Here is a 56,815-nt window from a genome sequence, read left to right as displayed (position 1 = left end):
GTGCGGCGAGCATCCAGAACACGATCAGGGCGGCGAACAACGTGTCGAGATCCTCCCGCGCCGTTTCGGAGCGGCGCAGGAGGCCGGCGAGATCGGGTATGCCGGGGCCGCCGTGCGACTCGTACTTCAGATGAGGCGGCACGCCGAGCGCCTGGCAGAAGTCCTCCTGCGGCAAGCGCAACAGCCACCCGCCATTGCGATGCAACGCGCGATCGAAGCGTGCGACGGACAGAACCTTGTACGCGCCGAAACGCTCGATTTCCGCCTGCGCGACCGGCAGGCCGAACGCACGCAGGATCGCGAGGCACAACCACTCGTTCTCGACGGAGGCCGTCAGATCGGCCCGCTTGTTACCGACCAGCCCGAGCGGCAATTTCAGAATATGCGTCGTCGGCGTCGCGCCATGCGGGCGCATCCAGCGCCCGTCATGAAACAGCAGTGCGGTCTTTTCCTGCGCGCCGGCCAGCGACAGCCGGAAATCGTCGTCGTCCCCGCCTGCCGTCGCGACCCCGCTCGCCTGATCGAGCACACGTGCCACGTCGTCGTCCGACAGCGGCGTACCGTCGATGCGATCCAGGCCGGCCGGCGCATCGTCCTCGCCGAGCAATTGCACCGCGCCGATGCAGTCGCGGCCGAGCGCGGCGAGCAGATCGAACGGCTCGGTCGTCGCCGTGCCGAACCGAGTGGCCAGGCGGCGCCGAATGGCATCGCTGTCCGGCAAGAGGTTGTCGAAGAAGTGATTCACGCGTTCGCCGCGCAGCGGTGCGTCGCCGACACCGAACGGCAGCGACAGCGATAACGGGCGGCCGACGGCCGATTGTTTCCAGCCGGCGTCGTACAGCAGTTCCATGTCGCCGCGTGTGGGAATCCGCCACGTGCCGACCCGCTGGCCGTTCGTCCAGATCGACAACGCGCGCGTGTGCGTTTTGCGTCCCATCGCTTACCACTCGACGTCGGCTGCGTCGCGCCCGTCCTTCGTGCGGATGCTGAGTTCGAGGCCGTACAGCGCGGTCAGCTCGAGCAACTGGCTGAGCGACAGGCTTTCGGTACGCGTGGTTTCGAGCGACGACAGGCGCGACTGGCCCACGCCGATTCTCCCGGCCGCTTCCGCTTGCGTCAGGCCCTTTGCCTGACGCGCGGAAGACAGGATTTCGCCCAGTTGCGCGGGCGTATTGACGATGAAGTTCACGGCGTGGATCCCCGAGGACAATCAATGCAGTATATGCCTGACAGACATAAACGCAAATTATTCCTGTCAGACATAAACGCGAAATATGCCTGACAGACATGAACGTACCCTGACCTACCGCCCCCCTCTAACGCGTTTTCGACCCTATCACCTATCCTCACACCATAGTTTTTCTCCGCTGGCGCGAATGATTTTGGCTTTGTTAGATGGATGACATTCGATCATCAGACGACAACGATCTAACAGCCGATGACCTGCGCGTTCGCCCATACCGTCGAATCCCGCTATGCCGAGCTGACGCCGACCGCCAAGCGCATCGCGAGCTACATGCTCGCGAACCTCGACCGGCTCGGGCTTGAAACGGCCGACCAGATCGCGCAGCAGGCCGGCACCAGCGGCATCTCGGTCGGACGCTTCCTGCGCAGCGTCGGCTACCGCAATCTCGACGACCTGAAACGCGAACTGCGCGGCGGCGGCGATCGTCCGTGGATGATCACCGACCGGCTCGACGAATATCGCCGTGTCGCCGGCACGCCACCGGCCGAACGCAACGGCAGCGGCAACGACGGCACGCTCGCGTCGTCGCTCGAACGCGAACTCGATGCGATCCGTCACGTGTACCGGCTCGCCGAAGGCCCCGTGTTCGCGCAGGTCGCCGACCGGATCGCGCAGGCCGACGCGGTGTTCATCCTCGGCATCCAGTCGACGCGCGGGATCAGCAACGCCTTCAGCAGCTACCTCGAATACCTGCGCCCGCGCGTGTTCTATTCCGACGGCCAGTCGGGCTCGTACGTCGATTCGCTGAACTCCGAATTCGAGCGGCCGTACTGCATCGTCACCGATACGCGCGCGTATTCGCGCAGCGCGCGCCGCTATTGCCAGGCGGCCGCCGAGCGCGGACAGCCATTCGCGCTCGTCACCGATCTGTCGTGCCCGTGGGCACGCGACTGGCCGGCCGACCTGCTGCAGGTGAAGACCGACGTCGGCCAGTTCTGGGATTCGCTCGCGCCGCTCACCTGCCTGTTCAACCTGCTGATCACGGCCGTGGTCGACCGCCTCGGCCCCGCGATCGACCGGCGTGTCGCACGCAACCGCGAACTGCAGCACACGTTCGACCAATTCGAATCCTGAGCGAGCCCGCCCTGCCGATGAACGATCACCGCCTCGTCGAAATCACGCCCGCTACGCATCGTGTCGACATCGATCTCGTCTACGCGACCGAGCGCAACCTGACCGGCAAGCCGATCTACCGCCACGCGCACTGCCTGCTGCTGGCGCCGGCCGAAGCCGCGCTGCGCCGCGCGGTGGACATTGCCGCGCAAGCCGGCTTCACGCTGCGCATCTACGACGCATACCGGCCGCCGCAGGCGCAGCAGGTGCTGTGGGATTTCCTGCCCGATCCGGACTTCATCGCCGATCTCGGCCGCGGCTCGAATCACAGCCGCGGCACGGCGCTCGACCTGACGCTGGTCGACGCGAGCGGCGAACCGCTCGACATGGGTACGGGCTTCGACGAGATGGTCGCCGCATCGGGCCATTTCCACGCGGGGCTGCCCGAAGCCGTGCAACGCAACCGCCTGCTGCTGCTCGGCGTGATGCACGCGGCCGGTTTCGCGCATATCGACAGCGAATGGTGGCACTACGAACTGCCCGGCTCGCGCGCGTTGCCGCAGATCGACAACGCGGCGAGCGGCCCGTGGCGCCTGATGTGATGGCCCGACGCATTCTCCTCACCGTTCACGTTCAACGACTTCAACGACACATGGAGCGCAGATGAAACCCCTGACATCCCGGCTCGTCGCGGCACTCGCCGCCGCATCCGTTCTCGCCGCCGTTCCGCTTGCCGCCGCGCACGCGGAAACGCCGAAGGACCTGTTCGTGATGGCCACGCTGCTCGACGAATTCACGACGCTCGACCCGGGCGAGATCTACGAGCTGGTGCCGGAGGAATACGTCGCGAACACCTACGACAGGCTCGTGCGCGTCGACCTGCGCGATCCGTCGAAATTCAACGGCGACGTCGCGCAGTCGTGGACGGTGAGCACCGACGGGTTGACCTATACGTTCAAGCTGCGTCCCGGCCTCAAGTTCCACTCGGGCAACCCGTTGACGGCCGACGACGTCGCGTGGTCGATCCAGCGCGCGGTGCTGCTCGACAAGGGGCCCGCGGCCGTGCTGACCGGCATCGGCCTCACGAAGGCGAACGTCGCGGCGAACGTGAAGAAGCTCGACGACCTGACGGTGTCGGTCACGACCGACCGCAAGTACGCGCCGACCTTCGTGCTGAACGTGCTCGGCTCGTGGCCCGCGTCGGTGCTGGACAGGAAGCTGCTGCTGTCGCACCAGCAAGGCGCCGACTTCGGCAATGCGTGGCTGAAGACCAACGAAGCCGGTTCCGGCGCGTACAAGCTGGTCAAGTGGGCGGCCGGCGACAGCATCGTGCTGCAGCGCTTCGACGGCTACCGGCTGCCGCTCGCGATGAAACGCATCGTGCTGCGCCATGTACCCGAAGCCGCGAGCCAGCGCCTGCTGCTGGAAAACGGCGACGTCGACGCGGCGCGCGACCTGAGCCCGGACGATCTGGCCTCGGTCGTGAAGTCGGGCAAGGCGAAGGTTTCGGCTTCGCCGCAAGCAACGCTCCTGTATCTCGGCCTGAACACGAAGAACCCGACGCTCGCGAAGCCCGACGTGCAGGAAGCGCTGAAATGGCTCGTCGACTATGCGGGTATCCAGGGCAACGTCGTGAAGACGACCTACAAGGTGCACCAGACCTTCCTGCCCGAAGGTTTCCTCGGCACGCTGAACACGAACCCGTACAAGCTCGACGTCGCGAAGGCAAAGGCGCTGCTCGCGAAGGCCGGCGTGCCGAACGGCTTTTCGGTGACGATGGACGTGCGCAACGACTATCCGTACACGGAGATCGCACAGGCCGTGCAGGCGAACTTCGCGCAGGCGGGCATCAAGGTGCAGCTGATCCCCGGCGACAACAAGCAGACGCTTGCGAAATACCGCGCGCGCCAGCACGACATCTACATCGGCGAATGGTCGGCCGACTACATCGATCCGCACAGCAACGCGCAGGGTTTCGCGTGGAATCCGGACAACTCCGACAAGTCGAGCTATAAAATGCTGGCCTGGCGCAACAGCTGGGACATCCCGCAACTGACTAAGGAAACCGACACCGCACTCGCCGAGCCGACCGCCGCGAAACGCGCGCAGCTGTATCAGGCGATGCAGAAGGAAATGCTCGCGCGCTCGCCGTTCGTGATCATGTTCGAGAAAGTCGCGCAGGTCGCGACGCGGCCCGGCGTGAGCGGGCTCGAAGTCGGGCCGATCAACGATCTCGTGTCGTACCGCAACCTGAAGAAGCAATAAGATTCGCCGCATGTCGACTCCCGCCTCCTCCCTCGAAGCACTGCGCACGCTGCCCGCGCGGCACCCGGCCGTCCGCTGGGCACTGCGCGTGCTGCGTTGGGCGCTCACGCTCGCCGTCACGTTCGCGGGGCTGCTCGCGCTGACGTTCGTGATCGGCCGCAAGGTGCCGATCGATCCCGTGCTCGCGATCCTCGGCGATCGTGCGTCGGCCGAGGCATACGCGGCCGAACGCATCGCGCTCGGGCTCGACAAGCCGCTCGTCACGCAATTCCTGATCTATGTACGCGACGTGCTGCACGGCAATCTCGGCGTATCGTTGCTGACGGCGAACCCGGTGCTCGACGACATCAAGCGCGTGTTCCCGGCCACGCTCGAACTCGCGACGATCGCGACGCTGATCGGCATCGCGATCGGCGTGCCGCTCGGCGTCGCGGCCGCCGTGAAGCACAACCGGCCGATCGACCACATCGCACGCTTCGTCGGGCTGATCGGCAATTCGGTGCCCGTGTTCTGGCTCGGGCTGATGGGGCTGCTGCTGTTCTATGCGCGGCTGCACTGGGTCGGCGGGCCGGGCCGGCTCGACCCCGTGTACGACGGGATGGTCGACCCGCGCACGGGCAGCCTGCTGATCGATGCGGCGCTCGCGGGCGAGTGGGACGTGTTCCGCAACGCGGTGTCGCACATCGCGCTGCCGGCCGCGATCCTCGGCTACTACTCGGTGGCCTACCTGAGCCGCATGACGCGCTCGTTCATGCTCGACCAGCTGAGCCAGGAATACATCGTCACCGCGCGCGCGAAAGGCTTGCCGGAGCGGCGCGTGATCTGGCGGCATGCGTTCGGCAACATCGCCGTGCCGCTCCTGACCGTGATCGCGCTCACGTACAGCAACCTGCTCGAAGGCTCGGTGCTGACCGAAATCGTGTTCGCGTGGCCGGGGCTCGGCTCGTACCTGACCGGCGCGCTGCTGAACGCCGACATGAACGCGGTGCTCGGCGCGACGCTCGTGATCGGCGCGATGTTCATCACCGTCAACCTGCTGACCGACGCGCTGTACCGCGTGTTCGATCCGCGTGCGCGCTGAGGGCCGCCCCGACATGACCGCTTCCTCCCCGCTTCTTTCATCGTCCATGCCGAAGGTCGTCCAATCATGAACGCCGAGCGCCTCACGCTGCGCGCGTGGCTGCTGTCCGATGCGCCCGCGTCGCGCTCGCAGGCCGCACTCGGCCTCGCGTACCGACGCTGGCGCCGGTTCGCCACGAATCCGCTCAACCTGTTCGGGCTCGCGATCCTCGTCGCGCTGATCGTCGTCGCGATCGTCGGCCCGCTGATCATGCCGCACGACCCGCTGCGCCAGGTGCTGTCCGACCGGCTGCTGCCGCCCGGCTCGCCGTCGCACTGGTTCGGCACCGACCAGCTCGGCCGCGACATCCTTTCGCGGCTGATCGACGGTTCGCGCCTGACGCTCGGCATCGCGCTGCTCGTCGTCGTGATCGTCGTGCCGATCGGCCTGCTGATCGGCACGACGGCCGGGTATTGCGGCGGCTTCGTCGACAGCGTGCTGATGCGCATCACCGACATCGCCCTCGCGTTCCCGAAGATCGTGCTCGCGCTCGCATTCGCCGCCGCGCTCGGGCCTGGCGTGATCAACGCGGTCGTCGCGATCTCGATCACCGCGTGGCCCGCGTATGCGCGGCTCGCGCGCGCGGAGACGATCCGTATCGCGCAGGCCGACTACATCCACGCCGCGCGGCTGCAGGGCGCGTCGGGCCTGCGCATCCTGCTGCGCTACATCATGCCGATGTGCATGTCGTCGGTGATCGTGCGCGCGACGCTCGACATGGCCGGCATCATCCTGACCGTCGCGGGCCTCGGCTTTCTCGGCCTCGGCGCGCAGCCGCCGAGCCCCGAATGGGGCTTCATGGTCGCGTCGGGCCGCAACGTGCTGCTCGACGCCTGGTGGGTCGCGACGCTGCCCGGTATCGCGATCCTGCTCGTGAGCCTCGCATTCAACCTCCTCGGCGACGGGCTGCGCGACGTCTTCGATCCCCGCCATGGAGCATGACATGCCGATGCATTCCGCCACCGCGCCCGCGCCGCTCTGCGAGATCGACGGGCTGCAGATCGGCTTTCGCGGCCACGACGGCGTCGTCACCGATGCCGTGCGCGACCTGTCGCTGACGCTCGCGCCCGGCGAACGGCTCGGCATCGTCGGCGAATCGGGCTCCGGCAAATCGCTGACGGGCCGTGCGCTGCTCGGCCTGCTGCCCGACGCCGCGCGCTGGTCGGCACGCACGATGCGCTTCGCGGATCACGACCTGCTCGCGATGTCGCCGCGCGAGCGCCGGCGGCTGTGCGGCAGCCAGATGGGCATGATCCTGCAGGACCCGAAATATTCGCTGAACCCGGTGATGACGGTCGCGAAGCAGATGGGCGAAGCGTTCCGGCTGCACGAGCCCGGGCTGCGCGGCCGCGCGCTGCGCGAACGGATCGTCGATGCGCTCGAGGCCGTGCAGATCCGCGACCCGGCACGCGTCGCCGATGCGTATCCGCACGAGCTGTCGGGCGGCATGGGCCAGCGTGTGATGATCGCGATGATGGTGTCGACCGGCCCGCGCCTGCTGATCGCCGACGAACCGACGTCGGCGCTCGACGTCGCGGTGTCGATGCAGGTGCTCGCGGTGCTCGACGCGATGATCGCGCGCCACGACACAGGCCTGATGTTCATCAGCCACGACCTGCCGCTCGTGATGTCGTTCTGCGACCGCGTCGCGGTGATGTATGCGGGCCGCGTGGTCGAAACCTGCGCCGCGCGCGACCTGCGCAACGCATCGCATCCCTATACGCGCGGGCTGCTCGCGGCGAACCCGCCACTCGCGAACCCGCCCGACGAACTGCCGGTGCTGCGCCGCGATCCGGCGTGGCTCGAGCCCGCCGACCGACAGGAGGCCGCACGATGATCGATGTCGATCACGCTTCGATCCGTTTCCCGACCCGCACGGGTCACGTCGACGCCGTGCGCGACGCGAGCTTCGCGGTGCGCGACGGCGAAGTGTTCGGGCTCGTCGGCGAATCCGGTTCCGGCAAGTCGACACTGCTGCGCGCGCTGACGGGCCTCGTGCCGCTCGCGTCCGGCAGCCTGTCGATCGACGGCCGGCCGGTCGGCGGCACGCCCGATCGCGCGTTTCGCCGCCACGTGCAGATGGTGTTCCAGGATCCGTACGCGTCGCTGCATCCGCGCTTCACGGTCGACCAGACACTGCGCGAGCCGCTGTCGATCCATGCGATCGGCGACGCCGATGCACGCATCGCCCGCGCGCTGTCCGAAGTCGGGCTCGGCCCCGCGTTCCGTTTCCGCTATCCGCACCAGTTGTCGGGCGGCCAGCGGCAGCGCGTCGCGATCGCGCGTGCCTTGATCGTCGAGCCGCGCGTGCTGCTGCTCGACGAACCGACATCCGCGCTCGACGTGTCGGTGCAGGCCGAGATCCTGAACCTGCTGCGCCGCCTGCATCGCGAACGCAAGCTGACGATGATCCTCGTGAGCCACAACCTCGCGGTGATCGGCTTCCTGTGCCAGCGCGTCGCCGTGATGCAGCAGGGCGAGATCGTCGAGCAGCTCCGGATCGAGGACGTGCGCGCCGGGCAGGTTGCGCGCGACTACACGCGCACGCTGCTGAATGCGACCGAAGGTTATCGCCGTCTCGACCCGGTGGCCGGCGCGCCGGCCGCCTGACATCCGAGCGACGCGCGGGCGTGCGATACTCGGCACGCCACGCGCCGGCCAGGCCGCCGCATGGAACCCTTGTGCGTCGCACGGGTCAACTTCCTTTCGTCAACAGCTCAACCGCAATAGGGAGGCGTTCATGCTGCAATTCATCGAAACCCTGGTCGTCGGGCTCATCGTCGGCCTCCTCGCCCGCGCGCTCAAGCCCGGCGACGACAAGATGGGCATCGTGATGACCACCGTGCTCGGCATCGTCGGCTCGCTGGTCGCCGGCTACGTCGGCCGCGCAGCCGGCTGGTACGCGCCGGGCCAGGGCGCAGGCTGGATCGCATCGATCATCGGCGCGATCGTGCTGCTCGTCGTCGTCGGCGCGATTCGCAAACGCGCGGGCTGAACCCCGCACGCATCGCGCCAATGCAAAACGGCCGCTCAAAACGAGCGGCCGTTTTGCTTTCCGGGCAGCGCAAGGCCGTTGCCCGCGCAACGGTCACGGCGACCGTTCGTCCCACGATCCTATCCCGCCCGGCATATCCCCGACTTGCAGTTGCGCAGATTCGGCCTACATTGATTGAAGCAATACGCGGTCATTTGCTTATTACCTATATTTCCGTTTTTTGATTCAAGAGGTCCGATGGTTTTGCCGTTTACGCATACAGCATCGCAGCGTTGACGGACTGCCACCCGAGCGGCCCCGCTGCGACGCGCTTCCTCTCTGGAGCCTGTCATGAAGCATCGCCTGTTCGCCGCCTCGTTCGTCCTGGCTGCCTCGCTTCTGGCCACGTCCTCGTCCTTTGCCGGCGGCACGTCCGGCATCATTCACTTCTCCGGCATGATCGTCGAGCCACCGTGCTCGTTCGCGCTCGAAACGGCCGATGTCGCTCACGCACACGTACGCCCCGACTGTCCGCGTCCCGCCAGCGGACAAGTCGCGTTCGTCGATGCGGCAAGCCTGCGCACGATCAAGACCACGACCTTTACGCAGGCCTCGCGCGCAATCGTTTTACCTGACCGTCCGGGCCGCGATCATGCACCGATGATCGCCGTCGTGACGTACCAGTAAAGCCCGCTGCCGGGCGCGCCCGCGCCGGCGCCGTGCGTCAGTCGCGATTGCGTGCGATCCAGTCGCTGAACGCGCGGATCTTCTGCTGGCTGCCGATGGCCTCGGGATAGACGAAGTAGTAGCGTGCGCCGGTTTCGAGCACGATGTCGAATGGCCGTTCGAGCCGGCGTGCGCTGACGTCGTCGTCGACGAGCATCACATCGCCGATCGCGACGCCGAAACCCTGCATCGCCGCGTTGGTCGCGAGATCGAGCGTGTCGAACGTCGGCCCGCGCGCGGGATCGACGCTGCGCTCGCCCGCATGATCGAGCCATGCGCGCCAGTCGCGATGGTCGCGCGTCGGATGCAGCAGCGTATGACGTGCGAGATCGCCGACCGCATCGAGCGGCGACGCCTGCCGCAATTCCGGCGAACAAATGGGCGTGAGCCGCTCGTCGAACAACGGCAGCGCGATCACGCCCGGGCCCGGCGACGTGCCGTAGACGATCGCCGCATCGAACGGCTCGGTCGAGAAATCGACGACGTGCTGCCACGCGGTCGTGATCTGCACATGGAGATCGGGGTGCTCGCCCTGGAAACGCATGATGCGCGGCAGCATCCAGCGCATCACGCAGGTCGGCACCATCAGCGCGAGATCGGTACGCTGCCGCGTGAGCTTCATCGAGATGTCCTCGATCCGCGCGAAACTCTCGTTGACGACCGGCAGCAGTTGTTCACCCTCCGCCGTCAGCGTCAGGCCCTTCGCATGCCGCTTGAACAGCGGAAAGCCGTAATGCGCCTCCAGCGTCTGGATCTGCCGGCTCACCGCGCCCTGCGTGATGCACAGCTGCTCGGCCGCACGCGTGAAGCTGCGGTGGCGAGCCACGGTCGAGAAGATCTGCAGCGCGTGCAGGGGCGGAAGTCGGCGCATGGCGAACGGAACAAGGAAAAACGACGCGGGAGGACCGCGCGCCGACACCGGCGCGCGCAGTCCGACACGATAAGCCAAACGCCCGCTTTGCGCGAGACGCCTGACGCTCAGGCCGTCGCGGTCAATGCACCGGCCGCGATGCGCGCCGCCGACGCGACGACGTCCGCGCGGGCCGCCGCGTCGGCCTGTTGCTGCGTGAACGATACGGCCATCACGATCGGCGCGCGCGACGGCGGCCACAGCACCGCGACGTCGGTCGTCGTGCCGTAACCGCCGGTCCCGGCCTTGTCCGCGACGCGCCAGCCCGGCGGCACGCCCGCCGCGATGCCGGTCGCGCCGCGCGCGCCGCCGACCATCCATTCGGTCAGCTGCGTGCGCTGCGGCTCCTGCAGCGTGTTGCCAAGCAGCAGCCGCTGCAGCGTGTCGACCATCGCGACCGGCGTCGACGTGTCGCGTTCGTCGGCGGGCGCGGCCTTGTTCAGTTCGGGCTCCCAGCGATCGAGGCGGAACGTCGTGTCGCCGCTCTCGCGCGCAAACGACGTGACGGCCTGCGGGCCGCCGAGCACGCCCATCAGCAGGTTGCCCGCCCCCTTGTCGCCCGCCTGCAGCATCGCCTCGCACAGCTGCGCGATCGTCATGCCCGTGTCGACGTGGCTTTCGGTAATCGGCGAGCCCGACACGACTTCATAGCGGCGATACAGGATGCGCCGCGGCAGCAGCGACGCGTCGAGCGAACCGCGCGCGAGCACCGCGGCGGCGGCCATGACGGCATACGTGCCGCACAGCGGGAAGCGTTCGCGCGCGTGGTGGGCGATGCGTACGCCGTTCGACGTATCGAGCGCGGCGACGCCGAGCCGGCCGTTCGATGCTTTTTCGAGCGCGGCCAGTTCGGCTTGTGCGGTGTGGGCGCGCCCCTGGTCGGCGACCGGCGCGGACGTGCATGCGGCGACGAACGGCGCGGCGACGGCGGCAAGCAACAGCGAGCGGCGTGTCGGAGAGTGTTCCATGAATGAGGTGTGTTCTGTCGGAAACGGTGGCACGAAGCGACGCGGGCGCGCCTCGGCGAAGCGCGCCCGTTCACGCCGACGGCCGGCCCGCGACGGCATTCGCCGCGCATCCCCGAAAGACGCCCGTCGGCCCCGCAATGCGCGGGACTCGCATGAACAGACCCTAGCGTAGCAGCGACCGCCGCCACGTTCCAGCAAAACGGCCCTGCTTCACCCTTGCGACGAAGGCAGGTACGGCATCGGATTCACCGGCTTGCCGTCGCGCCGCACCTCGAACAGCAGCGCAACGCGCGAGTTGTCGAGGTCGCCCATCTCGGCGATCTCGTCGCCCTGGCGCACGATGTCGCCCGTCTTCACGAGCAGCTTGCGGTTGTGTGCATAGGCGGTCAGGAAATCCGCGTTGTGCTGGACGATGATCAGGCTGCCGTAATCGTTCAGGCCGGTGCCTGCATACATCACGCGGCCGTCGGCCGCGGCGCGCACGGGGTCGCCCGGCCGGCCGGCGATCTGGATGCCACGGTTCTGCCCCGGCCGGAACCCGTCGACGATCTTGCCGCTGGCGGGCCACTTGAGCGCGACGCCGCCCGCATGACGTTTCGTTTCCTTGACGACCTGGCGATCGTTCGCGTTCGATGCGGTGGTTTGCGCAGTTGCATGACCATCTGCGGCCCCGTTGCCCGCGGCCGTTTGCGTACCGGCGGCACCCGCCGGCGGCAGCGGCTGCTGTTTGACGATGCGCAGCACCTGCCCCATCCGCAGCCGGCCGTTCGCGGCCATCTTGTTCCAGGTGCGCAGGTCGGCAATGCTGCAGTCGTTCGCGGACGCGATGCCCGACAGCGTGTCGCCACGCTTCACGACGTACTTCTGCGCGACGAGAATCGGCGCCGGCGGCAGCGTGGCGGACGCGGTAGCCGACGGCGCGGCAGCCGGCTGGCCCGACGACGAGCCCGCCAGCGTATCGCTCGGCGGGACGGACTGCGTGCTTGCACAACCGGCCATGACGAGCACGGCTGCCAGGCCTGGCAGCCACGCCGCGTTGCGGTAAATCTCGCGCGTTTTCATGGACGATCCGACTCCGGTTTGACAATCTTTCAAGCATCTCAAAAACGGAACGGCCGACGTGTAACCGGATGCAAACAATGATGACAAACGATCACGAACCGGATGCCGACCGGCATACGCTACCGGTAATACGGTCCGATTCAGAAAAACTTGATGGTCTTTTTGCAGGAATGCGGAAGAATTTTCGTTGCCAAAAACTATGACAGATTTGTTTCAATAGGCGCGAATCGACACTCAACGCAACCATCGGACGAATTCGGAACAGGCCCACGCGATGCCGACGCACAGGAACAGCAGATGCAACGCGATCTTGAACGACACGCCCCACGACGAATCGATCTGCATGACAGGCTCCCCGGTTGATGTGCATTCATGATCGGCCATCGATCGCGCCCCGAAAATGCGGAACCGGCGAATCGGGTCTCAGGCTGAGCCTGAGACCGGCGCGGCGGTTCCTGCTAACTTATCGGCCATTCAACGCCTTCACTCCCGGCCCATCATGCGCTTCGACCTGACCGACCTGCGGCTCTTCCTGAACATCTGCGAGGCCGGCACGATCACGAGCGGCGCCGAGCGCACGCACATCACGCTGCAGGCCGCGAGCGAGCGCATCCGCGGCATGGAGGACGAGCTCGGCGTGCCGCTGCTGCACCGGACCAAGTCGGGTGCGCAGGCGACCGACGCGGGCCGCGCGCTCGAACACCACGCGCGCACCGTGCTGCAGCAGATCGACCACATGCGTGGCGAACTGCAGCAATACGGCCAGGGGCTGCGCGGCCATATCCGGCTGCTGTGCAACACGGCATCGCTGAGCGAATACCTGCCCGACGCGCTGGCCGATTACCTCCCGCACCATCCGAAGCTGTCGATCAGCGTCGAAGAGCGCGCGAGCCAGGAGATCGTGCATGCGATCCGCAACAAGACGGCCGAGGTCGGCATCGTCGCCGATTCGGTCGGGCTCGGCGGGCTCGAACAGAAGCCGTTCCGCGAGGACTGGCTGATCGTCGTCGTGCCGGCCGCGCATCCGCTGGCGTCGCATCGGAAAGTCGCGTTCGACGACATCGCCGGCGAGGATTTCATCGGCCTCACCGACGGCAGCGCGCTGCAGGTGCATCTCGCCGACCAGGCGCGCGCGCTCGGCAAGCGGATCCGCTATCGCGTGCAGTTGAAGAGCTTCGATGCGATCTGCCGCGTAATCGCGAGCGGCGTGGGCATCGGCATCGTGTCGCGGCACGCCGCCGAGCGCGCGATGCAGACAATGGACGTGCGGCTCGTCGAGTTGTCCGATCCGTGGAGCCACCGGAATCTGACACTGTGCGCGCGGTCGTTCGACGCGCTGCCGAAATACACGCGGGAGTTCGTCGCGTTCCTGTCCGGCGCGACACCGTCGCGGTAACGCGCGCCGCATCGTCGTTATACGGAGGCATGACCATGACCGAAACCGATCTCGCCACCCGCTATCGCGCGTACATCGACTGCCTGAACCGCCAGGACTGGCCGGCGCTCGGCGAGTACGTCTCCGACGACGTGATCCACAACGACCGGCCGCTCGGCCTCGCCGGCTACCGCGCGATGCTCGAACAGGACTACCGCGACATTCCCGATCTGCGCTTCGAGATCCGGTTGCTCGCGTGCGAGCCGCCTCGCATCGCGTGCCGGCTGCGCTTCGCCTGTTCGCCGAAGGGGACGTTCATGGGGCTCGCTGTCGACGGCCGGAAGGTCACCTTCGCCGAGAACGTGTTCTACGAATTTCATGACGGCAAGATCCGCCAGGTCTGGTCGGTGATCGACAAGGCGGCGATCGAGGCGCAGCTTTAGCCCCGTCGCGGCGGCCGCTCGCCGGTCGCGACCGACACACCGATACCCGTCGTGATGGGCTTCGATCCTTATGGATAACGTTTTCTCTCATTATCCATCGTAAGCACGTCGACATTCAGTCTTGCCGCCTGCCGCTTCAGCACACGCCACCCGCACGATACTCGCTCACTCATCGAGAGAATTTCGGGCGATTCCCGCGTAATTCCGATCAGAACGCCCGCCTCCTCATTCCCACCATTCGGGTTTTCACCGGCGCATCCTGCATGAAAGTTCATTGACATCGCGTCGCTGGATGCCTAAATTTGGAAAACGTTTTCCAATGCTTCAGCGCGACGCCGGTCACGGCCCGCGCAGGGGGAACGCTTGCCCGCTCGAGTTGTGATTCAGGCCGTCCGCCTTCAGGGATCAGGGTTTCAAGGCAACGGTCGGGTACGGGCATCGAGCGCGGCAACGGCCACACCGGCCCGTCCTTCATCACTATTCAAAACTGGAGACACAATGCATCCGCGCAGCAGATTCGCGCTCGGCGCCGCGCTCAGCGCCCTTTCCGTCGTGTTCGTCAGCGCGTGCGGCGGCAACGACGTGACCGACACGCCGCCGTCATCGCCGCCCCCGTCCACGACACCGACGCTCGCGGCGAACTCGCTGCAGGCGCTCGTCTACGGCGCGCCCGACACGAGCGTGCCGGCCGGCACGAACATTCCGGTCACGATGATGGGCCAGATGCGCGCGCTGTTCGACCTGATCCGGAAATCGCCCGACTTCACGCAGGTCGTGATGGATCTCGGCGACGGTACACCCGTCCACGTGCTCGACACGAACACCGGCGACAAATTCCTGCCCGGCAAGCTCGCGCTCGGCCTGTCGTACATCCTGATCGACATGAAGTCGAAGAACGACCCGCAGTATGCGAGCTACCTTGCGACGTACCAGACGATCACGACCGCGATGATGGCGCAGTCGGGCGGCAACTACACGTATGCGAACACGTCGTGGGGCGAGTACTACTACCTCGTCGCGCTGAACAACCTGAAGGCACACGGGATGCTCAACGAAGTCTTCAGCGACGCGATGCTCGCGACGCTGCAGCAGCGCCTCACCTTCTGCGACATGTTCGGCCCTGATGCGAGCGGCAAGACCAGTACGTGCCCGGCCGCCGGCACGCCGATCGACATTGCGTCGCTCAACACCGCGCAGAATTACTATGCGGTGTCCTACGGAATTGCCGGGCTGCGCCAGAAGCTCGGCTGGAGCAGCCCGACCTTCGCCTCGAAGACCGATCCGTCCGTCGCGACGATGGGCGCGCGCGACGCGCTGCTGTACACGCTGACGAACCACATCCGCAACGACTCGTCGGGCGGCTTCTCCGACGAAGCGTCGAACACGCACACGACCTACTATGACCAGGCGCGCTTCGACCGCTACAGCACGCTGCTGATCGGCGAAGTGGTCGAGCGCACGTTCGAGATGGACAACGTGGCGAATCTCACGCCCGAACTGAAGGGCTATCTGCGCAAGTCGGTCGACCTGATCCTGCCGCAGCTGAACGCCAACGGCCAGGGCTTCAACTACGGCCGCTCGATCGGCCCGTACGGCGATTCCGCATTCATGGAAGTGCTGACGGCCGCCGCCAACGCCGGCGTGCTGACCGACCAGGAGAAGCAGGTCGCGTATGCGTTCATCTACCAGGCCGCGCATCGTTTCGACACGTACTGGTACGACCCGTCGCTGCCGACGCCGTCGGTGAACATGTGGGTCAAGGGCCGCGGCACCGACGCGTATCGCGGCAAGCCGCGCGTGATGGGCGAGAACTTCAGCCTGCTGCACCAGTACCTGTATGTGAACGCGTGGTGGAACAAGCTCGGCTTCGGCGGGAAGGCGCCGATGGCCGATGCGGACTACGGCACATGGCTCGACGCGCTGCCGCGCTACACGCTTACCTGGTACAACCAGCCGACCGATGCGGCCCATCCGTACAGCGCCGCACTGCTCACCGTGCGCGACGGCCGGCGCGTGATCAACCTGAACCTGAGCCAGGCGCCCGACTACAACTCGTTCACGCCGTACTACCCGGTACCGTTCTCGGACAAGCTGATCTACGGCACGACCGATCTCGGTTATGCGCTGCTGGTGCCGCAGGTGACGTACAACGCGAAGACGTACATTCCCGTCACGTACTACAAGAACCTGAACGTGCAGCAAAGCAACGGCCAGGTGATCGTGTCGTTCGATACGACGAAGTTCCGTCTCGCATCGAAGAACGCGGCATACACGACCGATCTCGACCTGCAGGTGCATACGGTGCTGACGTTCGCGCACGGCACCGTCTCGCGCAGCGATACGCTGAGTTCGGGCACGCTCACGGGCAACCTCGCGGTCGAGACGGACTTCACGTCGTTCGCCGATTTCGCGTCGACGCAGGCCAACGGCGACGGCGTGTCGGTGACTTACGCGAACAGCGCCGCGACCGGCTATGCGGCATCCGGGTTCGACACCTGCGCGCTGTCCGCCTTCGACACGGCGAACGGCACGACGAATCCGCTGTCGACGACGCCGATCGGCCAGCTGCATTCGAACTTCGCGTGCACGACGAAGCCGTTTGCACTCGGCGCAGGCACGACGCGCACGTTCGGGTGGTCGCTGAAGTACGCCGATCCGGCCTGAGCCGTGTGATGCACGCCATGTGAACCCGCCCGAAGCCGGTCGCTGAAACCGGCTTCGGGCGCTTCGGAACAACACCGGCATTCCCCTCTACCCGCGATACCCGCTCACAGCCACCCGGCTGCTGCCATATACGCGCCGAGCGCGATCAGCGCGACGAAGAAGCAACGCTTGAACGACTTCTCGCTCATCACGCGTCGCGCATACTGCCCGCCCGCCATCCCTGCCAGCGCCGGCACGAGCGCGAGTGCCGACACACCGAGGTCGACCGTCTGCAACGCGCCCGACACGTGCAGCTGCAGGCCGAGCGCGATCGTCGACGCGGTGAACGACAGCCCGAGCGCCTGGATCAGGTCGTCCTTCGACAAGCGCAGCGCCTGCAGATAAGGCACGGCCGGCACGACGAACACGCCGGTCGCGGCCGTCACGACGCCCGTCAGGTAGCCGACCACGGCCGACAGCCATTTCTCGTGGCGACCCGGCGCGGGCAACCGCGCAGCGGCCAGCCCCCACAGCCCGTAGAGGATCAGCACGACACCGAGCGCCGCGTGCGTCCACGTGCTGCCGGCCGCGAGCGCGGGCAGGCCGCCCGCCAGCGTGCCGATCGTCAAACCGGCGAGCAGCGGCCACAGCCGGCGCAGCAACGGCCCGAACGACGGGCCGAGCCACAACTGCCACACGTTGGTGATGAACGACGGCACGAGCAGCAGGCTGGCCGCGGCCGACGGCGGCATCGCGAGCGTCAGCAGCCCCATCGCGATCGTCGGCAGTCCGAGCCCGATCATTCCCTTGACCGCGCCGGCGAGCAGGAACACCAGCACGACGATCGTCAGCGTATGGATTTGCATGGAAGGCCTTCCGTCCGGTTGAGTACGGCGCCGATGGTGCCTCCCCGCCGTGCTGCCCGCCATCTGGTTTTGCCTGAGGCTGGCTAGGGCCCGCCGCACGGGCCCGTCACGCCCGCCGATCCGGCCCCACGAATCACCCCCGACCCTGCTCGCTGTCGAGGTGCGCCATCTGTGCGGCCGGATAACGGTCGCCGGCAGCCGCCCCGGCGGGTACCGCCGCTTCGATGCGAGCGAGATCATTGACCGTTAGTTGCAATTGAGTCGCCAGCAGGCCGTCCTGCAGTTGTGTGCGCTTGCGCGCGCCGACCAGCGGCACGATGTCGACGCCGCGCGACAGCACCCACGCGATCGCGACCTGCGCCGGATTGCCGCCCTTCTCGTCGGCGATCGCGCGCAGCGCGTCGACGAGCGCGAGGTTGTGCGCGAGGTTTTCGCCCTGGAAGCGCGGGCTTGCCGCGCGGAAATCGCGCTCGCCCTGCCGTGCCGTACTCCAGCGCCCGCCGAGCAGCCCGCGCGACAGCACGCCGTAGGCCGTCACGCCAATGCCGAGCGCGCGGCAGGTCGGCAGGATGTCGGCTTCGATTCCGCGCGACAGCAGCGAATATTCGATCTGCAAATCGACGATCGGCGCGACGGCCGCCGCGCGGCGGATCGTGTCGGCGCTGGCTTCGGACAGCCCGATATGGCGCACGTACCCGGCTTTCACGAGATCGGCGATCGCGCCAACCGTGTCCTCGATCGGCACGGCCGGATCGACGCGCGACGGCCGGTAGATGTCGATGTAGTCGGTGCCGAGCCGCTTCAGCGAATACGCGACGAAGTTCCGGATCGCGTCGGGTCGTGCGTCGTAGCCGGCAAACCCGCCGGCCGGATCGCGCAGCGCGCCGAATTTCACGCTGATCAGCACCTGGTCGCGCGTGCGGCCGCGCAGCGCGTCGCGGATCAGCATCTCGTTGTCGCCCATCCCGTAGAAATCGCCGGTGTCGAGCATCGTGATGCCGTTGTCGAGCGCCGCGTGCAGCGTGGCGATACTTTCGTCGCGGTCGGCCGGCCCGTAGAAATCCGACATCCCCATGCAGCCGAGCGCGATCGCCGAAACCTGCGGGCCCGTGCGGCCCAGTTGACGCGTGTCCATGTCCGTTTCCTTCAAGTGGTGAGTGGATGGACCGGATTCTGGACGCTTCGCCATGCGCGATAAACGCGAAACGTTCCACCAAACCATTCGACGCTGATTAACAATGGAGCCTGTTCCCATCCCCGCCGAGACTTCCGCCCGCATGGACCATCTGCAAGCAATGCGCATCTTCGCGCGCGTCGCCCATCTCGGCAGCTTCACGAAAGCGGCCGAGCAGCTGCAACTGCCCCGCCCGACCGTCAGCAATGCCGTCCAGTATCTGGAGAAGCACCTGAAGATCCGCCTGCTGCAGCGCACGACGCGGCGCGTCGCGCTGACGGCCGAAGGCGCGACCTACTACGAGCGCTGCGCGCGGCTGCTCGCCGATCTCGACGATGTGGAAACGCTGTTCGAGGATGCCGGCACGTCGCCGCGCGGCGTGATCCGCGTCGACCTGCCCGAACGCTTCGCGCTGAACCAGGTGATCCCGGCGCTGCCGGATTTCCACGCGCGCTACCCCGACCTGCGCGTCGTGATCAGCACGACCGACCGCTTCGTCGACCTCGTCGCCGACGGCATCGACTGCGCGGTACGCGTCGGCGTGCTGTCCGACACGTCGCTCGTCGCGCGGCGCGTCGGCGAGATGGCACAGATCAACTGCGCGTCGCCCGCGTATCTGGCGCGCCACGGCACGCCGCGCTCGCCGGACGAGCTGCCGGACCACATCGCGGTCGGCTATTTCTCGAGCCGGACGGGCCGCGAGCTGGACTGGGAATATGCGGACATGGATTCGGGCGAGGTGCACACGGTGAAGATGCAAAGCGTCGTGTCGGTCAACAGCTCGCAGGCGTATCTCGCGTGCTGCGTCGCGGGCCTCGGACTGATCCAGGCGCCGCGCGACGGGCTCGCGCCGCTGCTCGCCAACGGGTCGCTGGTCGAAGTGCTGCCGGAGTGGAATGCCGGGGCGCTACCGGTATCGGTGGTGTTTCCGACCGGCCGGCACCTGGCGCCGCGTGTGCGGATATTCGTGGACTGGCTCGCGGAAACGCTCGGCGGCATGCACCGGGCGGGCTGACGCGGGCCGGCGCCAGGGCGCCCGGCCCCGGTCACCAGCCGCCGGTCGCCGGTCGCCGGTCGCCGGCCGGTCGAAACGATCAGAACTTGTGGCGGATCGCGGCGCGTACCGCGAACTGGTTCGACGATGCCGACGGGCCGTCCGTCCCGACGACATAACCGCCGTCGGCCGCCGTACCGGTCTTGTCGCCGGCCACCTTCTGCCACGCGCCCTGCAGGTAGACGTCGGTGCGCTTCGACAGGCTGTAGTCGGCCATCAGGCCGACCGTGTGGTACTTCGGCTTGAACGAGCCGGCAGTCGCATCGAACTTGCCGTCCGTGTACACGTACTGCGCGCCGAGATAGAAATCGGGCGTGAGCTGGTACTTGCCGTTGATCTCGAAGTTCTGGAACTTGGTCGCGGTCAGCCCGAGGGCGGCGAACGTCGAGGCCGGCAGGTAGACGGTCGACACCGGGTTCTTCACGTCCGTCTTCGTGTAGACGAAGCCGACGGTGGCCGGGCCGAACGTGTAGTTCACGCCGCCGCCGAAGATGCGCAGGCGGTCGGCGACGAAGTTCGCGTCGTCGGCCGCGATCGCGCCCGCGTTGCCGATGCCCGGGTTGTTCGCCTGCAGGTACGCGGCCGCGACCTGCAGCCCGGCCAGCGAATACTGCGCGCCGATGCTGTACTGGCGGTTGTTCGAGAAGCCCGTGCTGTTGCTGAAGCTGTACGTGCCGCCGAATGTCAGGCCGTTCCAGTCGGGGCTCGCGTACTTGACCGTGTTGTTGACGCGGAACGAATTGTCCGTGTTGTCGTTGTCGAACGGGTGCGAGAACAGCGTGCCGCCCCAGTTGCCGTTCGCGGTCAGCGGCGCCAGATAGTCGACGACGGAGTCGTACTGGCGACCGAAGGTCAGCGTCCCGAAGCGCGACTGGCTCAGCCCGACGAACGCCTGGCGGCCGAACATGCGGCCGCCCTGGCCGAGCCGGCCGTTGTTCACGTCAAAACCGTTTTCCAGCGTGAAGACCGCCTTCAGCCCGCCGCCGAGATCCTCACTGCCCTTCAGGCCCCAGCGGCTGCCCTGGGCGTAGCCGCTCGCGAGCTGGTAATTCGTCTTTCCGACCCCATTGACGTTGACGTTGTTCGTGTAATTGAAGCCTTCGTCGATCAGGCCGTACAGCGTCACGCTGTTCTGGGCAAAGGCCGGCGCGGCGAACGCAGCGAGCGCGGCGGCAAAAATGACGTGCTTCTTCATGACGGATCTCCGGAGCCGAGGGCCGGGCAGGCCGAGCGCCCGGCGAATGTTTGATCTGTTGTATGTTTGGCCCGCAGGGCGGACGACGCGGTGTGCGGCCGCGTGAGGACAAAATGGTGTCACGTCGCAAACCGTCCGTCCATCGGGGGTTCGTCACCGCGCGCAAAGCGTTGCGCTCGTCCAACTGCCCCGTTGCGCGGATAGCCTGACCCGGCTTATCGGCAGCGGCAGGCAGGCCCGCCATCCGCGTAAACCCGGCAGGCGTCGCATCGGTGGCACAATGCGCATCCGTTCGCCATTTCTTCACGAAGTCATGCTTCACCCCGATTCATGCGCGGCATGCGCCGGCCGCGCCCGCGGCCCGCGCCGGGTGGCGGCCCGATGACCGCGCCCGCCCGGGCCGGCCGCTACGCCGAACTCGATTTCTTCCGCGGCCTCGTGCTGCTCGTCATCGTCGTCGACCATATCGGCGGCAGCATCCTGTCGCGCGTGACGCTGCATGCGTACGCGCTGTGCGACGCGGCCGAGGTGTTCGTGTTCCTCGGCGGCTTCGCGACCGCCATTGCGTACAACTCGCTCGCCGAGCGGCACGACGAGGCCGCCGCGCGCCAGCGCTTCATCCGGCGCGCGTTCGAGATCTATCGCGCGTTCCTCGTGACGGCCGGGCTGATGCTGCTGATCACCGCCGCCCTGAACGCGCTCGCGATCGACGGCCCGAACATGCCGACCAACGACCTCGACGGTCTGCTGCACAAACCGCTCGCCGCGCTGCGCGACATCCTGCTGTTCCGCCGCCAGCCGTACCTCGCGTCGGTGCTGCCGATGTACGCGTTCTTCGCGCTGCTCGTCCCGCTCGCGCTGCCGCTCGCGCGCACGCAGCCGTGGCTGATGCTGGCGTTCAGCGGGTCGCTCTGGTACGCGGCGCCGCATGTCGCGCGTTTCCTGCCGACCGTCGAAGGCGCGCCGTGGGATTTCAACCCGTTCGCGTGGCAGTTCCTGTTCGTGCTCGGCGTGATTGCGCGCTGCCAGCCCGTGTACCAGACGCTCGCGCCCAAGCCGCAGGGCTGGCTGCTGACGGCCGTGTCGCTCGCGATCGTCGCGGCCGGCGCGTACTACCGGCTGCGCATCGAGCCATTCCCGACCGATCCGTCGATCAAGCAGAACCTCGGCGCGCTGCGCCTCGTCAACTTCCTCGCGATCGCGTGGCTCGCCGCCAAGCTCGTGCACCTCGGCTGGATGAAGAAGGTCGCGCACGCGATGCCCTGGATCGGCACGATCGGCCGGCAAGGGCTGCTGTGCTTCGTCGCGGGCACCGGCATCTCGCTCGCGGTCGATTCGTTGCTTTACCAGGCGACCGAAGGCTATCTCGACGTGAAGCTCGGACTGATCGCCGACGTCGTCGCGATGGGCCTGCTGTATCTCGTGGCCAAACTCTACGGGCCGCTCGTCGCGCGGCTGCCGTTCCGTTCGCGGCGATGACGCGCCGCGCCGTCATGCGCCGCTGCTACGATAGCCGGCGCCTCTCCTGAAACGCTTCGCCATGCGCCGACTCGCCCTTCCGTTCGCCATCGCCCTGATCGCCGGCTCCATCGCCACCGCCCGCGCCACGCCGGCCGCGCCGCCGGTCTCGCCCGTGCCGCCGCCACCGGCCGTCCAGACCGCGACGACGCCGTCGACCGCCCAGGAGTCGCCGGTCAACCCGGGCAGCAGCGTCGTGCTGCGCACGTTCCGGTCGGCGTCGCTGAAGCGCGAATGGTCGTACACGGTCTACCTGCCGCCCGGCTACAACCCGGAAGGCGCGCGCTACCCCGTGATGTACCTGCTGCACGGCAATGCCGGCAATGCGAACGACTGGGTCACGCAGGGCCGGCTGCAGGCCACCGCCGACACGCTGATCGAGCGCCACGAGATTCCGCCCGTCGTGATCGTGATGCCGCAGGGCGGCACCGACTGGTACGTGGACCGCAAGGAGAAGATGCAGAGTGCGTTCCTCAACGACCTGTTACCCGAGGTCGAAGCGCACTTCGCGGTGTCGAACCAGCGCGCGGGCCGCGCGATTGGCGGCGTGTCGATGGGCGGCTTCGGCGCGCTGCGCTTCTCGCTGCTCGAACCGGGGCTGTTCTGTGGCGCGATGCTGCTGAGCCCCGCGATCTATGCGAACGAGCCGCCGCTCAATTCCGCCGCGCGTTATGTCGGCGTGTTCGGCGACCGGCAGTTCGACGCGCGCGTGTGGCACGAACTCAACTACCCGGCGCTGCTGCGCGGCTATTTCGCGCGCACCTGGCGCGTGCCGATGTTCATCGCGGCCGGCGACGACGACCTGACGATCCAGGCGGAATCGAGCGTGCTGTACACGCACCTGCGCCGCGCGCAGAACCCGGCCGAGCTGCGCATCGTCGACGGCGGACATACGTGGGACGTGTGGCGCGGGTTGCTCGGGCAGGGGCTGAAGTACGCGCTCGAGTGCGTGAAGTAAGTGCGGGCGGGCGTTGCCGCGCCCGCTTTCGCTTGACCGGCAGATAGCCGGGGAACGCAAGATCCTGCGCGAGTCATCCGCGCGCGCCTGTCGCGCCCGCCATTGCGTTCAAAGCCACGTGCCGCCCTGCCGCTCGCTCGGTTCCTCGTTAAGCGCGTCGAAGTCGTGAATCCAGTCCAGGTGATGCAGCACGCTGTCGCGTTCGGCCAGACGCGCGTTGCGCGCCTGCGCGGCCGGCCCGTCGGGCAGGTGCAGCACGTCGGCCGCCGAGATCGACGCGTACTGCACCTTGCGCGTGCGGCCGCGACGCAGCCGCTCGTAGGCTTCCTGCGCTTCGCGCCAGTTGCCCGGCCCGGCCTTCGCGAGTTGCGCCGCCAGGACCACCGCATCCTCGATCGACTGATTCGCGCCCTGCCCATGATGCGGCACCAGGGCATGCGCGGCATCGCCGATCAGCGTCACGCGCCCACGGCTCCAGCGGCCGAGCGGCGGACGGTGGAACAGCCCCCAGCGCTGGCTGATCGGCACCGCGGTGATCATCTGCACCACGGCCGGATGCCAGTCCCTGAACACGCGCAGTTGCTCGCCCTCCTCGGCCGGCATGACCCAGTCGCGCGACGGCCACGGTGACGGATGCCGCTCGACCAGCAGGAAGTTCTGGTCGCCGTTGTCGCCGATCGGATAGTGCAGCAGATGCCCATGCGGCCCGACCCAGAACTGGATCGTGTCGGGATCGGGCAGCAGGTCCATGCGCGCGGCCGGCACCACGCCGCGAAAGCCCGAGCAGCCCGAATACAGCGCGTCGTCGTAGCCGAGCATCCAGCGCCGCGTGATCGAACGCGCACCGTCCGCGCCGATCACGAGATCGGCCTCGACGCGCACGCCGTTGTCGAACGACAGCGTGACGCGATCGGGATGCTGCGCGAGATCGACCAGGCGATGGCCGAGATGGATGCATTCGAGACCGACCGCCTTCGACAGCAGGGCCTGCAGATCCGCGCGATGCACGCCCCAGTACGCGCCGCCGAATTGCCGGCGATAGTCGGGTTCGCCGCGATGATGGCCGATCACCGCGCCGCTGCGCCCGTCGCGATACACGAGGCCCGGGATGTCGGCACACACCGCATCGAAGGCCGCGCGCAAGCCCATGCGTTCGTAAAAGCGCGTCGCATTGGCCGACAGCGCGACGGCCGCGCCGACTTCGCGCAATTCATGAGTCTGCTCGTAGAGTTGTGCGTCGATGCCGTGCTCGCGCAATGCGAGCGCGAGGGTCAGGCCGCCGATGCCGGCGCCGACGATCGCAATCTTCAGGTTCGTCTGCATGATGAAGGTGTCTCCGATCTTCCTGTGTGGGGCGCGCGACTTGCGCGGCGGTCATGTCGAATGCATGTGCCGTATCGGTATTTTCAGGAGTGGACTTTCATCCCGCAATAAAATGAAATGAATCTGCTTCATCACGGAATGCAATGAACCGGGCCACGCAAAACCCATGGAACTGAGCGAGATCGACCTCAACCTGCTGCTGCTTTTCCAGCGGCTGATGCAGGAGCGGCGCGTGTCGAGCGTCGCCGAGCAGATGAACATGAGCCAGCCGGGCGTCAGCAACGCGCTCGCCAAACTGCGCCGCCGGCTCGGCGATCCGCTGTTCGTGCGCGGGCCCGGCGGCGTCGTGCCCACGCCGTTCGCGCTGCAGCTGGCCGACCCCGTGTCGCAGGCGCTCGCGACGCTACACGCCGCGCTGAATCCCGAGACCGGTTTCGATCCGCTGCGTGCAACACGCACGCTGACCATCGGCATGACCGATATCGGCGAAGTCGTGTTCCTGCCCGCGCTGCTCGAACACCTGTCGCGTGCGGCACCGGGCATCGCGCTCAATACCGTCCGCAACACGAGCGTCAACCTCGGCGACGAGATGGCCGACGGCCGCGTCGATCTCGCGATCGGCCTGCTGCCACAGCTCAAGGGCGGCTTCTATCAGCGCCGGCTGTTCGATCAGCGCTATGTGTGCCTGTTCCGGCGCGGGCATCCGCTCGAGGAAGCGCCGCTGACGGTCGAAACCTGGCGTGACGCCGAACATCTGGTCGTGGTGTCGGCCGGCACCGGTCACGGGCAGGTGGACGAATGGCTGCAACGGCGCCGCGTGAAGCGCCAGGTGCGGCTGACGGTGCCGCATTTCATGAGCGTGGGCTACATCCTGCAGCGCACCGACCTGATCGCAACCGTGCCCGAGCATCTCGCGCTGCAGCTCGCCGCGCCGTTTTCGCTCGGCTGGCGTGCACTGCCCGTCACGCTGCCCGGTGCGCCGATCCACATGCTCTGGCATACGCGTGTCAATCAGGACGAAGGGAACCGGTGGCTGCGCGACGTCGTGGTCGACCTGTTCGCGGAGACGGGCGCGCGGGCGCGGAAGGCCTTGCCCGGCCGGAAGAAATAATCGCCGCCACCGAGCGGTCGCATGCGCTTTACGACATCGCTCGAATGCTCGAATCCGTGCGCCGCACATTTCGACTACATTGCCGAAGGGGTGACGCCATCGAACCTCTGCCGCCTCGTTCCTCATTCAACCAGCAGGAAATCAAGCCATGTCTGTCTCGAAGAAATTCGCAGCCGTCACGGGCGCCGGCTCCGGCATCGGTCGCGCAGCGGCCCTCGCGCTCGCCCAGGCGGGATTCACCGTCGCGCTGCTCGGACGCAAGGAAGCATCGTTGCGCGAAACGCAGGACGCGATCCGCACCGCCGGCGGCGACGCGCAGGTATTTCCCGCCGACGTCACCGACGAAGCCTCGGTCGACCACGCGTTCGCGCAAATCGCGCAGCAGTTCGGCCGGCTGGATGTCCTGTTCAACAATGCCGGCCGCAATGCGCCTGTCGTGTCCCTCGACGAATACGACATCGACGTGTGGAACAGCGTCGTCGCGACGAACCTGACCGGCGTCTTTCTGTGTGCACGGGCCGCGTGGCGCCTGATGAAAGCGCAGACGCCGCAGGGTGGCCGCATCATCAACAACGGCTCGATCTCCGCGCACGCGCCGCGCCCCGATACGATCGCGTACACGGCCACCAAGCACGCGGTGACCGGCATCACCAAATCGCTGGCGCTCGATGGTCGCCGGTACAACATCGCGTGCGGCCAGATCGACATCGGCAACGCCGCGACGTCGCTCACGGAACGGATGACACAAGGCGTCCCGCAAGCGGACGGCAGCCTCGCGCCCGAGGCGCGCATGGACGTCACGCATGTCGCGAACGCGATCGTCCAGATGGCGAACCTGCCGCTGGACACGAACATCCTGACCATGACGATCATGGCGACCGCGATGCCGTTCGTCGGGCGCGGATAGAACGCGCCATGGCCTGCGCGGGCGGACATCGCTTACGGCAGCGGGCGATGCTTCCCGCGTACAACACGGTGTTCCCTTGCTCATGTGGGCCTCGGCCGTCCACTACGGAAAGGGAAAACGCCGCGAACAACCCGTCTTTGGGGCGATAGCGGCCATCGGCGCGGCAATTCTGTTTGTCGGATGAACAATGACTGACGTACCGTACTTCTCCCAGTGGGAGTCGCGGATGCTGATCGACAAGTTTCTTTCCGGCGAGCTCCGCTCGGAAGACGATCCGCTCTGGCACGAGTCGGGCGCCGGTAGCCCCGAGGAGTATGCTCAATGGAGCCCGCACATCTGCGGCATCGCATGCCTGAAGATGATGCTCGCGCATCGCACGAGACGCGTGGTCCCGCTGCTTGATCTGGTTCGCGATGCAGTGACCTTCGGCGTGTATCGCCCCGAACTGGGCGATGACGGCAAACGTCTGCTATACCGCCCCTTCGTGCAATGGCTTGGCGAGCGCTTCGGGATTCGGGGCAGCGTCGTCGAGCATACGGAATCGGCGCGCCTCGACGACAGGCTTCGCGACGGGCACATGCTCATGGCGTCGGTCCATCCGGGAATCCGGCATCGCGATTTCGAGCCGCCGGGGCGTGGTGGCCATCTGGTACTTGTGCTCGGCGTGGACGCACAGTCCGGCGACTGGATCTTTCATAATCCGTCGGGATTTGAACTGCACACGCAGGAAAACGTGACGATGCGGCGCGACACCTTCGATCGTTACTTTGCCAATCGAGGGATCCTGATCGCCCCACAGGATTGACTATCCTCAAACATCCGGATCCGGAATCCGCGCCGACTGAATCACCACCAGCGTATCGCCCGCCTCGATCCTGCACGGCGGATCCTCGTAGAACGAAAAGATCTTCCCGCACCGATCGAGCCCGACCACGATCGCGCCCGGCACCACATTCGTCAGGCAGCCGATCTCGTGCGGCAACGCCTCGCGCTCCAGCAGCGTCGCCCGCCCGCGCGTCGACAGCATGTCGTTCACGAACGGCACGATGTAGCGGCTGTGAACGGCATCCGCGAGCAGCAGCGCGCCGATCTTCGTCGACGACACGATCACGTCCGCGCCGGCCTGCCGCAGTTGCCGCTGATACAGGTTCTCCTGGATCCGCACGACGATCTTCGTGTCGGGTGCAATGCTGCGCACCGACAGCGTCAGCAGGATCGCGGTCGGATCGTCGGTCACCGAAATGATCACGGCCTTCGCCGCGCGCACCTGCGCCTGCTGCAGCAGATCCTCATGGGCAGGATCGCCAAGCAACCCGGTCACGCCGAGCGACGTCGCGGCTTCGAGCGCCTGCTGCTGCGAATCGATCACGATGAGCGTCGCGGGATCGACGCCGCTTTCCAGCAACTCGCGCACCGCGATCGACCCCGACAGGCCATAACCGCACACGACGATGTGGTCGGACAATTGTTTCTGCAGGCGTTTCATGCGGAATTCCTCGATGACGCGCTGGATCACGAACTGATACGCCGTGCCCAGGAAAATGAACCAGATGACGATACGGATCGGCACGATGAAGAACGCATCGAGCAGGCGGGCCCGCGCGGTGACGGGCACGATGTCGCCGTAGCCAACCGTCGCGACGGTCACCATCGTGAAGTACACGAGATCGGCGACGGTCATCGGCGTGCTCTTGGTCGAATCGCGCAGGCCGTCGCGATCGAGATACAGCACGATGAACGCGAGCGTGCACAGCAGCACGACCGCGCCGAGGCGGAACAGCAGCGTGCGCCGCGGCGACGTCGCGGGACGCGTGAACAGCGTGCGCGCACGCGGCGCCTGCCATGGATTGCGAGCGCGACGCAGGCGTAAGCGCAACGAGCGGCGCTGGTCTGAAGGCGAGGCCAACGGGAAGTCTCCTGATGAATGCGGGCTCGATTCTACGACGGGAACCTGCTCACCCGGCCGTCACAGCATGCTGCGCGGCCGCACCATCGTTCCGTCGACGAAGCGCTGCGCGCGAAACGCCGACAGGTCGAGCGACGGCGCGCCCGTGTCGATCCATTCGGCGAGCAGCCGCCCGACGATCGGCCCCATCGCGAAACCGTGACCGCAGAACCCCGTCGCGATCGCAAGCCCCGACGGCGTGCCCGGCGCATCGATCACCGGAATGCCGTCGGGCAGCACGTCGATCAGGCCGGCCCACGCCTCGACGATCTGCGCGTCCTTCAACGCAGGGAAGATCGCCTTGAGCTTCGCGAGCGCGCGCGGCGCATGCGCGCGATTCGGCTGCGGCTGCGGATCGCGCGGCTCGATCGGCCCGGCCACGCCGTTGATGCGTGCCAGCACATCGCGCCACGCAGCGGCGCTCATGTGCAGCCGGAATTTGTCGCGTTGCGACCAGAACTCCGGCCAGAAGAGACTCAACCCGCGCAGATGGCCGAGCGTCAGGTCGACGTCGACCTGCATGTCGTCGGCGAGATTGATCGCACCGTTCGTGCGCTGCCGGATGCCGAGGCCATGCCCCCACACCGTCGCCGCCGACACCGGCGGCACCACATTGGTGCGCATGCAGGTGCCGCGCACGGCCTGCTGCGGCAGCCGGATGCCGACCCCGTCGAGCAGCCGGAAGCTGGTCGCACCGGCCGCGCAAATCACGCGCCGCGTGCGGATCGTGCCGCGCTCGGTCGCGACGCCGACCACCGCGCCGCCTGCCGTCTCGATCGCCGTCACGCCGCAGCCTTCGAAGAAACGCGCCCCGCCCTCGGTCGCGCGCGCGGCGAATGCGGCGGCCACGCGACGCGGCTCGGCCTGCCCATCGGTCGCGGTGTACAACCCGCCGAGCGTACGCGCCTGCGGCGAAAGGCCGCTGACGCGCGCGTCGATCTGCGCGCGCGTCAGCGTGCGCGTGTCGAGCCCGTGCTCGCGCGCGACGGCAAGCCACGCATTGAACGACGACCAGTCCGCTTCGTTGTCCGCAATATAAAGACAGCCGCCCTGCCGCCATTCGAGATCGAAACCGAGGGTTTCCTCTAACCCTTCCCAGATCCGCATGCCGGCCATCATCAGCGGCACTTCGGCGGACTCCCGGCCCTGCTGCCGAACAAAGCCCCAGGCGCGTGTCGACTGCTGCCCGGCGATGCGCGACTTGTCGAGCACGACGGCCTTCAACCCCCGCAGGCTCAGGTAGTACGCGGCTGCGCAGCCCATGATGCCGGCGCCGGCGATCACAACATCGGCTTCGGCCGGGAACGCCGTTTCGGCGCGGGTCAGGGCGTCGTGCAGCGGATAGGTTGTCGTCATTGTTTCCTGTCAGTCGTTAATTCCTGCGAGATGCGGGCGCGGCGGTAACGTCATGACACACCTTTCACACAAACGCACCTTACGCGACACTGAATGACGACCATTTTGCGGTAAAGTTATCTTTTCCGCGCGTGGCCGGTCGGCTCGCCATTGGACGTCATGAAGGCTGTCCGTCGAGACTGCCGCAAGGCGTCGTTCTGAACGTCACGATCCGTTCCCGTAGCATGACCATTGAAGCAATCACCACGGATTCCCTCGCGGTCGCCGAGCGCGTGCGCGAGCTGATGACCCGCAACGGCATCGGCAAGCGCCAGCAGACTACCGAGCTGTGTCGCATCCTCGACCTGAGTTTCTCGCAAGGCCACCGCAAACTGCGCGGCAGCAGCCCCTGGACGCTCGCGCAGATCAAAAAAGTCGCCGAAGCGTACGGTGAACCCGCCGCGCAACTGTTCGGCGCGCAAACGCTCGACCCCGGCATGGTCGGCGCCTATTCGCAGGAGGCCGTACTTTATGCGGGCGTCGCCGAGATTCCGTGCACCGCATGGATCGGCGCGCCGCTCGAAGCCGGCGCACGCCCCGAGTTCGTCGCCTACGAACAGAACGGCCGCTGGCGCGTGCTACGCCACACCGGCGTGCTGTATCAAAACGCGTACGACGTGCACAAGATCGAAATCTATCCGCGCCGGGCGGAGAGCGACAAACTCGTCGTCGCGGTGATCGACCCCGATCGCGTCAGCGCAACCGAACTGTGCCGCTACCTTGAACGGCAGGGTTTCGCGACGGCCGCGTTCGACGGCCTCGCGCCGTTCGTCGATGCGCTGCAGGGCCAGGCCTTCGACGCCGTGCTGACCGAGTGGCTGTTCGACGACAGCACGGCCGCCACCGCGATCAAGGCCGTGCGCACGTCCGACAATCCGGGCGCGCCGATTTTCGTGCTGACGGGCGATCTGCTCACCGGCCGCGCGAGCGAAGCCGACATCAGCGAAGTGATCCGCGCGTTCGACGTCGTCTGCTACGAAAAGCCCGCGCGCATGGCGATCCTCAGCGCCGATCTCGCGAAACGGCTCGCACGCGGATAACGTCCGCCGGGCCGGCCGCCCTTCGAGCGGCCAATGCACGCGCGGCGCCGCGGGCACGGACAGGTTCCTCAGTACAATAGCCGCACCTGTTCACGCCCACGCCGGCATCCGCCGCCCGACTTCATGGCCCGCCTCATCCCCGACGACTGGAAAAGCCTCGCCGCGACCGGCGCAGCCGAACGCGAGCGCGAAACGCTCGCCGCGCTCGAACACGCGCTGCCCGACAGCTACACCGTGTATCACGGCGTCCACTGGACGCGTGCCGACCAGGCGTTCTCGGTATTCGGCGAAGCCGCGTTCGTCGTCGTGAGCCCGGCCGGCCGCGTGCTGCTGATCGAGCAGAAAGCCGGCTTCCTGCGCGAAACGCCGAAGGGGCTCGTGAAGGTCTACCTGCAGAAAGAGCGCAACGTCCCGATCCAGCTCGCGCGCACGCAGGAGACGCTGCACCGGCGCCTGACGGCCGCGCTCGGCGCGGGCGTCTACGGCGTCGAGGCGTTGCTGTACTGCCCCGACTACTCGATCCGCGACGCGTCGATCGCGGGTGTCGCGGCCGACCGCATCGTCGATGCATCGCGCAAGGCGCAGCTCGCGCAAGTGATCCTGCAGATCCTGCCCGAGGACGACGAACACCTGCCGAATGCGTCGAAGCTCCACCATTTCCTAGCGGACGAGCTCGCGCTCACGCCCGACACGAGCGCGCTCGTCGGGCAGGCCGGCACGCTTGTCACGCGGCTGTCGGGCGGGCTGGCTGCGTGGGCGCGTCAGCTCGAATTCGCGCCGTTCCGGCTGCGCGTCACCGGCACGGCCGGCTCGGGCAAGACGCAGCTCGCGGTGCAGGCGATGCGCGACGCCGTTGCGGCCGGCAAGCGTGTGTTGTACGTATGCTTCAACCGGCCGCTCGCCGACTACATTGCGCGCATCGCGCCGCCCGGCGCGAAAATCGCGAACTACCACCAGTTGTGCGACTGGGTCGCACGCGACGGCGGTTATACGCCCGACTTCCAGGTGCCCGGCGAATTCGAGCGGCTCGAAGCGCGTTTCGCGGAAGCGCCGATTCCCGAGCGCTGGCGCTTCGACGTGCTGGTCGTCGACGAAGGGCAGGATTTCCACGCGCCGTGGGCGGACGCGCTCGAGCGCTTGCTGGCGCCGGACGGCGCATGGTGGTGGCTGGAAGATCCGCTGCAGAACCTGTACATGCGCGAACCGGTCGCACTGCCCGGCTGGGTCACGCTGAAGGCACTGACGAACTACCGCAGCCCGCGCGACCTGCTCGAATTCGTGCGCGACGTCGTCGGCCGGGTCGAGCCGCTCGCGGCCGAGCTGCGCTCGGGCAGCCCGTTCGACGGGTCGGATCCGTCGGTGTCGGCATACGGGGAAGAAGGCGCGTCGGCCGACGCATTGTCGGAAGCCTGTATCGACGCAACCAAGCGCGCGGTCACGCAGGCGCTGTCGCTCGGCTTCCGCAAGCAGGACATCGCGGTACTGTCGTATCGCGGCCGCGAGGGCTCGGTGCTCGCCCCGCTCGACCAGCTCGGCCCGCACCGGATCAAGAGCTTTACCGGCAAGTACGACCTGTTCGGCAACCCCGAATACCGCGAAGGCGACGTGCTGCTCGATTCGATCTACCGCTTCAAGGGCCAGTCGGCGCCGTGCGTGATCCTTACCGAGGTCGACTTCGACACGCTCGACGCGCGTGCCGCGCGCAAGCTGTTCGTCGGTGCGACGCGCGCGACGATGAAACTGCTGATCGTCGCGTCGTCGCGCGCGGCCGCGCAACTCGCGGCGGGCTGACGCAATCGGCAGGCGACCGGCGGGCAAGCGCCCGTCCCGTCGCCGCCCACGGTCGATCAAGCCACCCGGAACGCCCCCACCGCACGACGCAGCCCGTCCGCCTGCTCCTCGAGCGACGCCGCCGCTGCCGCAGCCTGCTCGACGAGCGCCGCGTTCTGCTGCGACACCTGGTCCATCTGCGACACCGCGCGGTTCACCTGCTCGATCCCGTCGCGCTGCTCGCTCGATGCGGACGCAATCTCGGTCATGATGCCCGTCACGCGACCGATCGCCTGCTGGATGTCCTGCATCGTCGTGCCGGCCATGCCGACGAGCCGGGAGCCGGTCGCGACACGCTCGACCGATTCGCCGATCAGCGTGCGGATTTCCTTCGCCGCGGACGCCGAGCGCTGCGCGAGCGTACGCACCTCGCCGGCGACCACCGCAAAACCGCGGCCCTGCTCGCCAGCACGCGCGGCTTCGACCGCCGCATTCAGCGCAAGAATGTTGGTCTGGAACGCGATGCCCTCGATCGTGCCGATGATGTCGGCGACCTTCTGCGAGCTCTGGTCGATCTCGTTCATCGTGCCGATCACCTCGCCGACCACCGTCGCGCCACGCGTCGCGATCTCGCTCGCGCTGTCCGCGCAGGCCTGCGCCTCGAGCGCGTTGTCGGCGTTCTGTTTCACGGTCGCCGTCAGCTGCTCCATGCTCGCGGCCGTCTCCTGCAGCGCCGATGCCTGCTCCTCGGTGCGCTGCGACAGGTCGGTGTTGCCGGCCGCGATCTGGTGCGTCGCCGTCGAGATCGCTTCGGAACCCTGGCTGACCTGGCGCACCGTATCCGCGAGGCTGCGCTGCATGCCCGTCACGCCCTTCACCAGCTCGGCCATCTCGTCGCGCGACGACCAGCGCACTTCCGACGTCAGGTCGCCGTCCGACAGGCGGCGGAAATGCGACAGCAGCCGGTTCACCGGCTGCGTGATCGCGAAATGCAGGCCGATCGCGCAGCCAAGGCATGCGGCCAGGCCGAATGCGATGCCCGCAATCGCGCCCATACGCATCCAGCCGTAATAGGTCTGCGCGGTGTCGTACACGTCCTTGCCACGCGCGACCTGGTACGCGTCGAGCGCATCGGTCGCCTGCGTGAGCGCGACCGACAGCGGCGGCGCGACCGTCATCAGCAGTCGGTCGGCCTCGTCGCGCCGGCCTTCGCGGATCGCGTCGATCATCGGCTTCAGCGCCTGCCCGATCAGCGCCTGGCGCGCGGCGTCGAGGCGGCTCGCGAGCGGGCCTTCGTCGCCGTCGTGCGGCATCGCCGCGTAGTTGCGCCAGGCCGTGTCGGCCTTCGCGAGATAGTTCTCGGCCTTCTTGACGAGATCCGGCACTTCCGGCGCTTCCGGATGCAACAGTGCGCGATCGAGCGTCGTGCGCACGATCGTCAGGTTCAGGCTCGCCGCGGACAGCGCGGTCTTCGCAGCCAGTTGCTGCGTATAAGCCTCGTCGAGCGCGCGGTTCGAGCTCTGCATGCCGGCCAGGCCAATCAGCCCCGACACGACGAGCAGCACGGCGACGAGACCGAGCGTGGAAAAGATCCGCGTACGGATCGAGAAACGGGAAAACAAGGCGTTCAGGTTCATGACGGCACGTAAGCGGTGAAAAATGCCACGGCAATCGGTCCGCAGCACTCTGGATTACGGTTTGCCTGCAGAAAACTTGAGTCCGTCCCCGTTTCTTGCCTGATCGCGGTCAATTTTCCATGCCGGCAATCTCCTGTTACGGTTGCAACATATCGAGGCTGAGCAGAAATTGACTGGTCAACTATCCATCGCTATAGTTCGAATCAATTTCCTGCCACGGCAGATATATCGATGACTACCGATACCCTCCTCACTCCGCCCGCCACCGAAGCGGCCCGCCGCGACGCGCCGACCGGGCTGATCGTCGCCGCGCTGCTGCTCGTCATGCTGCTGTCCGCACTCGACCAGACGATCGTGTCGACCGCGCTGCCGACGATCGTCGGCGAGCTCGGCGGACTCGACCAGCTGTCATGGGTCGTCACCGCGTACCTGCTGTCGTCCACCGTCGTGCTGCCGCTGTACGGCAAGCTCGGCGACCTGTACGGCCGCAAGATCGTGCTGCAGGCCGCCATCGTGCTGTTCCTCGCGGGTTCGGCGTTGTGCGGCGTTGCGCAGGACATGACGCAGCTGATCGTGCTGCGTGCACTGCAGGGGCTCGGCGGCGGCGGCCTGATGGTCGTCACGATGGCCGCGATCGGCGATCTGGTGCCGCCCGATCGCCGCGCGCGCTACCAGGGGATGTTCGGCGGCGTGTACGGCCTCGCGACGATCATTGGCCCGCTGCTCGGCGGCTTCCTGGTCGAGCATCTTTCATGGCGCTGGATCTTCACGATCAACCTGCCGCTCGGCTTTCTCGCGCTCGCGGTGATCGGCGTCGCGTTCCGGCCGCACACCGCGCATGTGAAGCACCGGATCGACTACATGGGCGCCACGTTCCTCGCGACCGCCCTCACCTGCGTGATCCTGTTCACGAGCGAAGGCGGCTCGCTGCTGCCGTGGACGTCGCCGCAACTGTGGATGACGCTCGTGCTCGGGCTCGTCGCGATCGGCGGCTTCATTTATGAGGAGCGTCTTGCGGCCGAGCCGATCATGCCGCTCGAACTGTTCCGTCATCGCACCTTCGTGCTGGTCAGCCTGATCGGCTTCGTCGTCGGCATCGCGCTGTTCGGTTCGGTCACGTTCATTCCGCTCTACCTGCAGGTCGTGAAGGGCTCGACGCCGTCGCAGGCCGGCATGCAGTTGCTGCCGATGATGGGCGGGATGCTCGTGACGTCGGTCGTCAGCGGCCGGCTGATCTCGCGGCTCGGCTCGTACCGGCTGTTTCCGATCCTGGGCACGCTGACCGGCGGCATCGCGATGGCGCTGCTGTCGACGCTGACGCTCGATACGCCGCTGCACACGATGTATGCATACATGGCGCTGCTCGGGATCGGACTCGGCATGGTGATGCCCGTGCTCACGCTCGCCGTGCAGAACACGGTCGAATTCCGGCACATGGGCGTCGCGACGTCCGGTGCGACGCTGTTCCGCTCGATCGGCGGCTCGCTCGGCGTCGCGGCGTTCGGCGCGCTGTTCTCGCACGGGCTGCAGTCGCGGGTAATGGAGGCGCTGCCGGCCGGCACGGAGCTGCCGCCCGCGCTCGGCCCGGCCGCCGTGCACCAGTTGCCGGATGCCGTGCGCGACACGTACCTGCATGCGTTCGCCGGTTCGCTCCATGTCGTGTATCTGTCGGCCGCGACGGTCATCGCGATCGCGTTCGTGCTTGCGTGGTTCGTCGAGGATGCGCCGCTGCGCAAGCACAACTGAGTTTCCCGTGGATCGCGACGCAAGCGTCGAGCTGCATCGCGATCCCCATCTCCCCGCCATCAAGGCACCAGCACGACCCCACCCGTCGTCGCACGCGACTCCAGCAGCCGGTGCGCATCGGCCGCCTGTTCGAGCGGCAATCGCGCGCCGATCTCCACATGCATCCCGCCCGCCAGCCGTTCGAGCGTCGCGCGCGCAGCCTCCCGATACCCACCAACGTCACGTGCGATGAAACCGAGCACGCTCGGCCGCGCCAGCGCGATCGACCGCGCCGGCCCCAGTTCGTCGAGATCGACCGTGTGCCGCGCGCCGATCGCGGCCACCTGCCCGATGCTCGCGACCATCCCGAACGGCCGGATCGCACCGAGCGTGCGCGTCAGCACGTCGCCGCCGATCCCGTCGATCGCGTAATCGACCCCGGCGCCGCCGCCGAACGCGCGTGCCGCCGCGACAAAATCCTCCTCGCGATAATCGACGACCGCCTCGGCGCCATGCGTTCGCACGAGCGCGGCCTTCGACGCCGATCCGACCGTGCCGATCACCCGTGCGCCGAGCGCGCGCGCCCATTGCGTCGCCAGCAGTCCTACCCCGCCGGCCGCCGCATGCACGAGCACCGTGTCGCCCGCGCCGACCTGCCGGACGCGATGCAGCAACATGTAAACCGTGATCCCTTTCAGCAGCCCGGCGGCCGCTGCGTCGTCGCTCAAACCGTCGGGGATCGGCACCACGCGCTCAGCCGATATCGTGCGCAGGCTCGCATAGCTGCCGGTCGGCATACCCGCATACGCGACACGCTGGCCAGGGACGAGATCCGTCACGCCCGGCCCGACCGCGTCGATCACCCCGGCCGCCTCGACACCGAGCGCATCCGGCAGCGCCGGCAACGCATGCGCGCCCGTCCTGAAATAGATGTCGACGAAATTCACGCCGATCGCGGTCTGGCGAATCCGCACCTCGCCGGCAGCGGGCGGCGCGACGGGTGCATCGACACGGCGCAGCACGCCGGCGTCGCCGTAGCGGTCGATCCCGATCCGGATAGCGGTAATGGTTTGGGTCATGACGTTCCTCACAATCGAATGAAGTGACACGATCATCCCATCGTGCATAATCGATCGGAATTCCCGTTGACCGCCCATCTACTGTGCAAAATTCGACCGATCAAGCACCCACACCCGCGTCCGCGCCGCCGATGAGCTGGGACGACATCCGCTACTTCCTCGCGGTGATGCGCGGCGGCAGCCTGTCGGCCGCCGCGCGGGCGCTGCAGGTTCAGCATTCGACCGTTGCGCGCCGCATCGACGCACTGGAGTCCGCGCTCGGCATCCGGCTGTTCGACCGGCTGCCGCGCGGCTGGCCGCCCACCGACGAAGGGCTGCACCTTGCCGAGCACGCCACGCGCCTCGAAGCCGACGCGCATGCGTTCGCGCGCGCCGCCCAGGGTGCGGCGGCGCTCGACGGCGTCGTGCGCGTATCGGCGTCGCCGGTATTCGCCAGCCACTTCCTCGCGCCGCGCCTGGCCCGCGCGCAGCGGGCATGGCCGGCGCTGCGGATCGACCTGATGGGTGAGATGCATGCGGCGAACCTGTACGCGCGCGAAGCCGATCTCGCGGTGCGGTTGTCGCGGCCGACCGAACCGGGGCTCGCCGCGCGCCGGCTCGGCACGATGCGCTTCGCGCTGTGCGCGTCGCCGGAATGGGCGAGCGCGCCGCCCGACACCTGGTCGTTCGTCGGCTACGACGACGCGCTCGCGCAAACGCCGCAGCAGCAGTGGCTCGAACGTTTCGCGGCCGGGCGCCGTTTCGCATTCATCGCCAACGACCTCGCCGCGCAGCATCGCGCGTGCGCGGCGGGCGCCGGCGTCGCGCTGCTGCCGCGCTTTCTCGTCGACGATCCGGCCGCGCAAGCCGGTGCGCCACTCGTCGAACTGACGGCCGCGCCACGTTGCGACATCGAGCGCGAGATCTGGCTCGTCGTGCACCCGGACGTGCGCCGCTCGCCGCGCGTGCAGCGTGTCGCGGATGCGATCGCCGATGCGATTCATGCGGCGGACGGCCGGCTGTGAGCTGCCGACACGGCGAACGGCTTTGCCACGCGCTTCGGCGGCCGGCATAGTAGCGATTTGATTTCGCCAGCCCCGCCGCCATGTCCACCGCTCCCGCCTGCGTCGTTCGCGACGCGACCGACGCCGACCTCGATGCGATCCACGCGATCTATGCGCACCACGTGCACCACAGCGTCGCATCGTTCGAGGAAACGCCGCCCGACGCCACCGAACTGCGCGCGCGCCGCGATGCGGTACTGGGCCACGGGCTGCCGTATCTCGTCGCCGATTGCGACGGTCGCGTGGCCGGTTACGCCTACGCGACGCCTTATCGCACGCGCAGCGCATACCGCTTCACGATCGAGGATTCGATCTACATCGACGATGCGCAGCGCGGGCGCGGAATCGGCCGCGCACTGCTCGCGGCACTGATCGCGCGCTGCGAAGCCGGCCCGTGGCGGCAGATGATCGCGGTGATCGCCGATGGCGGCACCGGCGGCTCGACGGCGCTGCATCGCGCATTCGGCTTCGAACCGGCCGGCGTGCTGAAGGCGGTCGGCTTCAAGCACGGCCGCTGGATCGACACGGCGCTGCTGCAACGGCCGCTCGGCGACGGCGCACACGCGCTCCCCGCCTCGCCCGAGCCCGCCGCGTCGCGCTAGAATGGCCGCATGTCAAAACAGACTCATTCCACGCCCGACGAGGCTGCACCGGATTCCGGCAACGAGTACACGGTCGACGAGCTCGCGCGCGTGTCCGATACCACCGTGCGCAACGTCCGCGCGTACCAGGATCGCGGCTTGCTCGCGCCGCCGGAAAAACGCGGCCGCGTCGGCATCTACGACGACACGCACGTCGCGCGCCTGAAGCTGATCAACCACCTGCTCGCGCGCGGCTACACGCTGTCGAACATCCAGGACCTGATCAAGGCAATCGACGAAGGCCACGACCTGCGCTCGATCCTCGGCCTCGAAAACGCGATCGGCGGCCGCTGGTCGCACGAACTGCCGAAAACCTATTCGCTCGCCGCGCTCGCGCAGATGTTCGGCCCGCAGGCCACCACGCAGCTGTCGCGCGTCACCGATCTCGGCCTGCTCGAACGGCGCGGCCTGTCGTTCGTCGCGAAGAGCCCCGCGCTGCTCGAGGCGGCGGCCGCGATGACGAAGGAAGGCATCCCGCCGCGCGAACTGCTCGACGTGATCAGCCTCGCGCGGCCGCACTTCGACGCGATCGCGCGGCTGCTCGTCGATCTCGTCGTGAAGCGGCTCGACCGCTACGACGCCGGCACGCTGCCGCCCGCCACCGACGTGCCCGAGCTGGTCGACGCGATCTGGCGTCTGCGCCCGCTCGCGGCCGTGTTCGTCGAAGGCGAGACGAACCGCGCGCTCGAAACCGCGGCGAGCGCGTATCTCGGCGGCCGCGTCGCGACGATCCTCGACAAGAAGCTCAGCGACGAAGCGGCGCGCCAGTCCGGCGCGCCGGATACGTCCGATCCGTCAGGCGCCGGCGACAAAGCATAGGGCCGCCGCCGTCATATTCATATCGGCAATGCTTCGTTTGCGGACGCGATCGCCCATGCGACGATTCTTCCAACCGAGCGGCACCCACCGCTCCCGGAAGATATCTCGCATGGAGTTCGTTCGATGATTCGTTTCACCCGCTGGATCACCCGCACCGCTGCCGTCACGCTCGTCACGTTCGCCGCCGCGTCGGCCTTCGCGCAAGGCAGCGCCGACAAGGTCGTGCGCATCGGCTATCAGAAGGCCGGCCTGCTGTCGGTCGTCAAGGCGCAGGGCGCGCTCGAAGCGCGGCTCAAGCCGCTCGGCTATGGCGTTCAATGGTTCGAATTCCCGGCCGGCCCGCAACTGCTCGAAGCGCTGAACGCGAACAGCATCGACTTCGGCTACACGGGCGCGCCGCCGCCCGTGTTCGCGCAGGCGGCCGGCGTGCAGTTCGTCTACGTCGGCGCGGAGCCGCCGGCGCCGCACAACGAAGCCGTATTCGTGAAAGCCGATTCGCCGATCCGTTCGGTCGCCGGCCTGCGCGGCAAGAAGGTCGCGCTGCAGAAAGGCTCGAGCGCGAACTACCTGTTACTCGAAGCGCTGAAGCAGGCCGGCGTGCGCTATGACGAGATCCGCCCTGTGTACCTGCCGCCCGCCGACGCGCGCGCCGCATTCGAAAGCGGCAATGTAGATGCGTGGGCTGTGTGGGATCCGTACTACGCGGCCGCGCAGAGCGCGCTGAAGGTGCGCACGCTGTCCGACTACACGGGGCTCGCGGCGACCAACAACTTCTACGAAGCGACACGCGACTTCGCGCAGCAGCATCCCGACGTGGTCGGTGCGATCCTGAAGCAGGCACGCGAGACGGGCCTGTGGGTCAACGGGCATCCGGCCGACACCGCCGCGCTGCTCGCACCGAAGGTCGGCCTGCCGCAAGCGCTCGTCGAGACGTGGATCAAGCGCGTGCCGTTCGGTGCGGTACCGCTCGACGCGCGGATCGTCGCCGCGCAGCAAGGGGTTGCCGATGCGTTCCATGCGGCGAAGCTGATTCCGCAGAAGCTGAATGTTGCGGAGAATGCGTGGATCGATAAAGGCGTGGCGAGCGCGCTCGCGGCGAAGTAACGGGCGGCGCAGCGCGCACTCATTCCCAAAAGGCCGACCGGCACCCTGCCCGTCGGCCTTTTTGGTTTGCGTGAAGCGCGGGCCCAACCGTCGCCGCTCGGCCACGAGCAGCCGTTCCCGCCCATCCCTGCCATGACGCTGCGACAGCCGAAGCGCATCGACTTGTAGGGATTCGAGTCATGCGACGCCTCCCGCAAACCTTTCGGCCAACCGCTCCCGGCCGAACGCTTCGACAACGAAGTCGACGAACACGCGTGTTTTCGCCGGCAGCAGCGCTCGCGTCGCGTAATAGATCGAAATCGCCCCGGCATCCACGTACCAGCGCGGCAGCAGACGGACGAGTTCCCCCCGTTCGATCGAGGACAGCACGTCCGACACGGCCAGCAACGTGACGCCCAGCCCGAGAATCGCCGCCTGGCGCATCGCGGCCGGGTCGTTGACCACGATGGTCTCGCCGAGCAGCGCAGGCATTTCAACGCCTGCCGAGTCGCGCATCGTCCGGTGACGCACGCGGCCGGTGCGGCTCGAGCGCATCACGATGCCGCCGAGTGCTGCCAGATCGCCGGGATCGGTGGGCGGCGTGCGGCCGGCCATGTAGGCCGGCGACGCAACCGCCACGAGATGCGCAGGCGCCAATGGGCGAGACACGACGCCCGGCGCGAGATCGAATCCGCCACCCAGCGCGGCATCGTATCCCTCCGCAATCAGGTCGACCTGTCGGTTCTCGAAGTGCCAGTCGGGGCGAATCATCGGATAGCGTGCGAGGAACGCCGGCAGCAGCGGCATGACGTAGGTCATGCCGAACGTCGGCGCCATGCTGACTTTCAGCACGCCAGCCGGCTCGCTGCGATCGGTCGACACAGACGCGATCGCCGCCTGCAGCGCGTCCAGATTGCCGCCGATTTCCACCAGAAAGCGCGCGCCTGCCTCGGTCAGCGTGAGCTTGCGCGTCGAGCGCTGGAACAGCCGCACCCCAAGATTGCGCTCCAGCAGTGCAACATTGCGACTGACAGCGGCGGGTGTCAGCGCAAGGCGCCGCGCGGCCGCGGAGAAACTGCCCGTTTCGGCGCTGCGCACAAACGATTCGAGGTTGGCGAGCGTTTCCATGCGTGAATCTTAAAGCATTGCTTGAAAATAATTCAAACGATTACCCGCTAATCGTCAAGCAATAAAGGCGGCAACATTCGCTCACCTGACCTTGGGGAGTGAACGTCACCTGTTCGTCCCCTTGTCGACACAGGCATCGGCGTTATCACTTGACTCATCCCCTTCACCAGGAGCATCGACATGAGCACCATCGGTATCATCGGAGCAGGCGCCATCGGGTCCGCGTTCGCGAAAGCGCTGGCCGGCAAAGGCATCGAAGCCATCATCGCGAACAGCCGGGGCCCGGATTCGCTCGCGGGCCTCGCACGCGAACTCGGCCCGTCAATCACGCCGGGAACGCGCGAACAAGCGGCCGCGCAGGACATCGTTCTCGTCGCCGTGAACTGGGCGAAGCTGCCGTCCGCGCTGTCCGGATTGCCGAACTTCGGTGGACGCATCGTGATCGACGCGAACAACCCGATCGAGGCGCCAACCTTCGAACCCGCCGAATTGCATGGCCGCACGTCGAGCGCAGTATTCGCGGATCTCGTGCCGGGCGCACGCGTGGTGAAGGCGTTCAATCATCTGCCGGCGCACCTCCTTTCCGACGATCCACTGGCCGAGGGCGGGCACCGTGTGTTGTTCTTCGCGGGAGACGACGTGCAGGCGAAATCGGTTGTGAGTGGACTGATCGGGCGGCTCGGCTTCTTCGGCATCGACCTGGGTTTGCTCGAAAGCGGGGGGCGGCTCGTACAAATCCCGGGCGGCCCGTTGCCGGTGCTGAATCTCGTCAAATTCGGCTAGCCGCCGAGGGGGGTGCCGCGCCTTTTGCGCACGGTCCCGGGTGCCTCATGCGGGCGGCCGCCCGGGTTCGCAAACGCCCCTATTCCGAGTTCGCGCAAGACTGCTACAGCTCGGAGAACACCAATCACGGCATTCCGCGAGCCACGCTTTTACCGGCACCGCGGCAGGCCACGCAAAACGCATGAAAATCCATGGTCAGCGGGCAAAAGACCGCGGGCAAATTACCCGCTGGCCTTTTGCATTGCCGGACCACGCACTCCCGTTTACTTCAGCGCTTCCGCCACCTTCTTCTGCCGCCACAGGCACAGCAAATCGCACGCAACATGCGCGGCGGCGATCGCGGTGATATCCGCGTGATCGTAAGCCGGTGCAACCTCGACCACATCCGCGCCGACCAGGTTCACCGCTCCGAGCCCGCGCACGATCGCCAGCGCCTGCGCCGACGACAACCCACCCGCGACCGGCGTACCCGTGCCGGGCGCGAACGCCGGATCGAGGCAGTCGATGTCGAACGTCAGGTACGCGGGCCGCGCACCGACGATCTCGACGATCCGCTCGACCGCCGCGCGCGAACCATGGTCATGCACCCACGCGGCATCGAGTCGCTCGATCCCGAGAAAGTCGTCGTTCCACGTGCGGATGCCAACCTGCACCGACGTCGCCGGATCGATCAGACCTTCCTTCACGGCCTTGTAGAACATCGTCCCGTGATTGAGGCTGTCCGGCTCGTCGTCGGCCCACGTATCGCAGTGCGCGTCGAAATGAATCAGCGACAGCGGCTTGCCGTAGCGCTCCGCATGCGCGACCAGCAGCGGATACGTGATGTAGTGGTCGCCGCCGAACGTCAGCATCTTCGCGCCCGAACGCAGGATCGTGCGCGCATGCTCGATGATCGCGGGCTTGATCGACAGCGGGTTGTGCGCGTCGAACCAGCAGTCGCCGTAGTCGACGGCCGCGAGATCGTCGAACGGGTTGAAGCCCCACGGATACGGATGAAGCTCCGCGAGCTGCACACTCGCCGCACGAATCGCGGCCGGGCCGAGCCGCGCGCCGGAACGATAGGTCGTTGCAAGGTCGAGCGGCACGCCGGAAATCGCGACGTCGACGCCGTCGAGCACGCGCGAATAGTTGCGGCGCATGAATGACAGCACGCCCGCATAGGTGTTTTCGATCGAGGCGCCGTACGGCGTCGTGCGGCGGATCGCACCGTCACCGTGGAGAAGTTCGGTCATGGGTCGGACCTGTTTTCGTGGGGAACCGGCGCCGCCCCGCATTCTATGGGCGCGCGGGCCGGGCACGGCATGGATTCATCGGGCACGCACCGGCTTGCGCATCCAGTCGCGCGGCCGGGCAGGACAACGACAACGGCAATACCGCGGCGATCATAGCAAGCCGAATTGAAGTCGTTGCCCCGGTTGAGCGGGGGCAACGCGTTGAAGAAATCCGGCGGCCACGCCCGCGCATCGGAGTGCGGCATCGCCGGACCGACGCGACGGCAGGCACGCGCCTGCGCACGCCATCCCGACCGCGTCCTAGAAGGATTCACCGGTTTTTGCACGCCCGTTCTTCCGGATAATGGCCGGCAGCCGCGCCCTCGACGGCGCGCCGTCCGCCGCAGACAACAACAAACCGGAGACACCCGCCTTGATCGCCACGCTTCCCGCCACCTACCGCCGGCTCTGGCCGCTCGCCATCGCCGCCGCGCTGCTTTACGGGCTGTCGCTCGCCGCCGCGCCCTATCCGGGCCAGGCCGTCGCGAAAGCCGCGATGGGCATCCTGCTGCTCGCGGCCGGCAGCACCTGCGGTGCGGCACGCGAGCGCGCGTGGCTGTGCGCGGCGCTCGTCACCGCCGTGCTCGGCGACGTGCTGCTCGCGCTGCCCGACTGGCCGCTGTCGTTCGTCCTCGGCCTCGGCGCGTTCCTGCTCACACATGTGTGCTACTGCGCGATCTTCTTCCGCTGGCGCGCGCGACCGCATGGCTGGCGCATCGTCGCGCTAATCGGGCTGTGGATCGCCGCGCCGTCGTTCTACGTGGCGTTCTTCCCGCACCTCGGCGAATTGCTGGCGCCGGTCGCCGTCTACATGCTCGTACTGTGCGTGATGGCGAGCTTCGCACTCGCCGCCCGCACGCACGGCGCGCTGGTCGCGATCGGCAGCCTGATCTTCGTCGGCTCCGACACGCTGATCGGCGTCGGCCGTTTCCTCGGCGGTTTTCCGGGCATCGACTACCTGATCTGGGGCCTCTACGCGCTCGCGCAGGTCACGATCGTGGCCGGGGTTTTCCATGAGACGGCCGCCCGATCGATCCGTCCCTGATACTGTTTCAAACAGACCGCCGCGCGCCGGCGGTCTCGTCCACCGCCTGTCTCGTCCTACCGACGGCCCTTCCCGCCCATCCCGCATCGCGGAAAGCAGACCGTTCCAAACCCCGCTCAGCCTTTTCCCGTCTGGCTTCCGGCCCTTAGAGCGCCGCTTCTAGCCTCTTGCGGTTTCCGGGCTCACCCACTATCGTTACATCAAACAATGTAACATTCGAAAATGAGCCAAATCGGAGACACCCGGATGAATGCTCGCACGTTGCCTTTCGGTCCACCCGGCCACGACGGCCAGGACGAAACCACCGACATCGCCATCATCGGCACCGGCTTCGCCGGTCTCGGGATGGCGATCCGCCTGCGGCAAACAGGCGTGACCGACTTCGTCGTCCTCGAGAAGGCCGCGTCGGTCGGCGGCACGTGGCGCGACAATCATTACCCCGGGTGTGCATGCGACGTGCAATCACACGTCTATTCGTTCTCGTTCGCGCCGAACCCGCGCTGGACGCGCATGTTCGCGCCGCAGCCGGAAATTCGCGCGTACCTGGAAGACTGCGTGCAGCGCTTCGGCGTCGGCCCGCACCTGCGCCTGAACCACGAACTGCAGCGCGCCGAGTATGACGAAGCCGCGCAGCGCTGGCGCATCACGTTCGCGAACGGCAAGCGGCTGTCCGCGCGCGTGCTGGTGTCGGGGATGGGCGGCCTGTCGCGCGCCGCGCTGCCGTCGATTCCCGGCGTCGAGAACTTCAAGGGCCGCGCGTTCCACTCGCAACAGTGGGATCACGACTATTCGCTCGAAGGCAAGCGCGTCGCGGTGATCGGCACCGGCGCGAGCGCGATCCAGTTCGTGCCGCAGATCGCACCGCGCGTGAAGGAACTCGCGCTGTTCCAGCGCACGCCGCCGTGGATCATGCCGAAGCCCGACCGCAACCTGACCGGGCTCGAGAAATGGCTGTTCCGCACGCTGCCGTTCACGCAGAAGGCCGTGCGCAGCAGCATCTATTGGATGCTCGAATCGCGCGTGCTCGGCTTCGCGATCCATCCGTCGCTGATGAAGAATGTGCAGAAACTCGCGCTGCGCCACATCCGCAAGCAGATTCCCGATCCGGAGTTGCGCAAGACCGTCACGCCGAACTACACGCTCGGTTGCAAGCGCGTGCTGATTTCGAACGACTACTACCCGGCGCTGTCGCGCAAGAACGTCGACGTGATCACGACCGGTATCGACCATATCGAGGCCGATGCGGTCGTGACGACCGACGGCCGCCGTCATGAAGTCGATTGCCTGATCTACGGCACCGGCTTCCAGGTGGCCGATCCGTATCCGCGCGGCGCGATCATCGGCCGCGGCGGGCTCGACATCGTCGACGCATGGCGCGACGGCGCGCACGCGTATCTCGGCTCGACGCTGCCCGGCTACCCTAACTTCTTCATGATCGTCGGCCCGAACACGGGCCTCGGCCACAACTCGATGGTGTTCATGATCGAGTCGCAGATCGAATACATCCTCGGCGCGCTGCAGGCGATGCACCGTGAACGGGCGGACGCGATCGAGGTGCGCCCGCTCGTCGAGGCGCAGTTCAACAGCGACCTGCAGGGCCGGCTCAAGAAGGCGATCTGGTCGACGGGCGGCTGCAAGAGCTGGTACCTCGATCCGCGCACGGGCAAGAACACGACGCTGTGGCCGGGCTTCACGTGGCGCTTCCGCCAGGCGACCGCGCACTTCTCGATCGCCGACTACCACGCGTATCGCGCGCCGCAACACGACACGACCGCGCGGCCCGCCGCCGCGCCCGCCGCTTCCGCTTCGACTTCCACGTCCGCCGAAGCGGCCTGAGCCAGACAAGGAGCCATCGACATGAGAGATTTCGCCAACAAGGTCGCCGCGATCACGGGTGCCGGCTCGGGCATGGGCCGCTCGCTCGCGATCCAGCTCGCACAGGCCGGCTGCCACGTGTCGCTCGCCGACAAGAACGGCGTCGGCCTCGCCGAAACCGAGCGGATCGTCCGCGCGATCGCGCCGAATGTGCGCGTATCGACGCGCGTGCTGGACGTCGGCGAGCGCGACGCGATGTTCGCGTGGGCCGACGACACCGCGAAGGAACACGGCAAGGTCAACCTGATCTTCAACAACGCGGGCGTCGCGCTGTCGAGCACGATCGAAGGAATGGAATACAGCGATCTCGAGTGGATCGTGAACATCAACTTCTGGGGCGTCGTGCACGGCACGAAGGCGTTCCTGCCGCACCTGAAGGCATCGGGCGACGGCCACGTGATCAACACGTCGAGCCTGTTCGGGATCTTCGCGCAACCGGGCATGAGCGGCTACAACGCGACCAAGTTCGCGGTGCGCGGCTTCACCGAATCGCTGCGCCAGGAACTCGACATGATGACGTGCGGCGTTTCGGCGACCTGCGTGCATCCGGGCGGTATCCGCACGAACATCGCGCAGGCGAGCCGCGTGTCGAAGAACATGGTCGGCTTCATGGTCGCGAGCGAGCAGCAAGGCCGCGACACGTTCGAGAAGTTCCTCATCACGACCGCCGACGATGCCGCGCGCACGATCCTCTCGGGCGTGCGCAAGAACAAGCGCCGCGTGCTGATCGGCCGCGACGCGAAGGCCGGCGACTGGATGGCGCGCGTGCTGCCGTCCGCGTACCAGGCGCTCGTCGTGCTCGCGACGCGCCGCGAGGCCGCCCGCGCGCGCCGCGACGCCGCCCGCGGCACGCCGGCGCCCGCACCGCTGCACGCCACCTACAACAATGCAGGCAATCAGGGAGGAGAACAATCATGACGACCCCGAACATGATGCCCGTGCGGCGCGACATCCGTTTCGCGCTGCCCCCCGAACGCGCGCGCGACTGGCACGTGCAGGGCGTGCCGGTCACGCACTTCATGAATGCGCTGTCGCTGCTGTTCCCGGCCGGCGAACGCTTCTTCATGGATTCGGTGCGCAACTACCGCGACCGGATCGAGGATCCCGAGCTGAAGAAACAGGTACTCGGCTTCATTGGCCAGGAAGCGATGCACACGCGCGAGCACATCGAATACAACGATCTGCTGCAGTCGTCGGGTCTGCCCGCACACAAGCTCGACAAGCGTCTGTGGACGATCCTCGGCTGGTTCAAGAAGGCGCTCCCGCATTCGATGCAGCTCGCGATCACGATCGCGCTCGAGCACTACACGGCGATTCTCGCGAACCAGTTGCTGTCGGGCCACGAGCACCGGATCGACGGCTCGGTCGAAGGCTACCAGCAGATGTGGATGTGGCACGCGATGGAGGAAACCGAGCACAAGGCGGTGTCCTACGACGTGTGGACCACCGTGATGAAGCCGGGCCTCGGCAGCTACCTGCTGCGCACGGGCACGATGCTGACGACCACCGTATTCTTCTGGACGATCGTGTTCGACTTCCACCTGCGCCTGATGCGCGCGCACCGTCGCGAACACGGCAAGTTCGGCGGCATGTGGCGCCTCGTGAAATATCTGTACGGCCCGAAGCACGGCGTGTTCCCGAGCATCGCGCGCGAATGGCTCGACTACTTCCGCCCGGGCTTCCACCCGTGGGACCACGACAACCACCAGTACCTGCAGGGGCTCGACACGCTGCTCGAGAACATCGACGCGACCAACGCACGCTACGCGGCGCAAGCCGCCCCGCGTCGCGTGCCGCTGCACCCGGTCCCGCAGGCATGACGCCATGGCGCGCGCCCACGAGATGCTGACCGTCCAGTCCGGCGACGTGAAACTCGCCGTCTACGTAAGCGGGTCGCGTCGCGCGCCGCCGCTTATCCTCGTGCACGGCTACCCCGACTCGGCGGCCGTGTGGGCGCCGATCCGCGCTCGGCTCGCGAAGCGCTACCGCGTGATCGCATACGACGTGCGCGGCGCCGGCGCGTCCGATGCGCCGCGCCGCCGTGCCGACTACACGCTCGAGCGGCTCGCCGCCGACCTGAAGGCGGTGGCCGACGCGACCTGCGGCGGCCAGCCGTTCCATCTCGTCGGCCACGACTGGGGCTCGATCCAGTGCTGGGAAGCCGTGACCGATCCCGCGTTCCGCGGCCGGATCGCGTCGTACACATCGATCTCGGGCCCGTGCCTCGATCATGTGTTCCGCGCGAAGATGCGGCTCAAGCAGAGCCTGAAGTCGTGGTACATCGCGTTCTTCCATCTGCCGGTCGTGCCGTCGCTGGTGTGGCGGCTCGGCGGTGCGGCGCTGTGGCCACGCTGGCTGCAGATCACCGAACGCGTGCGCGCCGAGCGCGACCCCGTGCAATTGAAGAACGCGCTGAACGGGCTGCAGTTGTACCGCGCGAACTTCCTCGCACGGGCGCGCAAGCCGCGCGAGCGGTACGCGCAGGCGCCGGTGCAGATCCTCGTGCCGGTGCGCGACCGTTATGTCACACCCGAGATGTCGGTCGACCTCGACCGTTGGCTCGGCGACCATGTGCGCGAGGAAATCGATGGCAGCCACTGGGTCGTGCTGCGCCACCCGGACATGATTGCATCGCGGATTGATCGCTTCGCGTCCGCGCAGGAGCGGCCGGCCATCACGACCGCGGCGGTTCAGCGCCCCGTCGGCGCCGGCAGGCGTCTGAACAGCGTCTCGTAATCGACGACGAGCCCGTCGTCGTCGATGTCCATCTCGGCGGTGAAATGTCGGAAGATGCCAAACTTGGCGAAGCTGGATGTCGACGCATGACGGCCACCTCCCTCAAGGGCAAGAATGTTGCCGACCAGGTAGACCGATGGCAAGCCAAGAGCCTGTCCGCCGGCGTACTTAAGAATCGATCAGCGCGTCTGTGCTAGTTGTGAAGCTTCACCGGGTTGTATCGATGGTTCATCCGGACCGATCCTGAGAGACTGCAAGTTGCCAAACGCGCAATCTTTCAGGATCCCGGCTGGATGAGGCACGCTCGATCCGTCGATTTCTCATCCCCAAAAGTGAGTCTCGATAAGCTGCTCATTGAAAAGTTCACGATCGCTGATGTCAATCTCGAATTTGGCATCCCCTTTCCACATCGCCAAATTCGGCGCGTGGCCCGTGCGCTTCAGCCACCGCGCGACGCCCTCTTCGAAACTCAAGGCCATCTTGTTTTTTCGAACATCATTTTTTCGCAGGGGAAACTATCCCGGGCACACATCTCAGCCCACCACGTCGCCTTGGCGGTTGACCAGATCAAAGCCTTGGCCGTTGAAGCGGTAAAAGACGTCCTCGCGGGCCTTCACGGGGGTCGTGTCGTACCCGCTCAGGTCCGCTCCCGGTGCGCATAGGCGCTCGACATCCGCCGGCCATTGGGCTCGTGCGGCGCGGCGGATCAGATAGCGGTCGATCAAAGGGCCGCCGGCTAGGTAGTAGCCTGGGGTGATGACCAGCTTGTCGAACAGGAAATCAAACAGGCCGTAGCGCAGGGTAACGGGCTTGGAGAAGCCACTGGGCTTGTAGAGGGTGCGCTGCGGATCGGGTTGCACGGCGGGCAACCCTTCGGCCATGTAGCGACGGAGGAACTCCACGCGAGACAGGTTATCAACCAGCGACTGTTCATCACTGATGTCTAAAGCACCATGAGCCACAGACACATCAGTTGGACCGGTACGAAATATCAGCTTGAGAGCAAATTTTCCATCGCCATAAGTGCTGAACTGGGTAAATGGGTAAACCTCGCGCCACGACAGCGTCGTGGCCTTGTTGGGTCCGTCATAGATATGCACCAGTTGGGCTTGACGATTGAATCGCACAATCCCTCCCTTTAGCCTTAGCAATAAGGTTCCGACTATTCCGGTAAAGAGCATGAAGATGAAAAATTCCCAGCTGAACACAAATCCGCCCTGATGCCCTCTCCACATACGGAGGATTTCATAGTACCCACCCCATATTGTCACGAACAGACTCATTAGGAAGCCGCCCGAAAACAGGTAAAGGACGAAGGCGGCCTTGCCGACGATCAGACGGCTCTCGATATATCGCTCGTTGAACTGGTCCCTGTCGGATAGGTCGTCGGCAAAGCTCACTTGGTTGGGCCACATGGCGACTCGAATATCGGGAAGTTGCTGCCATTTCGGATGGCGTTTGAGATTAGCCATCATTTGCTCGAAGGTAAGCGTGGAATTCGGGTCGGACATCAGTTCGTCATCTCCAGCATGAGATCTGGCTGGGTGAAGCCGTTGGGCCAATAGCGCACCGCTGTATTGCCAAACAGATTATGGGCTTCCAGGCGAAGGTAGCCGTTGCGACCCTTGACCTCGATTCTCTCGGGATCATCGAAAGCGCTCTCGGTCATCAGGCCCAAGACCACCTTCTGGGTCACCTGATAGGCACTGATCTGTGGCTGCCAGCCGGGCAGCAGGATCACCACATCGCGTTGCGCCCGGGGCTCCCGCCGGCTGCCAGGAAAGACCGATTCGAGCGCAATGTTGCCCAACTTTAAGCTAGTGTCGATCTGAGGCTTCAGGAACAACTCGTAGTACTTCTGTTGTTCCTCCTCACTGCTATGCTTCGGTGCGAGGCCTAGGCAACTTTGCTTAATCCAGTCGGCAACCTTAGCCTTGTCGGCGCGCATCTGGTTCCATGAATAGGCAAGTTGCAGCGCTGTAACGACCAGAGCCACTGGTGCATCGACTAGCCAAAGGGCGGCCCGTTCCACGGCGTTGAATGCGACAGTCTTTCCCATTGTTTGCAGTGCAACCCGACTCCGTCATTCTGAGCCTCGCTACCCACCACCATCTGCGGACATAAAGCGAATCGAACGAATAAGGTTCAGAACGTCCGGGAGGGCCAATTCAGCAGCAGGCCGCAGCTCTTTTCCAGGCGTTTTGGAAACATCGCGCGAGTCGTGGCCAATCTCGACTCCACCCCCTTCCGTAATTAGAGCACGCGAATTATCGCCCAAGCAAAAATCAAGCTTTCGCACCTGACCGGGCCGGGAGCTATTTAACGCGAACGACGATATTTGAGTGACACCGGAGTAAATGGGATGTACATTTTCCAGACGACGTATGTTGTAGTACCACCTGTTTTCAGCCTCCTCAGAAGGAAGCAGCCTAAAGCAAATCTCCTTCGCATTGCCTCTATGACAACTCAAGCCCAATACCAGCGCCCCCTTTTTTTCTGAATTAAACACATAAGAGTTGTGAGAGAAATACCCATAGGGCCCTCCGCCTCCCATATAAGCTTGTGCATATCCACCGTCTTGAGCAATGAATTCGATAGCACAGCCTTCCATTGGGATGACATAGCGCCGCATGCCTTTCGGCAATCCAACGTCAATGTAGTCGGCGGCGCTTTGCGCGTCCTTGCTCTCATCACCCGCTATAACATCGGGCGTAACGATACTGGTGAGCAATCCCGCCAAAAGCAGTCTGACGATGATCACCATCTTCATCGAGGAGCCTCCCCCTTCACCTGATAGTCCTCTGGCAAGAACTGTTGTGCACCACCGCTATCCGGGAAAGCAGGCTGGTCAAGCAATAGCACTTGTGCGTATGCATATGCATGATATCGATCCACTAAACCATTAAGCTTCGGATCTTCGCGGTTGATGTGGCCAGGGAGGTTTATCAGACAACTCACCCGTCGGAAAGATGCGCTCGCGTAGAATGCAAACGGCCGGTTACGCAGCAGCTGGCTGGTAGAGTGCAGATTAAAGGAATGACGTGTATTTGGTGATGCCTTGTCCGCCTCATAGTTGGCCCTATTCATAGCCCAGTAATAGCCTGCTCCAGTCGACTCCTTGCGCCACTTTTTAGAAGCCATCACGGCAGCAGCGAACCGCCCCGTTCGCTTGCCTCATTCTTCATGCAGTTTTATAGACTTGAGGATTTCCATAAAAATTTCGTCGCTCAACCCTTCATCCAAGTCGAAGTTTCCACCTCGACGCACCAGACAATATCGGCTCATTGTCACTGTTTCTTTCGCGTTTCCAATTATCAATCTGATACATCGGTGTCGATTTTCAAATCGCTCGCAGTGGTCCCGACTCGATGCGATGTCTCGGCCATTTTTGTAAAAATCCTCCGCGATCCAGCCACTCCAATTCGCCCCCACAACTTCAGATATATGCGTCACCCCAGATAATCCACACTCCACTCTCTCCAATTCGCTTGTTGAGATGACGGATCCATTTGCAATTCTACGCAAGCCACTTCCATTCAATGAAGTCAGAACATGATCGAGATCACGCCTGTAGATGTGTAATGCCGGTAGCTTTTCGAGTAGACCTGGATTTTTTCGACCACCGACTAAAGACCCGATCAGCATTGTTGCTCCACTTTGCTCTCGATACGAGTTCGCACAAGGACTGGCCTCAGAATCAGCAACGGGTGCAAGGATCGCCGGAAGGCTAAGTGACAGACCACAGTTCTGATAAAAACCATAATGCTGTGTCGACTCACTGCCTTCCGAGACAGAAAACCAAAAAAGGAACATAAAAATGATTATCGAGAAACGCGAAAAACGTCGCCCCAGATCAATCAAATCCAATTCATTTTTGCACATTACCCCCCCACGAAACCCATTAATAAGCAACGCACAACTCAGTCTTCAACCTGCCTTTTTAACACCGAATTCGACGGCATACTCTCCCTATCATCAAAAATGAAGTGTATGTATTTAAAAAACTCCTGCCGCTCCAACAATCCTGTACTTCCGCCGTTCACCGGAGTTGTAATTGCTGACACATTGATGTCGGCCGCACCTAGATCGGCTCGACGATGGATGTTCATCCCACTACGGAAAGCACCTGCATTTGGCGACACCATCACCTTGCTTGTCCAAAAATATCCGGCCGAGTCTGCCGCGATAGACGGATCTATTGACAACCGAGATGGGCTGGGATCTGTCATGAAATCGACATTACGGAACTCGCTATAGGTTTTATAGCCATTCCGACCAGTAAGATGAATCAGCCCACGTCCCCGAAAACGCGGGCCATCACCAAGGTGGACATTCCCCAAACTTTGAGCTTTTTCGCGAATTTCCCCTGGTCGCTGCAAGATATAAGTTGGACGATCCCTGCCCCTCAGAAATCCCATAGCCTGCAACCAAGCACGCTTATTGTCGTAATCCTCACCAGCCTCTATTGGTGTTAAATCTTCGTACATGGTCCGAAAGTAGCGCTCATCGCCTTTCTCCGCGGTCGATTTAAAAGCACCGCTTTCCTTGTATATTTGCGCCAAAAAATGAGCTTGCCTCAGTGGCGTAATAAACCCATATTTCAACCACATGCGATTTATAGCAATGTGCATGTTTTGTGGCATAAAACCATCTCCGCGATTACCACGCGTCCAGCGCCCCCAAGCAACGGACCATGGGATCGCGCCCCCTGCATTCAGAGAAGAGCGCCGAGGTAAAGTTTGTGCCAACTCACGTGTACTGCGCCAACTGCAACGCTTCAATGCGTCGATAACCCTCATCGGATGAAAATGATAATGCTCCTTCTCGAGCGTCAGCCCATTCGCCACCGCGTCCTCCCAAAACGACAGGGCTTGATGATGGCGTTTGAGCTTTTCATAGGCCGCATCGCCTAGACAAATCGGGAACAGGATATTGGCGTCCGGGCTTTGTCCTTCGACACCTTTCAGCCAGTCCCAGCGCTTGTCGAAATCGTCACGTGCCCATTCGCTGGGCATCTTGACCACGCAGTAGCTCAAGCGCTCGCGTATTTCGCCCATCTGCGCTTTAGCGTAGGCGCGAATCAGTCGACCACGATGCTGGGTAGCGGCGTCGATGACCGTGCCAGCGCCTTGCGCCACTTCGCCGGAGCCGGGCAAGTCCGAAACGGGATGCTGCGTTGGGAGGCGGGGCTCGATCAGATCGAGCAATTGCATCGAGTCGCAGCGGCTGTTGCCGTCGGTATCGTCATCGATAAAGGTCCAGCCTTGCCAATGAGGAAAGTCGGCGTCGCTGTACACCGTGACACCCGCGCGATTGAGGTCGACGAAGGCGGTCGTGTTCGCGTCGATGGCGATCTTGCGAAAATGTGGCAAGCGACCTTCGTGCAGGTCCGAGGCAGCAGGCGCGTCGGGCCCAAGGATGCGTCCGAAGCGCAGCATCTCGTAGCCGGCGCTGGGGCATCCCGGGTACGTGTCCACTGCAGTCTTGTAAAGGTTGTAGCCCCCTTTGGCCTCAGATTCACTCCCCTTGCGCGCGCCGCCGATGTCACGCGTGGTCACGGTAATATCGCCGCGCGCCTCGCTCAGGGTGACGATCAGCACTTCCTTTGTTCGGCCGATCGGCTGCGCGGTCCACTGCGCCCACACCTCGGCGGTCAGATCATCGGGTGGCGTCGCGGCCGCCGCCCCATAGACCGCGGGTACGCGAATGGTGCGCTGCGCATTCGTCGGCAGGGCAAGCGGCTTCTTGCCTGAGTGGGGGGCCGGTGCCATGGCCGCTTGGTAAGCGCCGGTGACCCTCGGCCACCAATCGCCAGCTTGCGCCTCGGTCTTGCCGTTGAGCGCGAGAATGCGCGCCGGCGTTGTGCGGAAGCGCCGCGCGACGCTTTCGAGCGTATCGTTGGCCGCGCCCACGGTGGAGTTGAAGGCCCGCACCACATATTTCCGGGTTTCCGTACGAGGATTGACCGCGGACAGGGGCGCGCCAGCGGGAACCACGATGTGCATGTCGCCCCAGACACAGCTGCGCCGCCCTTCGGTGACCTCCAGTTTGCCTTCGCTACGCCCCATCAACCGCTCCACGTTCGCTTTGTCTGCGACGATTTCGAAGTGGATACGGTTGGGCTTGCCATAGATATCGCCCGCCTTGCCGATAGGATCCTTGCGATACACCTTGTCGCCGCTCTTCCAGTCCGCCTTCGCCACTGTGCTCAGGTGTTGGTAGATCGAGTAGAAGACGACCTCGACACCCTCGCCGATTTCGGTCCGGTGCTTGAGGATGACAACACCGTTGCTGGTCCAGCCGGCGTAGTAGTACAGCGGGTTGGTGTCGCGTTCTTCGCCGGTGGGCGTGGTCTTAGGCTTGGGTGCGCTGGGGCGTGCGAACACAATTTCGCCGTCGGCGATGGCACGCACCGGCTCTGGATTCGCGTCGCCGCCCGGCGCCACCAGATGCACGCCACCGTGCCAGCCGAACTGATGACTGACGGGAAATGCGCCTTTTCCGCTCTTTTCCCCCAGGCCAAAGGTACCCTCGTCCAGGGACTCGTCAGTGTGCGGTTTTGGCGCGCGCAAGAAAGGAAAGCTGATGAGCATAGGTAGGTTCCTGGCGGTTACTCGGAGAGCGGCAAGTCAGTCGGATCGGTGGGTACGCCAGTCAGCGGGTTGCCGTCGATGCCTAAGCGGTTGCCACGACCGACGCTGTCGCCTGTCAGCGGGCCCTTGAACCGAATCACCACGGCGTCGAGCGTGATACCGCCGTCGTCAAGCGTGATCGTGCCGCCGGGGCCACGCAGGCGGATTACGTCGCCGGCTTGCAACTCGACGACCTTGGTGCAATATCGAATGCCCTGCCCCGCCTCCAGTTCGACACGCCCCTGCACGCGCTGCGTTAGATGCCCGCCGATATCTA

General features: G+C 65.8%; 52 protein-coding genes and 2 pseudogenes (1 of these 54 cut by a window edge). 31 read left to right on the top strand and 23 right to left on the bottom strand.

Annotation, left to right across the window (positions count from 1 at the left end):
* A protein-coding gene (locus U5809_RS03180) for a type II toxin-antitoxin system HipA family toxin (protein WP_322085493.1) crosses the window boundary here: on the bottom strand, positions 1-937 show its 5' portion. 398 nt of this gene lie to the left of the window's left edge; only the first 937 of its 1,335 coding nucleotides appear in the window; it begins with the start codon at positions 935-937; its stop codon lies off the left edge, out of view.
* 3 nt (positions 938-940) lie between these two features.
* Positions 941-1,189, bottom strand: a complete 249-nt coding sequence (locus tag U5809_RS03175) for a helix-turn-helix domain-containing protein (protein ID WP_176050058.1) — start codon at positions 1,187-1,189, stop codon at positions 941-943.
* Positions 1,190-1,438: 249 nt separating this feature from the next.
* Here U5809_RS03175 and sapR point away from each other — a divergent pair, with 249 nt between their 5' ends.
* From sapR to U5809_RS03130, 9 genes are all read left to right on the top strand, one after another.
* The gene (gene sapR, locus U5809_RS03170) at positions 1,439-2,320 is read left to right on the top strand and encodes a sap1 transcriptional regulator SapR (RefSeq protein WP_322085492.1); all 882 of its coding nucleotides are present in this window, start codon (positions 1,439-1,441) and stop codon (positions 2,318-2,320) included.
* A gap of 17 nt (positions 2,321-2,337) precedes the next feature.
* Positions 2,338-2,901, top strand: coding sequence for a D-alanyl-D-alanine dipeptidase (gene ddpX, locus U5809_RS03165; protein WP_322085491.1), 564 nt, complete (start codon positions 2,338-2,340; stop codon positions 2,899-2,901).
* A 61-nt stretch (positions 2,902-2,962) separates the two neighbouring features.
* The gene (locus U5809_RS03160) at positions 2,963-4,564 is read left to right on the top strand and encodes an ABC transporter substrate-binding protein (protein WP_322085490.1); all 1,602 of its coding nucleotides are present in this window, start codon (positions 2,963-2,965) and stop codon (positions 4,562-4,564) included.
* Between the two features lie 10 nt (positions 4,565-4,574).
* Positions 4,575-5,645: an ABC transporter permease gene (locus U5809_RS03155; protein WP_322085489.1), complete on the top strand. Its 1,071-nt coding sequence runs from the start codon at positions 4,575-4,577 to the stop codon at positions 5,643-5,645.
* A 66-nt stretch (positions 5,646-5,711) separates the two neighbouring features.
* Positions 5,712-6,626: a nickel transporter permease gene (gene nikC, locus U5809_RS03150; RefSeq protein WP_282509233.1), complete on the top strand. Its 915-nt coding sequence runs from the start codon at positions 5,712-5,714 to the stop codon at positions 6,624-6,626.
* A 1-nt stretch (position 6,627) separates the two neighbouring features.
* Positions 6,628-7,521, top strand: a complete 894-nt coding sequence (locus U5809_RS03145; RefSeq protein WP_322085488.1) for an ABC transporter ATP-binding protein — start codon at positions 6,628-6,630, stop codon at positions 7,519-7,521.
* Entirely contained in the window at positions 7,518-8,294 is a 777-nt protein-coding gene (locus tag U5809_RS03140; RefSeq protein ID WP_282509229.1) for an ABC transporter ATP-binding protein, read from the top strand. The genes U5809_RS03145 and U5809_RS03140 overlap by 4 nt, the downstream gene beginning before the upstream one ends.
* 130 nt (positions 8,295-8,424) lie before the next feature.
* A complete protein-coding gene (locus tag U5809_RS03135) occupies positions 8,425-8,679 on the top strand; it encodes a GlsB/YeaQ/YmgE family stress response membrane protein (protein ID WP_176050066.1) in 255 nt (84 codons plus the stop codon).
* Positions 8,680-9,009: 330 nt separating this feature from the next.
* On the top strand, positions 9,010-9,345 hold the full coding sequence (locus U5809_RS03130) for a type 1 fimbrial protein (protein WP_282509225.1): 336 nt from the start codon (positions 9,010-9,012) through the stop codon (positions 9,343-9,345).
* Positions 9,346-9,382: 37 nt separating this feature from the next.
* Here the strand turns inward: U5809_RS03130 and U5809_RS03125 are convergent, their stop codons facing one another.
* The 3 genes from U5809_RS03125 to U5809_RS03115 all read right to left on the bottom strand — a co-directional run bounded on the left by U5809_RS03125 (position 9,383) and on the right by U5809_RS03115 (position 12,324).
* On the bottom strand, positions 9,383-10,255 hold the full coding sequence (locus tag U5809_RS03125) for a LysR substrate-binding domain-containing protein (RefSeq protein ID WP_322085487.1): 873 nt from the start codon (positions 10,253-10,255) through the stop codon (positions 9,383-9,385).
* A 107-nt stretch (positions 10,256-10,362) separates the two neighbouring features.
* Positions 10,363-11,262 (bottom strand): class A beta-lactamase, encoded by a 900-nt coding sequence (bla, locus tag U5809_RS03120; protein WP_322085486.1) that lies wholly within the window; start codon positions 11,260-11,262, stop codon positions 10,363-10,365.
* Positions 11,263-11,472: 210 nt separating this feature from the next.
* Entirely contained in the window at positions 11,473-12,324 is an 852-nt protein-coding gene (locus U5809_RS03115; protein WP_322085485.1) for a peptidoglycan DD-metalloendopeptidase family protein, read from the bottom strand.
* A gap of 499 nt (positions 12,325-12,823) precedes the next feature.
* Between U5809_RS03115 and U5809_RS03110 the strand changes: the two genes are divergently transcribed.
* The 3 genes from U5809_RS03110 (at position 12,824) to U5809_RS03100 (ending at position 16,806) form a co-directional block, all read left to right on the top strand.
* Complete coding sequence (locus U5809_RS03110; RefSeq protein WP_322085484.1) at positions 12,824-13,720, top strand: LysR substrate-binding domain-containing protein; 897 nt, start codon at positions 12,824-12,826, stop codon at positions 13,718-13,720.
* Positions 13,721-13,755: 35 nt separating this feature from the next.
* Positions 13,756-14,142, top strand: coding sequence for an ester cyclase (locus U5809_RS03105; RefSeq protein ID WP_322085483.1), 387 nt, complete (start codon positions 13,756-13,758; stop codon positions 14,140-14,142).
* A gap of 498 nt (positions 14,143-14,640) precedes the next feature.
* Entirely contained in the window at positions 14,641-16,806 is a 2,166-nt protein-coding gene (locus tag U5809_RS03100) for a hypothetical protein (RefSeq protein ID WP_322085482.1), read from the top strand.
* Positions 16,807-16,910: 104 nt separating this feature from the next.
* On the opposite strand, the gene U5809_RS03095 is transcribed toward U5809_RS03100, so the two are convergent.
* Both U5809_RS03095 and U5809_RS03090 read right to left on the bottom strand, forming a co-directional pair.
* On the bottom strand, positions 16,911-17,651 hold the full coding sequence (locus U5809_RS03095) for a sulfite exporter TauE/SafE family protein (RefSeq protein WP_322085481.1): 741 nt from the start codon (positions 17,649-17,651) through the stop codon (positions 16,911-16,913).
* Between the two features lie 133 nt (positions 17,652-17,784).
* Complete coding sequence (locus U5809_RS03090) at positions 17,785-18,786, bottom strand: aldo/keto reductase (RefSeq protein WP_322085480.1); 1,002 nt, start codon at positions 18,784-18,786, stop codon at positions 17,785-17,787.
* 142 nt (positions 18,787-18,928) lie between these two features.
* On the opposite strand from U5809_RS03090, the gene U5809_RS03085 reads away from it, so the two are divergent.
* Positions 18,929-19,840: a LysR family transcriptional regulator gene (locus U5809_RS03085; protein ID WP_322085479.1), complete on the top strand. Its 912-nt coding sequence runs from the start codon at positions 18,929-18,931 to the stop codon at positions 19,838-19,840.
* Positions 19,841-19,919: 79 nt separating this feature from the next.
* Here U5809_RS03085 and U5809_RS03080 read toward each other — a convergent pair whose 3' ends face one another.
* A complete protein-coding gene (locus tag U5809_RS03080; protein ID WP_322085478.1) occupies positions 19,920-21,074 on the bottom strand; it encodes a porin in 1,155 nt (384 codons plus the stop codon).
* 381 nt (positions 21,075-21,455) lie between these two features.
* Here U5809_RS03080 and U5809_RS03075 point away from each other — a divergent pair, with 381 nt between their 5' ends.
* On the top strand, positions 21,456-22,553 hold the full coding sequence (locus tag U5809_RS03075; RefSeq protein WP_322085477.1) for an OpgC domain-containing protein: 1,098 nt from the start codon (positions 21,456-21,458) through the stop codon (positions 22,551-22,553).
* A gap of 61 nt (positions 22,554-22,614) precedes the next feature.
* Positions 22,615-23,550 carry an alpha/beta hydrolase gene (locus tag U5809_RS03070; RefSeq protein WP_322085476.1) on the top strand — a complete coding sequence of 312 codons (936 nt, stop codon included), beginning with the start codon at positions 22,615-22,617 and terminating at the stop codon, positions 23,548-23,550.
* Positions 23,551-23,658: 108 nt separating this feature from the next.
* On the opposite strand, the gene U5809_RS03065 is transcribed toward U5809_RS03070, so the two are convergent.
* Positions 23,659-24,873, bottom strand: a complete 1,215-nt coding sequence (locus tag U5809_RS03065) for an FAD-dependent monooxygenase (protein WP_322085475.1) — start codon at positions 24,871-24,873, stop codon at positions 23,659-23,661.
* A gap of 166 nt (positions 24,874-25,039) precedes the next feature.
* Between U5809_RS03065 and U5809_RS03060 the strand changes: the two genes are divergently transcribed.
* The 3 genes from U5809_RS03060 to U5809_RS03050 all read left to right on the top strand — a co-directional run bounded on the left by U5809_RS03060 (position 25,040) and on the right by U5809_RS03050 (position 27,696).
* Complete coding sequence (locus U5809_RS03060) at positions 25,040-25,984, top strand: LysR family transcriptional regulator (protein WP_322085474.1); 945 nt, start codon at positions 25,040-25,042, stop codon at positions 25,982-25,984.
* A gap of 148 nt (positions 25,985-26,132) precedes the next feature.
* A complete protein-coding gene (locus U5809_RS03055; protein ID WP_282509193.1) occupies positions 26,133-26,891 on the top strand; it encodes an SDR family oxidoreductase in 759 nt (252 codons plus the stop codon).
* Between the two features lie 187 nt (positions 26,892-27,078).
* Positions 27,079-27,696 carry a C39 family peptidase gene (locus tag U5809_RS03050; RefSeq protein WP_322085473.1) on the top strand — a complete coding sequence of 206 codons (618 nt, stop codon included), beginning with the start codon at positions 27,079-27,081 and terminating at the stop codon, positions 27,694-27,696.
* A gap of 6 nt (positions 27,697-27,702) precedes the next feature.
* On the opposite strand, the gene U5809_RS03045 is transcribed toward U5809_RS03050, so the two are convergent.
* Both U5809_RS03045 and U5809_RS03040 read right to left on the bottom strand, forming a co-directional pair.
* Positions 27,703-28,797: a potassium channel family protein gene (locus tag U5809_RS03045; protein WP_322085472.1), complete on the bottom strand. Its 1,095-nt coding sequence runs from the start codon at positions 28,795-28,797 to the stop codon at positions 27,703-27,705.
* 60 nt (positions 28,798-28,857) lie between these two features.
* Positions 28,858-30,192: an FAD-binding oxidoreductase gene (locus U5809_RS03040; RefSeq protein ID WP_322085471.1), complete on the bottom strand. Its 1,335-nt coding sequence runs from the start codon at positions 30,190-30,192 to the stop codon at positions 28,858-28,860.
* Positions 30,193-30,416: 224 nt separating this feature from the next.
* Here U5809_RS03040 and U5809_RS03035 point away from each other — a divergent pair, with 224 nt between their 5' ends.
* Together U5809_RS03035 and U5809_RS03030 are read left to right on the top strand one after the other, a co-directional pair.
* On the top strand, positions 30,417-31,271 hold the full coding sequence (locus U5809_RS03035) for a helix-turn-helix domain-containing protein (protein ID WP_175840076.1): 855 nt from the start codon (positions 30,417-30,419) through the stop codon (positions 31,269-31,271).
* A gap of 123 nt (positions 31,272-31,394) precedes the next feature.
* Positions 31,395-33,062: an ATP-binding domain-containing protein gene (locus U5809_RS03030; RefSeq protein ID WP_322085470.1), complete on the top strand. Its 1,668-nt coding sequence runs from the start codon at positions 31,395-31,397 to the stop codon at positions 33,060-33,062.
* A gap of 56 nt (positions 33,063-33,118) precedes the next feature.
* Here the strand turns inward: U5809_RS03030 and U5809_RS03025 are convergent, their stop codons facing one another.
* Entirely contained in the window at positions 33,119-34,678 is a 1,560-nt protein-coding gene (locus U5809_RS03025) for a methyl-accepting chemotaxis protein (protein WP_322085469.1), read from the bottom strand.
* Positions 34,679-34,909: 231 nt separating this feature from the next.
* Here U5809_RS03025 and U5809_RS03020 point away from each other — a divergent pair, with 231 nt between their 5' ends.
* On the top strand, positions 34,910-36,424 hold the full coding sequence (locus U5809_RS03020; protein ID WP_322085468.1) for an MDR family MFS transporter: 1,515 nt from the start codon (positions 34,910-34,912) through the stop codon (positions 36,422-36,424).
* 59 nt (positions 36,425-36,483) lie between these two features.
* Here U5809_RS03020 and U5809_RS03015 read toward each other — a convergent pair whose 3' ends face one another.
* Complete coding sequence (locus U5809_RS03015; RefSeq protein ID WP_322085467.1) at positions 36,484-37,482, bottom strand: quinone oxidoreductase; 999 nt, start codon at positions 37,480-37,482, stop codon at positions 36,484-36,486.
* 131 nt (positions 37,483-37,613) lie between these two features.
* Between U5809_RS03015 and U5809_RS03010 the strand changes: the two genes are divergently transcribed.
* The 4 genes from U5809_RS03010 (at position 37,614) to U5809_RS02995 (ending at position 41,089) form a co-directional block, all read left to right on the top strand.
* A complete protein-coding gene (locus U5809_RS03010; RefSeq protein WP_322085466.1) occupies positions 37,614-38,486 on the top strand; it encodes a LysR family transcriptional regulator in 873 nt (290 codons plus the stop codon).
* 80 nt (positions 38,487-38,566) lie between these two features.
* Positions 38,567-39,127 carry an N-acetyltransferase family protein gene (locus U5809_RS03005; RefSeq protein ID WP_322085465.1) on the top strand — a complete coding sequence of 187 codons (561 nt, stop codon included), beginning with the start codon at positions 38,567-38,569 and terminating at the stop codon, positions 39,125-39,127.
* A gap of 9 nt (positions 39,128-39,136) precedes the next feature.
* Positions 39,137-39,985: a MerR family transcriptional regulator gene (locus U5809_RS03000; RefSeq protein WP_322085464.1), complete on the top strand. Its 849-nt coding sequence runs from the start codon at positions 39,137-39,139 to the stop codon at positions 39,983-39,985.
* A 123-nt stretch (positions 39,986-40,108) separates the two neighbouring features.
* Complete coding sequence (locus U5809_RS02995; protein WP_282509166.1) at positions 40,109-41,089, top strand: sulfonate ABC transporter substrate-binding protein; 981 nt, start codon at positions 40,109-40,111, stop codon at positions 41,087-41,089.
* Between the two features lie 177 nt (positions 41,090-41,266).
* On the opposite strand, the gene U5809_RS02990 is transcribed toward U5809_RS02995, so the two are convergent.
* The gene (locus U5809_RS02990; protein ID WP_322085463.1) at positions 41,267-42,196 is read right to left on the bottom strand and encodes a LysR family transcriptional regulator; all 930 of its coding nucleotides are present in this window, start codon (positions 42,194-42,196) and stop codon (positions 41,267-41,269) included.
* Between the two features lie 180 nt (positions 42,197-42,376).
* Between U5809_RS02990 and U5809_RS02985 the strand changes: the two genes are divergently transcribed.
* Positions 42,377-42,979, top strand: coding sequence for an NADPH-dependent F420 reductase (locus U5809_RS02985; protein WP_322085462.1), 603 nt, complete (start codon positions 42,377-42,379; stop codon positions 42,977-42,979).
* Between the two features lie 263 nt (positions 42,980-43,242).
* Here U5809_RS02985 and speB read toward each other — a convergent pair whose 3' ends face one another.
* Positions 43,243-44,211, bottom strand: coding sequence for an agmatinase (gene speB, locus U5809_RS02980; RefSeq protein ID WP_322085461.1), 969 nt, complete (start codon positions 44,209-44,211; stop codon positions 43,243-43,245).
* Positions 44,212-44,623: 412 nt separating this feature from the next.
* Here speB and U5809_RS02975 point away from each other — a divergent pair, with 412 nt between their 5' ends.
* From U5809_RS02975 to U5809_RS02955, 5 genes are all read left to right on the top strand, one after another.
* Entirely contained in the window at positions 44,624-45,295 is a 672-nt protein-coding gene (locus tag U5809_RS02975) for a lysoplasmalogenase (protein ID WP_322085460.1), read from the top strand.
* Positions 45,296-45,541: 246 nt separating this feature from the next.
* Entirely contained in the window at positions 45,542-47,131 is a 1,590-nt protein-coding gene (locus tag U5809_RS02970; protein WP_322085459.1) for an NAD(P)/FAD-dependent oxidoreductase, read from the top strand.
* Between the two features lie 21 nt (positions 47,132-47,152).
* Positions 47,153-48,088: an SDR family NAD(P)-dependent oxidoreductase gene (locus tag U5809_RS02965; RefSeq protein ID WP_322085458.1), complete on the top strand. Its 936-nt coding sequence runs from the start codon at positions 47,153-47,155 to the stop codon at positions 48,086-48,088.
* The gene (locus U5809_RS02960) at positions 48,085-48,990 is read left to right on the top strand and encodes a metal-dependent hydrolase (RefSeq protein ID WP_322085457.1); all 906 of its coding nucleotides are present in this window, start codon (positions 48,085-48,087) and stop codon (positions 48,988-48,990) included. Before U5809_RS02965 ends, U5809_RS02960 begins: the two co-directional genes overlap by 4 nt.
* A gap of 4 nt (positions 48,991-48,994) precedes the next feature.
* The gene (locus U5809_RS02955; protein ID WP_322085456.1) at positions 48,995-49,906 is read left to right on the top strand and encodes an alpha/beta fold hydrolase; all 912 of its coding nucleotides are present in this window, start codon (positions 48,995-48,997) and stop codon (positions 49,904-49,906) included.
* On the opposite strand, the pseudogene U5809_RS02950 reads toward U5809_RS02955, so the two are convergent.
* From U5809_RS02950 to U5809_RS02915, 8 genes and pseudogenes are all read right to left on the bottom strand, one after another.
* Positions 49,861-49,965, bottom strand: a pseudogene (locus tag U5809_RS02950) (transcriptional regulator); the annotation flags it as partial. The gene U5809_RS02955 and the pseudogene U5809_RS02950 sit on opposite strands and share 46 nt — an antisense overlap.
* Before the next feature lie 261 nt (positions 49,966-50,226).
* Positions 50,227-50,385: a hypothetical protein gene (locus U5809_RS02945; RefSeq protein WP_322085455.1), complete on the bottom strand. Its 159-nt coding sequence runs from the start codon at positions 50,383-50,385 to the stop codon at positions 50,227-50,229.
* Positions 50,386-50,439: 54 nt separating this feature from the next.
* A complete protein-coding gene (locus U5809_RS02940) occupies positions 50,440-51,417 on the bottom strand; it encodes a hypothetical protein (RefSeq protein ID WP_322085454.1) in 978 nt (325 codons plus the stop codon).
* The gene (locus U5809_RS02935) at positions 51,417-51,965 is read right to left on the bottom strand and encodes a hypothetical protein (protein WP_322085453.1); all 549 of its coding nucleotides are present in this window, start codon (positions 51,963-51,965) and stop codon (positions 51,417-51,419) included. The genes U5809_RS02940 and U5809_RS02935 overlap by 1 nt, the downstream gene beginning before the upstream one ends.
* Before the next feature lie 39 nt (positions 51,966-52,004).
* The gene (locus U5809_RS02930) at positions 52,005-52,676 is read right to left on the bottom strand and encodes a hypothetical protein (RefSeq protein ID WP_322085452.1); all 672 of its coding nucleotides are present in this window, start codon (positions 52,674-52,676) and stop codon (positions 52,005-52,007) included.
* A gap of 404 nt (positions 52,677-53,080) precedes the next feature.
* On the bottom strand, positions 53,081-53,773 hold the full coding sequence (locus U5809_RS02925) for a hypothetical protein (protein ID WP_322085451.1): 693 nt from the start codon (positions 53,771-53,773) through the stop codon (positions 53,081-53,083).
* Positions 53,774-53,826: 53 nt separating this feature from the next.
* A complete protein-coding gene (locus U5809_RS02920) occupies positions 53,827-56,499 on the bottom strand; it encodes a peptidoglycan DD-metalloendopeptidase family protein (protein ID WP_322085450.1) in 2,673 nt (890 codons plus the stop codon).
* Between the two features lie 17 nt (positions 56,500-56,516).
* Positions 56,517-56,815 (bottom strand): annotated as a pseudogene (locus U5809_RS02915) (hypothetical protein); the annotation flags it as partial.

It is taken from the genome of Burkholderia sp. BCC1999 (genome assembly GCF_905339975.1).
In the GTDB taxonomy this organism is placed as follows: Bacteria; Pseudomonadota; Gammaproteobacteria; order Burkholderiales; family Burkholderiaceae; genus Burkholderia.
The sequence above is the reverse complement of the archived record's forward strand: the minus strand, read 5'-3'. Positions and strand labels throughout refer to the sequence as shown.

What these genes read in the sequence shown, in the direction of transcription:
- U5809_RS03025 (WP_322085469.1), bottom strand. Translation starts at nt 34,678, where the DNA reads ATGAACCTGAACGCCTTGTTTTCCCGTTTCTCGATCCGTACGCGGATC.
- U5809_RS03105 (WP_322085483.1), top strand. Translation starts at nt 13,756, where the DNA reads ATGACCGAAACCGATCTCGCCACCCGCTATCGCGCGTACATCGACTGC.
- U5809_RS03005 (WP_322085465.1), top strand. Translation starts at nt 38,567, where the DNA reads ATGTCCACCGCTCCCGCCTGCGTCGTTCGCGACGCGACCGACGCCGAC.
- U5809_RS03145 (WP_322085488.1), top strand. Translation starts at nt 6,628, where the DNA reads ATGCCGATGCATTCCGCCACCGCGCCCGCGCCGCTCTGCGAGATCGAC.
- ddpX (WP_322085491.1), top strand. Translation starts at nt 2,338, where the DNA reads ATGAACGATCACCGCCTCGTCGAAATCACGCCCGCTACGCATCGTGTC.
- U5809_RS03060 (WP_322085474.1), top strand. Translation starts at nt 25,040, where the DNA reads ATGGAACTGAGCGAGATCGACCTCAACCTGCTGCTGCTTTTCCAGCGG.
- U5809_RS03115 (WP_322085485.1), bottom strand. Translation starts at nt 12,324, where the DNA reads ATGAAAACGCGCGAGATTTACCGCAACGCGGCGTGGCTGCCAGGCCTG.
- U5809_RS02935 (WP_322085453.1), bottom strand. Translation starts at nt 51,965, where the DNA reads ATGGGAAAGACTGTCGCATTCAACGCCGTGGAACGGGCCGCCCTTTGG.
- U5809_RS02955 (WP_322085456.1), top strand. Translation starts at nt 48,995, where the DNA reads ATGGCGCGCGCCCACGAGATGCTGACCGTCCAGTCCGGCGACGTGAAA.
- U5809_RS03135 (WP_176050066.1), top strand. Translation starts at nt 8,425, where the DNA reads ATGCTGCAATTCATCGAAACCCTGGTCGTCGGGCTCATCGTCGGCCTC.
- U5809_RS03125 (WP_322085487.1), bottom strand. Translation starts at nt 10,255, where the DNA reads ATGCGCCGACTTCCGCCCCTGCACGCGCTGCAGATCTTCTCGACCGTG.
- U5809_RS03030 (WP_322085470.1), top strand. Translation starts at nt 31,395, where the DNA reads ATGGCCCGCCTCATCCCCGACGACTGGAAAAGCCTCGCCGCGACCGGC.
- U5809_RS03080 (WP_322085478.1), bottom strand. Translation starts at nt 21,074, where the DNA reads ATGAAGAAGCACGTCATTTTTGCCGCCGCGCTCGCTGCGTTCGCCGCG.
- bla (WP_322085486.1), bottom strand. Translation starts at nt 11,262, where the DNA reads ATGGAACACTCTCCGACACGCCGCTCGCTGTTGCTTGCCGCCGTCGCC.
- U5809_RS03000 (WP_322085464.1), top strand. Translation starts at nt 39,137, where the DNA reads ATGTCAAAACAGACTCATTCCACGCCCGACGAGGCTGCACCGGATTCC.
- U5809_RS03015 (WP_322085467.1), bottom strand. Translation starts at nt 37,482, where the DNA reads ATGACCCAAACCATTACCGCTATCCGGATCGGGATCGACCGCTACGGC.
- U5809_RS03095 (WP_322085481.1), bottom strand. Translation starts at nt 17,651, where the DNA reads ATGCAAATCCATACGCTGACGATCGTCGTGCTGGTGTTCCTGCTCGCC.
- U5809_RS03100 (WP_322085482.1), top strand. Translation starts at nt 14,641, where the DNA reads ATGCATCCGCGCAGCAGATTCGCGCTCGGCGCCGCGCTCAGCGCCCTT.
- U5809_RS02990 (WP_322085463.1), bottom strand. Translation starts at nt 42,196, where the DNA reads ATGGAAACGCTCGCCAACCTCGAATCGTTTGTGCGCAGCGCCGAAACG.
- U5809_RS02995 (WP_282509166.1), top strand. Translation starts at nt 40,109, where the DNA reads ATGATTCGTTTCACCCGCTGGATCACCCGCACCGCTGCCGTCACGCTC.
- U5809_RS03070 (WP_322085476.1), top strand. Translation starts at nt 22,615, where the DNA reads ATGCGCCGACTCGCCCTTCCGTTCGCCATCGCCCTGATCGCCGGCTCC.
- U5809_RS02965 (WP_322085458.1), top strand. Translation starts at nt 47,153, where the DNA reads ATGAGAGATTTCGCCAACAAGGTCGCCGCGATCACGGGTGCCGGCTCG.
- U5809_RS03085 (WP_322085479.1), top strand. Translation starts at nt 18,929, where the DNA reads ATGGACCATCTGCAAGCAATGCGCATCTTCGCGCGCGTCGCCCATCTC.
- U5809_RS03055 (WP_282509193.1), top strand. Translation starts at nt 26,133, where the DNA reads ATGTCTGTCTCGAAGAAATTCGCAGCCGTCACGGGCGCCGGCTCCGGC.
- U5809_RS02920 (WP_322085450.1), bottom strand. Translation starts at nt 56,499, where the DNA reads ATGCTCATCAGCTTTCCTTTCTTGCGCGCGCCAAAACCGCACACTGAC.
- nikC (WP_282509233.1), top strand. Translation starts at nt 5,712, where the DNA reads ATGAACGCCGAGCGCCTCACGCTGCGCGCGTGGCTGCTGTCCGATGCG.
- U5809_RS03110 (WP_322085484.1), top strand. Translation starts at nt 12,824, where the DNA reads ATGCGCTTCGACCTGACCGACCTGCGGCTCTTCCTGAACATCTGCGAG.
- U5809_RS03035 (WP_175840076.1), top strand. Translation starts at nt 30,417, where the DNA reads ATGACCATTGAAGCAATCACCACGGATTCCCTCGCGGTCGCCGAGCGC.
- U5809_RS03040 (WP_322085471.1), bottom strand. Translation starts at nt 30,192, where the DNA reads ATGACGACAACCTATCCGCTGCACGACGCCCTGACCCGCGCCGAAACG.
- U5809_RS02970 (WP_322085459.1), top strand. Translation starts at nt 45,542, where the DNA reads ATGAATGCTCGCACGTTGCCTTTCGGTCCACCCGGCCACGACGGCCAG.
- U5809_RS03010 (WP_322085466.1), top strand. Translation starts at nt 37,614, where the DNA reads ATGAGCTGGGACGACATCCGCTACTTCCTCGCGGTGATGCGCGGCGGC.
- U5809_RS02960 (WP_322085457.1), top strand. Translation starts at nt 48,085, where the DNA reads ATGACGACCCCGAACATGATGCCCGTGCGGCGCGACATCCGTTTCGCG.
- speB (WP_322085461.1), bottom strand. Translation starts at nt 44,211, where the DNA reads ATGACCGAACTTCTCCACGGTGACGGTGCGATCCGCCGCACGACGCCG.
- U5809_RS03050 (WP_322085473.1), top strand. Translation starts at nt 27,079, where the DNA reads ATGACTGACGTACCGTACTTCTCCCAGTGGGAGTCGCGGATGCTGATC.
- U5809_RS03090 (WP_322085480.1), bottom strand. Translation starts at nt 18,786, where the DNA reads ATGGACACGCGTCAACTGGGCCGCACGGGCCCGCAGGTTTCGGCGATC.
- U5809_RS03130 (WP_282509225.1), top strand. Translation starts at nt 9,010, where the DNA reads ATGAAGCATCGCCTGTTCGCCGCCTCGTTCGTCCTGGCTGCCTCGCTT.
- sapR (WP_322085492.1), top strand. Translation starts at nt 1,439, where the DNA reads ATGACCTGCGCGTTCGCCCATACCGTCGAATCCCGCTATGCCGAGCTG.
- U5809_RS02930 (WP_322085452.1), bottom strand. Translation starts at nt 52,676, where the DNA reads ATGAAGATGGTGATCATCGTCAGACTGCTTTTGGCGGGATTGCTCACC.
- U5809_RS02985 (WP_322085462.1), top strand. Translation starts at nt 42,377, where the DNA reads ATGAGCACCATCGGTATCATCGGAGCAGGCGCCATCGGGTCCGCGTTC.
- U5809_RS03160 (WP_322085490.1), top strand. Translation starts at nt 2,963, where the DNA reads ATGAAACCCCTGACATCCCGGCTCGTCGCGGCACTCGCCGCCGCATCC.
- U5809_RS03065 (WP_322085475.1), bottom strand. Translation starts at nt 24,873, where the DNA reads ATGCAGACGAACCTGAAGATTGCGATCGTCGGCGCCGGCATCGGCGGC.
- U5809_RS02945 (WP_322085455.1), bottom strand. Translation starts at nt 50,385, where the DNA reads ATGGCCTTGAGTTTCGAAGAGGGCGTCGCGCGGTGGCTGAAGCGCACG.
- U5809_RS03075 (WP_322085477.1), top strand. Translation starts at nt 21,456, where the DNA reads ATGACCGCGCCCGCCCGGGCCGGCCGCTACGCCGAACTCGATTTCTTC.
- U5809_RS03140 (WP_282509229.1), top strand. Translation starts at nt 7,518, where the DNA reads ATGATCGATGTCGATCACGCTTCGATCCGTTTCCCGACCCGCACGGGT.
- U5809_RS03155 (WP_322085489.1), top strand. Translation starts at nt 4,575, where the DNA reads ATGTCGACTCCCGCCTCCTCCCTCGAAGCACTGCGCACGCTGCCCGCG.
- U5809_RS03020 (WP_322085468.1), top strand. Translation starts at nt 34,910, where the DNA reads ATGACTACCGATACCCTCCTCACTCCGCCCGCCACCGAAGCGGCCCGC.
- U5809_RS02940 (WP_322085454.1), bottom strand. Translation starts at nt 51,417, where the DNA reads ATGTCCGACCCGAATTCCACGCTTACCTTCGAGCAAATGATGGCTAAT.